Raw genomic sequence first — 47,166 nt, forward strand, 5'->3', positions numbered from 1 at the left:
GATCCTCGCCCGTGCGGTACGCCGGCACCGTCGAGGCCTTCCGTCAGGTCGTGAGCGTCGCGCCGACCGGCACCACGCTGGTCAACGGCGGGTACCTGTACGACGACGAGCTGATCCGCCTGCTGCCCGAGGTCTTCCCGGACGTGCGGGTCGAAGCCGTGGACGTGCTCGACGAGATCGACCGTCTCGCTCCCCCGCCGCTGGACGAGCGAGCCAGGGTCGTCTCGCTCGAGAACCGCGCGCGGGCGGCACTGACGACCGTCGATGTCGTGGCCCGCTCCTTCGAACGCCCCGAAGCCGCCGCGCTGTTCGTCGCCGACCCCGCTGTGCTGCGCGCCCTCGACCGGGGTCGCGCACGCAGCGCCGGAGGAGCCCTGTGGGCGGGGGTGCTCGATCGCGCCGAGTCCGTGGGGGCCCGCGGACGAGACGAGAAGCAGGACTCCCCGTCGTCGCGCCTCTGCCTGAACTGGACCAACCCGACCGTGCAACGGCTCGCGCACGCTCCCGACGGCCGCGCCTTCACCGCCGGCGTGCAGGTGCTGTATGTGCAGGCGCTGCTCGCGGGCCATCACCCGCTCGGCGTGGCGGATCGTGCACTGATGTCATCGGCTCTCGCCGATCTCGTCGACCTCGCCGCCGACGCCTCCCCCCACCCCGCCCCGGAAGGACCCGCATGACCGCCGCCGAAGACATCGCCGCCCTGTTCGACGAGATCGATCGGACGCCCTGGGGACCCCAGGAGAGGGCCCTCGTCGCCGAGGCCGTCGCCCGTGCGCAGGAGAGCGGCGACACCCGTCTCGAGTACGAGGCGCGCCTGCGGCAGACCTCGAGCGCGAACATGATCGGCGACACCGACCTCATGCTGACGTCGTTCGCCTGGTGCCTGGCGCAGCACGAAGCCGATCCCGAGCGCTTCCCCGCACAGCTCGAGCCCGCCGGCGACCTGCTGTGGCAGTACAAGTGGATGGCCGGTGCCCTGCGCGGCTCACCCGCGTTCGCGAGCGAGCAGATCGAGGCGGTGCTCGACGACATGGAACAGCACTACCGCCGTGCCGGCGTCGGACTGAGCGGCGCGCTCATGGCCCGCTTCGAGGACGCATGGGCCGCGGGCCGCACCGACGAGGCCGCCACTCTGCGCGAACGTCTCGAGGCCACCCCGCGCGATGACTACAGCCACTGCGACGCGTGCGTGCGCAGCCAGTTCGCCGGGTTCTTCTCGGCGACCGGGAGCGAGGACGAAGCGATCCGCCTCGTCGAGGAGATGGTCGAGGGCGGCTTCACCTGCGGCGAGGAGCCCGAGCGCGCACTGGCCCTCGTGCTGCTGCCGTTGCTGCGCGCCGGTCGGTTCGAGCAGGCCCGCGCCTTCCATTCGCGCAGCTACCGCTTGGCGCGCGAGAACCCCGACAACCTCACGATCATCGCGGACCACGTCACCTTCTGCACCGTGACGGGCAACGAGGCGCGTGCCCTGAGCCTCATCGAGAAGCATCTCGGCTGGCTGACGCACGACGGCCTCAACGCGGAAGCCCACGAGGAGGCTCTGGCCGCCTTCGGTCTCGCGCTCGACGCCGTGACCCGCGCGGGCCACGGCGACACCCCGGTGCGGGGGTCGGATGCCGCCGGGCTCGGGCCCCTGTTCGGCGCGCGCGGCACGGAGCTGACGGCATCCGAACTCGCGGCCCTCTGCTGGGCTCGGGCCGACGAGATCGCTCAGGCGTTCGACCGGCGCAACGGGACAGACGCGCACGCACGGCGCCTGGAGCGCACCCGCGCCCTGGCCGAGGAGCACTACGACGTTCCGCTGTCGTCCGGGGGGTTCACCGCGCCGGCGGCGGCTCCCCGCGAGTGGACCCCTGCCCAGCGCCTCGCGCGCGCCCGGATGCTGGGGACCATCGGCAGCCCGGCGGCGATCGACGCCATCGCCGACGTGCTCGACGACGCCGCGGCCGCCGATCGCGTGCCGCTGACCTTCCTGCTGCTGCGGGGACTCTCGGCCGAGGAGCGACTCGACGACGCCGCGCAGGTGTTCGCCGCGCGCGTGGCCGCTCTTCGCGACGTCGGCGACGAGGCTCGAGCCGACCTCGAGCAGGAGCTGGGCCTCGCGCTCTTCGGAACGGACGACGCCTTCGCCGCTCGCGCGCTCGAGGAGCACCCCGACGCTCCCCCGGCGGTCCGTGGCCATCTGCTGACGATCCTGGCGTACGGCCACCTCGTCGCGGGCCGCCTCGACGAGGCGCTGCGCACCGGGCGCGAAGCACGCGATCTGTACGCCCGGACGGACGACCTCGATCGCACCCACGCCCTGCGGAGCATCGAGGTGGACGTCCGCCGCGCCCAGGAGGCCCCCGTGGAGGCGATCGAGGTCCTCGACGCGCTCCTGGCAGACGATCGGTTGGATCCCGGTCGGCGCGTTCGCGCGCTGATGGACCGGGCGATGCTCCGCGATGTCGTGGGCGATCCCTCGCGGGGTGCGGACGACGCCGATGAAGCGGCGCGGCTCCTCCTCGCGTGGGACCTGCCCGATCAGCTCGTCGCCGGCGCCGCGTCCCTGAGCGCGCAGATCGCCGAGCGTGCGGGCCAGACCGAGCGCGCCGCCGCCGGCTACCGCGTGGCCGTCCAGCGCCTGGAGGCGTCCGGCGAGCCGACGACCGCGCTGCGCTACGGTCTCGGGCGCACGCTTCTGGCTGCGGGCGCTGCGCACGAGGCCGTGGAGGTCATCGACGAGGTCCTGCAGGACGAGACCGCCGCCGGCGAAGCGCCCGGGTCGCGCGCCATCACGGTGGGCCTGCTCGCACGCGCGTTCGAGCAGGCCGAGGAGTGGGGCAACGCGCTGCGGGCCTGGGAGATCACCGCCGACCTGCACGAAGAAGCGGACGAGCCCGCTCGTCGCGCGTCGGCTCTCGTAGCTCAGGCGCAGCTGCTCGGACGCCTGGGCGAGACGGACGAGTCGGTCGAGACGCTGACGGCCGCCGTCGAGGTCGCCCGTGTCGATCCCGACAATCGCGGCATGCTCGCCGACGCCCTGCACTCGCTGGCGCAGGTCAAGGCGTTCCGCGGGGACGACGATGCGCTCACCCTCGTCGACGAGGCCCTCGAGATCGGGCGTGCCGACGACGCCCCGTGGCTCGTCGCGGACCTCCTCGACACGCGCGCGCGGTTGCTCGCGAACGCCGGGCGGGTCGACGAGGCGGTCTCGTGCGCCCTGCAGGCCGCCGATGGGTTCCTCGCCGTCGAGGGCTCCCCGCAGGCCGCGGGGTCGGAGCTCGTCGCCGCGCGGATCCTGCTGGGTTCAGAGCGCCCCGAGGAGGCCGTCGCGGTCTTGCGTTCCGCCCTCGAGCACGCCGTCGAGCAGGAACCGCTGCGCCAGGCCGTGGCGATCGATCTGGGCGACGCCCTGGAAGCCCTCGGTCGGCACGGTGAGGCCGCGGAGGTCCGGCGCACCCTCTCGGCCTGACGCACCGCGGATACACGACGACGGCGGCATCCGGAGAGGATGCCGCCGTCGTCGTGTGGTCTGCTCAGGCCGTGCGGATCAGCTTCTTGTTGACGAACTCGTCCGCCGCGAGAAGCCCCATCTCACGCGAGGTACCGCTGCGCTTGACCCCGCCGAACGGCAGCTCGGGCGAGTCGGCGAGGACGACGTTGACGTAGACCATGCCGGCTTCGATCCGGTCGGCGATGCGCTGGGCCTGCTCGGCGTCCGTCGTGAAGACGTAGGAGCCCAGACCGTAGCCGGTGTCGTTGGCGAGCTCGACGGCCTCATCCTCGCTCGAGACGCGGTAGACGGTGCCGACGGGACCGAAGAACTCCTCGCCGTACGCGTCCATCTCGCTCGTCACACCGGTCAGCACCGTGCCCGGGTAGAACGCTCCGTCGCGGGTTCCGCCGACCTCGACGGTGGCACCCTGGGCGACCGCGCGCTGCACCTGCTCGTCGAGGCGCTCGGCCGCGGTCAGCGACGACAGGGGACCGAGGACCGTGTCGTCGGCGAAGGGGTCGCCGACCTTGGCCTCACCGAGCGCCGCCGTGAACTTCTCGAGGAAGGCGTCGTACAGCTCGTCGATCACGATGAAGCGCTTGGCGCCGTTGCAGGACTGGCCGTTGTTGTCGAGGCGAGCATCGACGGCCGCCTGCACAGCGCCGTCGAGGTCATCCGTGGAGAGGAGGATGAACGGGTCGGACCCGCCGAGTTCGAGCGCGACCTTCTTGAGGTTGCGACCGGCGATCTCGGCCACGGCGGCACCGGCACGCTCGGAGCCCGTGACCGACACGCCCTGCACGCGACGGTCGGCGATGATGGTCGCCGCCTGCTCGTTGGTGGCGCGGATGTTCACGTACGCGCCCTCGGGCAGACCCGCGTCGCGGTAGATCGCCTGCAGCGCCTCCGCCGACTCGGGGCACTGGGGGGCGTGCTTGAGCAGGATCGTGTTGCCGACCGCGAGGTTCGGGGCGGCGAAACGGGCGACCTGGTAGTACGGGAAGTTCCACGGCATGATGCCCAGCAGCACGCCCAGCGGCGAGCGGCGGATGACGGCCGTGCCCTCGCCCAGGATGTCGAGCGGGCTGTCGCCGGTGATCTTGTCGATGTTGTCGGCGTAGTACTCGGTGATGTCGGCGGCGAAGTCGACCTCGCCGAGCGCCGCTTCGAGCGGCTTGCCCATCTCGCGCACGATGATCGCGGCGAGCTCGTCACGGCGCTCGCGGTGCAGCTGGCCGATACGGCGCAGGCCCTCGGCACGCTCGGCCGGGGCGGTGCGCGACCACACGCGGTAGCCGTCGTGGGCGGAGGCGATGGCCTCGTCGACTCCGGAGTCGCTCAGCGTGTCGTACTCGGCGAGGGTCTCACCGGTGGCCGGGTTGACGACGGCGTAGTCGCTCATGGTGCTCCTTTTCGTTTCGTTGTCAGGACGTGATGCGGCGGCGGGCGCTGGCGGGTGCTTCGCGTCCCAGCGTCTCACCCCGGAAGAAGCCCGGGCTCGCCACGCGCTGGGCGATCATGAGCACGAGTCCGACCGCGATGATCACGACGGTGATCACGAACACCAGACCCACGCCGCCGATCTCGGAGCCCGACCCGTAGTCGGGGCTCGCGCTGTCGATGAGGGTGGTCACGAACAGCACTGCGAGGATCAACCCGCCCACGAGGGGCGCGAGCAGCGTCAGGAAGACGTTGCGCACGGAGTCGAACCACTGCTTGCGGAAGTACCAGACGCACGCGAAAGCGGTGAGGCCGTAGTAGAAGCAGATCATCGCCCCGAGGGCCGTGATGGTGTCGGTGAGCACGTTCTCGCTCAGCACGCGCATGACGGCGTAGAAGACCGAGGCGACGACCGCCGAGACGATGGTGGCGTAGCCCGGGGTGAAGAAGCGCGGGCTGACCTTGGCGAACTTCTTCGGCAGAGCGTCGTAGTGCGCCATCGCCAGGAGCGTCCGAGCGGGACCCACGAAGGTCGCCTGCAGCGACGATGCCGAGCTGGTGAGCACGGCGAGCGAGACGAGGAAGGCGAGCGGCCCGAGGACCGGCCCCGACAGGTGGAAGAAGACGTTCTCCTGGATGTCCTCGTTGCCGAGCCCCAGCTCCCCCGTGCCGTTGCCCGCGAACATGAGCAGTGCGATGGCGATCAGCAGGTACAGCGCGACGATGAGGAACACCGTGACGGTGGCCGCGCGACCCGGCGTCTTGTCGGGGTCTTTCGTCTCTTCGTTCATCGTGAGGATGACGTCCCACCCCCAGAAGATGAAGATCGACAACGAGAGACCGGCGGCGAAGGCGCTGAAGGACGAGACCTCGAAGGGGTTGAACCACGACGCCTGCACGGGACTGGCGTCGAACGCGTTGCCGTTCATCATCTCGATGACCGCCGCGCCCGCGAAGACCAGCAGCACGAGGATCTGAAAGCTCACCAGGCCGTACTGCAGACGCTGGGTGGTCTGCAGGTCGCGGTACGACACGATCGTGGCCAGCAGCATGAAGAGCAGACAGACGGCCACGTTGATCGGGACCACGCGCGTGAGCTCGGCGATCTCGGCGTTACCGGTGACCTGGGCGATGAGCAGGAACAGGAAGTCCACCGCGATGCCGGCGAGGTTCGACAGCACGATGACGGTGGCGGCGATGAGGCCCCAGCCCGCCATCCACCCCACCCACGGCCCGAAGGCGCGGGCTGCCCAGGTGAAGGAGGTGCCGGCATCCGGCATCCTCGAATTCAACTCGCGATAGCCCAGGGCGACGAGCAGCATCGGGATGAAGCCGACGAGGATGATCGCCGGCACCTGGAAGCCGACGGCCGACACGGTGGGGCCGAGGGCTCCGGTCAACGTGTAGGCGGGGGCGATGGTCGAGATGCCGATGACCACGGCGCCGATCATGCCGATCGAGCCGACTCGGAGTCCCTTGTTGGAGATGCCGGTGGTGACGGCGCTGTCGGGCGCCGGGCTCGCTCCGTTGCGAGAACTGGTCATGAGGAGGCCTCCGAGGTGCGCGGCACGACGATCATGGGGACGGGCAGAGCGCGCAGGATGCGCCCCGCGGTGGAGCCGAGGAACAGCCGGCGGGGCTGCGCGAGACGGCTCGAGCCGACGAGGGCCACCTCGCCCGGCTGCCAGTCGATGCTCGAAACGGCGTCCTCGATGTCGGAACCGGCGCCGACGACGGCCTCGGCCTCGATCTCGGGGGCGAGCGTGGTGCGGACGGCCTCGAGCACGCTCTCGGCGTGCGCCTGACCGGTCAGGTGGGTCAGCGACGCATCGACGCGGCCGGGCAGGTCGACGCCGGCGAGCGAGAGGAGCCGCAGGGGCGCCGCGGCCCGACGGGAGACGGATGCCGCCGTGTCGAGCAGGACGTCGGCTCCCGGGCGTGTGCCGATGGCGGCGGTGACGCGCGGCAGGCCGACTCCCGGGTCGACGTCGCGCGCCCCCTCGGGAGCGAGCGCGACGGGGACGGGCGCTGAGTGCACGAGCTCTTCGGCGGTGGTCCCGAGACGGTGACGGCCGCGGGGCCCTCCCCCGCCGGTGCCGACGACGATCACTTCGGCGTCGAACTCCTCGGCGGCCGCGACGAGTCCGTCCGACACCGCCTGGGCGAAGCGGACGTGCCCCCGGATACCGGGGTAGGGCGCCACGGCCTCGCGCAGCCAGCCGCGCGCGGTGTCCTGCACGAGGCGCTCGTAGCCGGCATCCTTGGGGATCGACACGTTGTTCTCGGCCGAGGGCAGCACGACGACCGCGTGCACGGGGGCGTCGAGGGCCGCGCCCAACCGCGCACCGAGCGCGAGGGCGTCGGCACCGGCGTCGGTCGCGGTGTAGCCGACCACCACGCGACGGGCGGTCACCCGCGCGTCCGCTCGAGGATCTCGTCGGCCGCGCGGTGCCCCTGGCGGATCGCTCCGTCGACGTGCTGGAAACCGGCTCCGGCCATGTCGCTGCATGCCAGGTGAAGGGGGCCGACGGGCTCGCGCAGGTCGGCGCCGTAGCGGTGCAGGCCGCCCAGGTCGAAGCTCGCGGCGTAGGCGCCGCGGGTCCACTCCTCGGTGCCCCAGTCGCTCTCGTAGTACACGACGGGGTTCTTCGCCTCGGGACCGTAGTAGTGCGACAGGGACTCGAGGATGCGCTCCTTGCGCTCCTCGGCGTCGAGGCGGAACAGGTCGTCGGCGTTGTGGTCCGAGACGAAGCCCACGAGGGTTCCGCGCTCGTCGCCGTGGTTGGTGTTGTCGTAGGCCTCGTGCGCGAGCTCGTACGGGCTGAACGCGGTACCCGACAGGCCCTTCTCTCGCCAGAACGGCGTCTCGTAGACGGCGTGGACCTTGATGACGAAGCCCATCGAGATGTGCTGGTGCATCTGGTGCTGCAGGCGCGGCAGCGGGGGCTCGAACGAGATGCGCGAGTACAGCACGGGCGCCAGCGCGAGGATGGCGAAGCGGGCGCGGACGGTGACGCCGTCGGCGATCACGGTCACCCCCGCGGAGGAGTTCTTCGCGGCTTCGACGCGAGCGGTCAGCGCACGCAGGTCGTCGACGCGCCGACCCGTCGCCGAGTCGGCGGCACGCTCCGGGGTCGCGGCGGCGCCCCAGATGACGCGGCGCACCGGCTGGTTCAGCAGCACGTCGTCGCCCAGTCGCTCGGCGAGCAGCTCGGGCACCTGCTGGAGGCCACCGGTCACGCGCTTGTCGAGGATGAAGTCGGCGTCGACGAGGTTCGAGTACGAGCCCGCGGATGCCGCCATGTGCAGCGACTGCAGCAGCGAGAACGTGTGCGTGGGCTTGGTGAGCATCGCGGACCCCGTGGCGAAGGCGAGGTTGCGGACGGCCTCGTCGTCGTCGGTCTGCTCGCGCAGCCACGCGTCCCACGAGATGGTGTCCCACTCGGCGGCCTTCGGGTGCTCCCAGGGGCGGTCGGGGTCGATCTCGGCGACCATGGCGTCGAGACGCGCGGTGACCTCGTCGATGACCTTCTCGGTCTCGGGGGCCACCGGGAACATCTCGCCCGTGAACCGCTTCGCCTCGCCGTCGGGACCGACGTAGACGCTGTCGCCCTCGCGGTAGCGGCTGAAGGTCGACAGGCCCAGGTCGGCGACCGTGTCGATGAGCGCCTGCTGGTCGGGCGAGACCCACTGGCCGCCGAGCTCCAGCATCGCGCCGTCGATCGTGTCGGTCCAGAGGCGCCCGCCGACGCGGTCGCGCGCCTCGAGCACGACGACCGACAGTCCGGCCTTGCGGAGGTCGTTGGCCGCGGTCAGGCCGGCGGCACCGGCACCGATCACGACCACGTCTCGGGTGATCTCGTCCATGGAAGCGTCCTTACGTGTCGTGCGGAGTCGTGGGGGTGGGCCCGACGGCGGCGGAGTTCGGGTCGACGCCGCCGTCGGGACGATCGTCAGTTGCGGGCGAGGGCGGCCGCGACGACGTCGAGGCCCTCGGAGAGCAGCTCGTCGCCGATCGTGAGCGGCGGGAGGAAGCGGATGACGTTGCCGTACGTGCCGCAGGTGAGCACGATCACGCCCTCGGCGATCGCGGCCTTCGCCACGGCCGCGGTGAGGGCGGCGTCAGGTGCACCCGTGGCGGGGTCGACGAACTCGGCGGCGATCATCGCGCCGTGTCCGCGCACGTCGCCGACGCGCGGGTCGTTCTGCTGCAGCTCGTGCAGGCGTCCCTTCAGGAGTTCGCCAATCTGCTGAGCGCGCTCCACCAGTCCCTCGTTCTCGAAGGCGTCGATGGATGCCAGCGCCGCGGCGCACGCGATCGGGTTACCGCCGTACGTGCCTCCGAGTCCGCCCGTGTGGGTGGCATCCATGATCTCGGCGCGACCGGTGACGCCCGCGAGCGGCAGGCCCGCGGCGATACCCTTCGCGGTGGTCACGAGGTCGGGCACGATGCCGAACAGCTCGCTCGCGAACATCGCGCCGGTGCGGGCGAAGCCGGACTGCACCTCGTCGGCGATGAAGACGACGCCGTTGGCGCGGCACCAGTCGACGATGGCGTTGAGGAAGCCGTCGGCGGGGACGATGAAGCCGCCCTCGCCCTGGATGGGCTCGATGATGACGGCGGCGAGGTTGTCGGCGCCGACCTGCTTCTCGATCAGCGAGATGGCCTTGGCCGCGGCCTCGGGGCCGGAGAGCCCGTCGCGGAAGGGGTACGACAGGGGCGCGCGGTAGACCTCGGCGGCGAAGGGCCCGAAGCCGCTCTTGTACGGCATGTTCTTCGCCGTGAGCGCCATCGTCAGGTTGGTGCGGCCGTGATAGGCGTGGTCGAAGGCGACGACCGCCTGACGACCGGTGTACTTGCGGGCGATCTTGACCGCGTTCTCGACGGCTTCGGCGCCCGAGTTGAACAGCGCGCTCTTCTTCTCGTGGTCGCCCGGCGTGAGGCGGTTGAGGGCCTCGGCCACCGCGACGTACGAGTCGTACGGCGAGATCATGAAGCACGTGTGGGTGAAGGCGGCCACCTGCTCCTGCACGGCCTTCACGACGGCGGGGTGGGCGTTGCCGACGCTCGTCACGGCGATGCCCGAGCCGAGGTCGATGAGCGAGTTGCCGTCGGCGTCGACGACCACTCCCCCACCCGCGGCGACGGCCTGGATGGGCACGGTGTGCCCGACTCCGGATGCCACGGCCGCGGCCTTGCGCTCGAGCAGCTCCTGCGAGCGCGGGCCGGGGATGGCGGTGACAAGGCGGCGCTCCTGGGCGAGGGACGGACCGCCGACGAGGGGAAGGGTGTCGAGGCTCATGGCCGTGATGCTACGGACGCCGCGACGAGGCTCGCACTCTCCCCCCTGTACAGTCGCAGGCACCGTCATATACGAGTCGTACAGGAGTTGCCATGGTCGACACCGCCGTCGCGCCGCCGAGCCTGCGGGCCCTTCTCGCGCGCCGCGACCTGCAGCTGCGACTCGTGGGAGCCGAGGACGACCTGCCGCCCGGGAGCATCGACCGGCCGGTGCGTTGGGTGCACTCGAGCGACCTGGCCGACCCCACGCCGTTCCTCAGCGAGGGTCTCGTGCTGCTGACCACGGGGACGCAGTTCGCCGACGCGGCCGACTACGTCGCGTACGTGGACCGTCTGCTCGCGCGCGGTGTGCGCGCCCTGGGGTTCGGGACCGAGGTGGTGCGCGACGGCATCCCGGCGGGACTCGCCGCGGCCTGCCACGACGCCGGGATGCCGCTGTTCGAGGTCCCGTACCGCACGCCCTTCATCGCCGTGGCCCGGGCGGGCGCCGAGGCGATCGCCGCCGACGCCTACGCCCGGCGCAGTTGGTCGCTCGCCGCCCAACGCTCTGTCTCTCTCGCCGCCCTCCGCCCCGACGGGCTGACCGCCACCCTCGCGGAGCTGGCGCGGCAGCTCGACTGCTGGGTCGGGCTGTTCGATGCCGCCGGGGCCCTGCGCACCGCGCACCCGGCCGATTCCCTCGCTGCCCCGGCGCTCGACGCGGTGACGGCCGAGGTGACCACCATGCTCCGCCGCGGCACGCGAGCGGCCTCCACCCTGCGGGTGGTGGACTCCGCGGTGAGCCTGCAGACCCTCGGCCGCGGCGGGCACCTGCGCGGTGCCCTCGCGATCGCGGCCGACGACCTCGACCACGAGGCGCGCAGCGTCGTCACGGCCGTCGTGGCGATGGCCGCCCTCGCCCTCGAGCAGCAGGATGGGCTCGGCCGCGCGATCGGCACGTTCCGCGCGGGGCTCGTGCAGTCGCTCTGCGCCGACGATCCGACGCTGGCGCGGCGCGCGGCGCGCGACCTGTTCGGCCCGCTCCCCTCGGCCCCGGTGCTCGTCGCCCTCACCCCGGCCGCGTCCGCGCGCTCCGCCGCGCTCGGCGAGTGGCTCGAGGTGCGCGCGCAGGAGGGACGCGGGGAGGTGTTCTTCGGCCGCGGCGACGACGGACTCGTCATCGTCGTGCCCACCGCGGGACGCGCCCTGCTGGACGAGATCGCCGACCGCTTCGAGATCGTCGTGGGGTGCTCGGCCCCGACCGGCTACGACGCGTTCTCGGGCGCCCTCGCGCAGGCGCGCACGGCGCGCGATCGACTCTCCACCCCCGGAGTCTCCGACTTCGGCGACACGGCCCGGGCGGGGCTTCTCGCCGCCCTCGGTTCCGAGGCCGCGCGCAGCGTCGCGGCGGGCACCCTGACCCCTGTGCGCGAGTACGACGAGGCACAGGGTTCGGCGCTGCTTGCGACCCTCGACGCCTGGCTCACCCTCGACTGCTCGCACGAAGCGACGGCCCAGGCCCTCGGCATCCATCGCCACACCGTCCGCGCGCGTGTCGCCCAGGCCGAGCGCGTGCTCGGCCGCGATCTGTCGTCGTTCGCCGCGCGGGCCGAGGTCTGGACCGCGCTGCGCCTCGCCGAGTAGGGGCGGGCCATAGGGCGGAGTCCGTGCCGACGCGCCCGGTGCCGGCATCCCGAATCGGCGTGTCGCCACCGGACTCCGCATGGCGGCACCCGGAGCACATCGGCGCAACGGGATGCCGAGACCCGGGCCCCGGAACGTCAGCCGACGTCGCCGAGGTTGTCGGAGAGGATCTCGAGCACGCGCTCGCGAGCGAGATCGGCATCGCCCGCCCGGGCACGGGCGACGGCATCGACGAACGCCTCGGCGAAGACCGCGTGGGCGATGCGGGAGGTGTGCTCGAGCTCGTCGCGGAAGGTCCCGCCCGAGGCGAGCACGAGCGACAGATCGGCGCGCTCGGTCAGGGGCGAGGCGACGAAGGAGGTCAGGGCGATCACGCGCGCCCCTGCCGCCCGCGCGGCCGACGCGGCGCGCAGGCTCGACTCGTTGGCTCCCGAGCCGCTGATGACGATGCAGACGTCGTCGGTCGACAGGTGACGAGCCGCGATCTGCTGGCCGATCGGGTCGCCCAGGGTCTCGGCGGGTCGTCCCACGGCGGTCAGGCGCATCGCGAGATCGCTCGCGACGGGAGCCGACAGGCCGCTCGCCACGACGAGCAGCCGCCGGGCGCCCACCACCGCGTCCACCGCGGCGTCGACCCCGTCGGCGTCCAGCAGGCTCGTGGCGGCGCGCAGGTCGTCCGCGATGCGGTCGATCGCCGAGCGGATGCCGCCGAGGGCACCGTCCTCAGCCACCGGGGGCACCGCGCGGCGTCCCCGTTCGGCGGCGAGCGCGACGCGCAGTTGCGGGTACCCGCGGTAGCCGAAGGTCTGACAGGCTCGCACGACCGTGGACCGACCCACCCCGACGCGATCGGCGATCTGCTGCGCGGTGAGTTCGATCACGGCATCCGGATCATCGACGATGAGGTCGGCGACGCGCCGCTCGCTCGGCTGGAGGGAGTTGCGGACCGCGGCGATGCGGGCGGTCACGGGGACCTCAGCGGACACGCGGACCCTCCATGATGCGTCGGCGGATGCGGCCCGAGACCGCGTCGATCGCGACGGTGACGACGACCACGACGATCAGGAGCATCCCGACCGTCGACCACTCACGGTACTGGGTGTAGGAGGTGAGCATGTCGCCGATTCCGCCGACCCCGATCAAGCCGAGGACGGCCGACGCACGCACGTTGATCTCGAAGCGGTACAACCAGAACGACAGGAACGTCGGCGACGCCTGGGGCCAGACCCCCCAGCGCAGCACCTGCGCGGTCGATCCTCCGGCGGCGCGGGCGGCTTCGATGGGACCCGGGGCGACGTTCTCGACGGCCTCGTAGCCCCACTTGCCCAGCGTTCCGACGCCGCCGATCGCGAGGGCGAGGGCCCCGGTGAGCGGGGTGAGTCCGGTGACCGACAGGATGATGATCGCGAACACGAGCTCGGGGACCGCACGCACGAGCGAGAAGACGAAGCGCAGCACCGCGCGCACGGGCGCCGGACCGAACCCGCGCGCCGAGATCAGCGAGAGCGGGGTGGCGATCAGGATGCCGAGGACCGTGCCGATCCACGCCATCTCGACGCTGCGCCAGGTCTGCCAGAGCGCCTCGGGGAGCTTCGCCGAGTTGGGCGAGGCGAACATCAGCCCGAGGTAGCGCGTGATCTCGGCGGGCAGCTCGCCGAGGCGTGACCACGCGATGTCGGCGGACCAGAACGCGGCGATCACGACGACGCTGACGACCACCCACGACAGGGTGCGCAGGGGGCGCCGGCGGCGGGGCGGTACGTCGGTGACCGCGACCGGGGAGGGGGCGAGGGCAGTCATATGAGCCTCCGGCGGATCGCGTCGCTGACGGTGTCGAGCACGACGACAATCACGAGGACCTCGACGATGACGAGCGACAGCTGGTCGTAGCGGTAGAAGGTGCGGACGGCGTCGATGAGCAGACCGATACCGCCCGCGCCGACCAGACCCAGCACGGTGGAGGCGCGGACGTTCAGCTCGAAGACGTAGAGGGTCTGCGACACGAACGCGGGCCAGGTGTCTGGGAGGGCGATCGCGCGGTTGATCTGCGTCTGGGTCGCCCCCGCGGCGCGACCGGCCTCGAGGGGCCCGAGGTCGGTGGCGTCGATCGACTCCGAGACGAGCTTGACGATGATGCCGACGTTGAACAGCACCAGCGCCAGGATGCCGGGAAGAGCCCCCACTCCGACCATCGCGACGAGCACCGCGGCGTACACCAGCTCGGGCACGGCCCGGATGACGTTCAGGATGCCGCGGACCACCGCCCGCGTCGGGGCGAAGGGGTTGGTCGGCCGAGCCGCCCAGAAGCTCACCGGCAGCGAGATCGCGGCACCCACCGCGGTGCCGATGACCGCCATCTGCAGCGTCTCGAGGATCGGACCGACCGTGCGCGGGAAGAACGACCAGTCGGGGGTGAGCAGTTCGCCGATGCGGAGAGCACCCTGCTGCCAGTTGCGAGCGATCGCGGCGACGTCGAGGCCCACCCCGACCCCCGGCAGGCACATGAAGACGGTCACCGCGACGACGACGCCCGCGGCGGTCCACGGCATCCATCTGCCCTTCGGGCGGCTCGGGACGACGAGCGCCGTCATCGCTCGAGCCTGTCGGCCGCGGTCACCGAGCGTCCGTAGATCTGGGCGAAGTCGGCGTCGGTGGCGGATGCCGCGGGGCCGTCGTACACCACCTCTCCGGCGCGCATGCCGATCATGCGCGTGCCGTACTCGCGGGCGAGATCCAGCAGGTGCAGGTTGACCAGCACCGTGATGCCGAGGTCCTCGTTGATGCGGCGGAGATCGTCCATGACCCCACGGGCGGTGGGCGGGTCGAGGCTCGCGACCGGCTCGTCCGCGAGGACGATCCGTGGCTGCTGCGTCAGCGCTCGGGCGATGGCCACGCGCTGCTGCTGTCCGCCGGAGAGCGCCGACGCGCGGTCCCACACCTTGGGCAGCAGGCCCACGCGGTCGAGGGCTTCGAACGCCAGACGTCGGTCGGCCTCGCGGTACGCGCCGAAGAGCGTACGCCAGAGCGGAGTGTGCGCGAGGCGGCCGACGAGCACGTTGTTGAGCACCGTGGTGCGTCCGGCGAGGTTGAAGCTCTGGAACACCATGCCGATGTGCCCGCGGAGCTCGCGCAGCCGGCGGCTCGAGGCGCCGTCGACACGACGGCCGCCGACCTCGACGACACCCGAGGTCGCGGGCACGAGGCCGTTGATCGTGCGGATGAGGGTCGATTTGCCCGAACCCGAGAGCCCCACGACGGCGATGAGCTCCCCGGGCGCGATGTCGAGAGAGACGTTCTTGAGCCCCACCGTGCCGTTGGGATAGCGCACCGAGACGCCGTCCAGGCGGATGCCCCAGGGCGCCGAGGCCAGCGCCTCGACGCCCGGGGTGAGCGATCCGGTCGTCACTGGAGTCCGAGCTGCTGGGCGGCGCGAGCGACCACGTCGAGCGACGAGGGGTCGGCCGGGGCGAGCTTGGTGATCGAGTAGACGGCCTTGAGGGCGGCGGAGCCCTCGTCGGTCGCGGAGTAGTCGGCGAGGGCCGTCGAGATCTTCTGCTGCAGCTCGGGCGAGAGGTCCTTCGACACGGCCACGCCGTCGTTGGGGATCTCGTTGGTCAGCCCGAAGACGACGACCTTCTGGCCCACGTCGGACTTGTCCTTCTTCACGAGCGTGCGGGCATCCCAGAAGCTGAACCCGACCTCGGCGTCGCCGTTGTAGACCGCGAGCACCGAAGCGTCGTTGGCCGTGACGGGCACCTTCTGGAAGCCGCTGTCGATGTCGACGCCGGCCTCTTTCAGCGCGAGCATCGGGTAGATGTAACCGGCGGGCGAGCCGGGGCCGAGGACGGCGACCTTGGCGCCGGCGATCTTCGAGATGCTGTCGAGACCCGCGGGGCCCTGCAGGGCGTCGGCGCCGTTGCAGAACGACATGCCGTCGCGCTCCACCACGGGGGTCTCGCAGTACTTGTCGGGGTCGTTCGTCATGAATTGCCCCGGGTAGGTGATGTTGCCGTTGCGCTCGGTCTGCAGCACGACCGAGGCGCCGTAACGGTCGTTCGCCTGCCACAGCTGCAGCGAGGGCAGGAATCCGATCTGCGCCTGGCCCGCGCCCATCGCCTCGACGGCGGCCTGGTAGTCCTTCGACACGACGCCGGTGACCGGGATGCCGAGCTTCTCGGTGAGCATGTCGGTGAGCGGCTTCGCGGTGTCGACGAGGTTGGCCTGGTCCTGCGACGGCACGAGCGCGAGCACGAGGGAGCTCGGGTCGGCGGCGGGACCGGAGGCGGCGCCCGCGGTGCCGGAGCATCCGGCCAGGGCGATCGAGGCGAGGGCGGCGGTGGCGAAGGCCGCGGCGAGACGGGAGCGACGAGTGTTCATGATTCCTCTGCGGGTCGGGTGGGATTCAGGCGTGGGACGAAAGGGGTGCGGCGGGGGGAGCGTCGACGTGGGCCGCGTCGACCCAGGCGGCGAGTGCGGGGAGCAGCTCGTCGAGGGTGTCGGCGCGAAAAGTGGGAGCGGCGGCCGGGTCGGCGTACCCGCCGACCAGGGCGGTGTCGAGACCGCGGGCGTGGGCGGGCGCGAGGTCGTTGCGCCACACGTCGCCGACGGTGAGCACCGGGACGCCGACGCCGAGACCGTCGAGCAGGGCCTCGAGTCCGGCGGGCTTGGCGGCGTCGGTGACGACGCGGTCGAACAGTCCCTCGAGCCCCATCGCGGCCAACGCTTCGTCGAGGCGGGTGGCGGGGGCGTTCGTGACGAGGAGGCGATCGGCATCCACCCGTGCGAGGAAGTCGGCGAGGCCCACGGCCGTCGAGACCGGAGCCTCGGGTCCGGCGAGCTGGGCACGGCTGCGCGTGTACGCGGCGGCGAGAGCGGCGTCATCGACGCCGGCGTCGAGCGCCAGGCGGCGGACGGCGTCGTAGCCGTCGATGACGTCGCTCACGGGAGCGGCGAGGTGGGCGGCGACGGCCGAGACGAAGGCGTCGGCGGATGCCGTGTGGACGGCGACCGCGCGGGCATAGGCCAGCAGGGGGCCGTCGCCGATCGCGACGGTACCGTCGAAGTCGAAGATGAGGACGGGGCGGGGCACGGGGGAACTCCTGTCGTGGACGTTGCGTCCATGGTGCACGTTGAATGTGGACGCAATGTCCACGTCGTGTAAACGCTGGATGAACGGTGCCTGTGTGCCGTCGCGACCGGCCTACCGTGGAGCGGTGCACCCCCTCGACGCCCTCGACGCCGCTGCGCTCCTCGCGGCCACCGACCCCGCGGCCGCGATCTCGTCGCTGCCCTGGCTCACGGCATCCCTCGCCGCGGACCGTGCAGCCGGACGCCTCGCCGCGTGGGGCCGCTCGAGCGTCATCGACGAGAACGTCGGGGCGGCGGTGCTCCCCCGCCCCCTGTTCGACGAGCTGCACCGCCACGCAGGCCTCGAGGCGACGTGGCCGGTCGGAAACGCCGGGGTCCTGCACGTCTACGGCTATCTGCTCTCGACCACCCCCACCCCCTACGGCCTGAAGCGCGAGCGGTGGCTGACGGACGACCTGGCTCTCGCCTGCGGACGGGAGGCCGGGGCGTTCCTGCCCTGGGCCGTCGCACAGACGCTCCTGTCGCGCGCGACCGCAGCCGCGTCCGCCCTGCTGGCCCGCCCGGATGCCATTGCCGAAGAGCCGGAGGGCCGCACGGCGCGCATCGCGCTCGGTGCCCCGCTCCCCGACGGCACCGCGGCTCTGGCCTACGCCGTCGACGGGCTCATCGTCACGATGTTCCCGGTGGCCGATCCCGCCGCGGTGCGGGCGGGTCTGGGCGCCCCGCGCCTGCGGTGGAACGCGGCCTGAGCCGAACGCCCGCGAACCGCCCCGCGAAAACCCGGGCCGACACGCCGGGCCACGGCATCCCGAACCGGCGTGTCACCCCCGAACTCCGCACGACGGCACACCCCACCGCGTCGACGGGGGAGGGAACTTCAGCAGCCGCAGCTCTCGCGCACTAGGACCCTCGGCTCGAAGACGACATCGAACGTCCCGCCTTCCGGCGGCGGGCCGGCCGTTCCGGCCAGGATGCGCGCGGCCGCGCGCCCCATCGCCTCCATCGGCTGGCGGACCGTCGTCAGCGGCGGACGAGTCAGGCGCGAGCCGAGAGTCCCGTCGAACCCGGTGACGATGACGTCGTCCGGCACGCGCACCCCCTCGGCCGCCAGGACGTCGAGGAGGGTGAACGCGTTCTGATCGGTCGCGCAGACGAAGGCCCGCGGCATCCGCCCCTCGGCCAGGAGCGCGCGCACCTGCGGCACGAGCTCGTTCTCGCCGCGTACGGTCGCGTCGAGGGAATCGAGACGAGGAGGGATGCCGCGGGCCTCGAGCTCGGCGACCATCGCGTCGCGACGCTCCACGGCATCCGTCGCTTCGAGTCGCCCCACGAAGGCGAGGTCGGTCGCGGCGTGCTCCTCGACGAGGTGGGCGACGAGGTCGCGCATCCCGCGCGCGTTGTCGACCCGCACGCGGTGGTGGGGATCGTCGGCCGGGGCGGCGCTGAAGAGCACGATCGGGATGCTCGGCATGTGTCGCGCCAGGGTCGGCGCGGTCTGCGGCGACGGGAAGATCGCCAGCCCGTCGACGCGGCCCACGGTATCGGCGACCGAGACATCGGCATCCGATCCGCTGCTGAGCATGACCGGTCGCCCCAGCGCCCAGCACTCCAGCTCGAAACCGCGCTGGACCTCGTCGACGTACAGCGGGAAGGCGCGAGGGTCCGACAGCACGTCGTCGTCGGTGTGGTCCCACGGGATCACTCCCCCGCTGTCGAGCGCCGGCGACTGCATCCCGCTGAGCGGTTGCGCCAGCGGGTCGGCCCGTTCGAGCAGCAGGTCGAAGGCGTGCAGGCCGAGGATGCCGGTGCGCCCGCGCGCGAGCCCGCGGGCCGCGCCGCTCGGGGCGTATCCCAGCCTCCGAGCGGCGTCGAGCACCCGCTGGCGCGTCGCGTCGCTCAGCTTGTCGGGGCGGCGGAAGGCGAACGAGACCGACGCGATCGAGACGTTCGCCTCGTGCGCGACGTCGTACACGGTCGGTCGACGTGTCGCCTGCTCGTCCGCCATCGGATCGGCCCTACCCCTCCTGCAGCGCGACGAGCTCCTCGAGCTCCAGCCCGTGGTGCACGGGGAAGACGGGATCGCCGCTGTCCGACGGTACATCCTCGCGCGAGGAACGCACGGCATCCATCGACCGGGGGATCTCGATCGGCAGCCGACCGCGCGGAGCGACCCGACCGGTCAGCGCATCGAGCACCGCCGCCGACGAACTGCCGTAATCGGCGACGATGGCCGCAGCGTGACCCACGAACGGGGTGAGGATCGCGGGGCGGTCGAGGTTCACCACGATCACGAGGGGGCAGGATGCCGCGATCTGGTTGAGGCGGTACACCAGCCCCGGCGCGAACTCGAGGGAGCCCTGGTGGAACCAGGCCTCGAGGAAGAGGTCGTCGCGCGGATCGAACGGCGCCCCGATACGCACCAGGGCGAGATCCGCCTCGGCGGGGTCGGCGACCACCCGGCCCAGCTCGGCGACGTCGTCGGCGCGGAATCCCTCGACGTAGACGTTCCCGACGGGACGGAGGGGCAGGACCGCCCCCTCGTTCACCAGGACCGTGAGCGACCGCGCCTGCGCCCGCTCGCCGAGAGCGCGGAACTCGGGGTTGCCCACCAGTCGCTCGGCCGCGTCGACGTCGACGTAGGGGTCGTCGAAGAGCCCGAGCTGGAACTTCACCCGCAGCAGGCGCCGCACCGATGCGTCGATGCGCTCCTCGGACACTCGACCCGCACGGACGAGGTCGACGAGCATCTCGACGCATTCCTCTCCGCCGAACTGGTCGTTGCCGGCATCCAGGATCTTCTCCATGCGCTCGATCGCGGTGAGGTGCTCGACGCCCCACGCGCGGGCGGGCAGCACCTGATCGCCGACGTGGTTGTCGTTGACGAGCTCCCAGTCGGTGACGACGACGCCGTCGTAGCCGAGCTGCTCGCGGAGCAGGCCCGTCACGATCTGCCGGTTGTAGCCGAAGCCGACCTCTTCGATCGGCTCCCCGTCGACCTCGAGTCCCACCGGCATGCCGTAGTACGGCATCATCGCGGCGGTGCCGCGACGGATCGCCTCGCGGAACGGCTCGAGGTGGTAGTCGAACATGCCGCCGGGGTACACCTGCTCGCGCCCGTAGGGGAAGTGCGCGTCCTCACCCCCCTGCTGGGGCCCACCGCCCGGGAAGTGCTTCGTCGTGCAGGCGACGCTGTCGGGGCCGAGCTCGTCGCCCTGGAAGCCCTGAAGGTACGCCGCCGTGAACGCGGTGACCCGCTCGGCATCCTGTCCGAGGGTCTGCGCCTGACGCCCCCACCGCGGTTCGGTGGCGAGGTCGATCTGCGGGTGCAGGGCCGCGCGGATACCGACGGCGACGTACTCGCGCCGTGCCACCTCGGCGAACTCGCGCACGGTGTCGACGTCGTCGAGCGCGGCGAGGCCCAGCCCCTCGGGCCACTGCGAGAAGGGACCTGCCGAGAAGGCGACGCCCGTGTTCTCGACGAACGCGTGACGCGGGTCGGTGCTGATCGTGACCGGGATGCCGTGCGGCGTCGTCTCGGCCAGCGCCTGGAGGTTGTTGTTCCAGGTCGCCGCCTGGCGCGCGGTACGGATCGCGTGCACGTTGAAGTGGTTCATGTGCTTGCGCACCACGACCTCGGTCGTCGGGGACTTCGAGATCTTGCCCGGAGTCTCGAGCAGCTCGCCGTCGTCGCCGACCTCGATGACGGTCTGGAACATCAGACCGACCTTCTCTTCGAGGCTGAGGCGCTGGACGAGGTCGTCGGTGCGCTCGTCGACGCTGAGCGTCGGGTTCTCGTACGGGTCCATCACGCCGTTGCCGTTGAGGTCGCGGAAGCGCGTGCCGTCCGGCGCGGTGGAGAAACGGGGGGAAGTCATGCGGGTCCTTTCGGGGCCGCCGGTCCGGGGACGGGCGGGAGCTCAGGGGGTCGAGGGCGGGGTGGGCTTCGACGGCCCACCCCGACACCTCACTTCAGTCCGGTCGAGGCGATGCCCTGGATGAAGTAGCGCTGCAAGAAGACGAACAGCAGGATGATCGGCGCGATCACCAGCACGGATCCGGCGAGCAGCAGGCCGTAGTTCGTGGCGCTCTGCCCCGTCGAGTACAGCGAGAGCGCGACCGGGAGCGTGTACTTCGCCTCGGTCTGCGCCGCCACGAGCGGCCAGAGGAAGTTGTTCCACGAGGCGAGGAAGGTCAGGATGCCGAGGGTTGCCAGCGGCGGCCCGCACAGCGGCATGACGATCCGGGCGAAGATACGCAGTTCGCCCGCGCCGTCGATGCGGGCGGCCTCGAGGAGCGGATCCGGGATGCCGAGCATGAACTGCCGCATGAGGAACACGCCCAGCGGTGTCGTGACGAAGGGCAGGATCAGCGCCGCGTAGCTGTCGACGAGGCCGAGGGACGACACCATCACGAACAACGGAACGAAGGTGACGACGCCGGGGACCATGAGCGTGACCATGACCACGAGGAACAATGCCTTCTTGCCCGGGAAATCCATCTTCGCCAGGGCGTAGCCGACCATCGAGCAGAACACGAGGTTGCCGGCGACGGTGAACAGCGCCACGACGATGCTGTTGCCGAAGAACTGGCCGAAGTTCAGCTGTCCGAACCAGGCGCCGAAGTTCTCCCAGGTGAACTGCTGCGGCCACCAGGTCGGCGGGCGCTGCAGGATCTCGCGTTGCGTCTTCACCGAGCCCAGCAGCATCCACGCGAAGGGCAGGACCCAGACGATCAGGCCCACGACCAGCACGGCGGTGGTCAGCGCGCGGCCGGGGGTGAGGCGGTTCTCGGAACGGCGGCGACGGCGCGGCGGCTCGGTCGCTTCGACGACGGCGGCCGGAACCGCGGGGGTGGTGAGAGTCATGGCATCCGCCCTCAATCCTTCGAGCGCAGCACGCGGAACTGCACCAGGCTGAGCAGCGCGATCGCGAGGAACAGGAGATAGCTCGCGGCCGACGCCGTGCCGTACTGCCCGAAACCGAACTGCTTGAACGTGTAATAGGCCACCGAGAGGGTGGAGTTGAGCGGGCCGCCCTGGGTCATGACGAACGCCTCCTCGAAGAACTGCAGGAAGCCGACCGAGATGAGCACCGCGCCCAGCAGCAGCGTCGGGCGCAGCAGCGGGAGGGTGATCGAGGTCAGTCGCCGCCACGACGAGGCACCGTCCATGAGGGCGGCCTCTTTGACGTCGGTCGGGATGGCCTGGAGCCCGGCGAGGAAGATGACCATCAGCGTCCCCACGTTGCGCCACACCGCCATCGCGATCAGCGAGGGCAGAGCGGTCCGGGTGTCGTTGAGCCAGTCCGGACCCTGGATGCCGATGATCGCGAGCGCCGCATTGAGCAGACCCTCCGGCTGCAGGATGTAGCGCCACACCACCGCCACCGCGACGATGCTCGTCACGACCGGAGCGTAGAAACCGACGCGCAGGATCGAGACGAAGCGGCCCGTGCTGGCGTTGAGCGCGAGGGCGAGAGCGAGCGCCAACGCCATGGTGACCGGGATGCCGACGACGACGAACGTCGCCGTCACGCCCAGCGACGTGAGGAAGACCGGATCGCCGAGGACGCCGGCGTACTGCTCGAGCCCGACGAAGTTCACCGAGAACGGCGAGCGGATGTCGCGGGCCGTGAAGTCGGTGAACGACATCGCGAAAGAGCCCACGATCGGCACGACCATGAAGACCGCGAAGACCACGACGAACGGCAGGGCGAAACCCCACGCGACCCATCCCTGGCGCCGACGGCGGCTCGACGCCCCGCCGGCGCGGGCGCGACCGGGGGCCGGAGCCCGCCCGGTCACGCCCACGACTGCCTGCGCCATGGCCTCAGCCCAGACCCAGCTGGTCTGCGGTGGACTGCAGCTCCTTCAGACCGTCGGCCGGCGACTGCTGACCCAGACGGAGCTTCTCGAGCATCGCGTCACCGGCCGCGGCGACCTGCACCCACGTGGTGACCGCGGGCACCGACTTGGCGGTCTCGAGCTGCGTGCCGAACGCCGCGAGCGTCTTCGACGAGGCCAGCGCGTCGGTCTTCCAGGCGTCCTGGACAGCGGGGAGGTCACCGGTCGCCTCGTACCAGGCGGCCTGCGTCTCGGGTTCGGTCAACCACTGCACGAGCTTCCAAGCGCTCGCGGCGTTCTTCGAGTTGTCGAACACGGCGAGGTTGGAGCCGCCGCTGAACGAGGTCGAGTTCTCTTTGGCCGGCAGCACGGCGGTCGAGATCTTGTCGCTGAAGCCCTCGCCGCCGAGCTCCTCGAGCAGTCCGATGAACGCAGGCCCGTCGATGAACATCGGGGTGTTGCCCGAGACGAAGTCCGCCTCCTGCGCACCGGCCGAGCGGTCGGCGGCGGGGTTGGCCAGGCCGTCGGTGTAGAAGCTCTGGTAGTACTCGAAGGCCTCGGTGGTCTGGGGGGTGTCGAGGGTCCAGGTGGACCCGTCCTCCAGCTCGGCACCGTTGGACCACGGCATCCAGAGGTTGCCCTGGAACGAATCGTTGCCGGAGGGGAAGCGGATGCCGTAGTCCGCGCCACCCTTGGACTGCATGTCGGCAGCCATCTTCTTCAGGTCGTCCCAGGTGGTGGGGGCCGTGGTCCAGCCGGCCTGAGCGGCGATGTCGGTGCGGTAGTACAGCACGCGCGTGTCGACGTACCAGGGCACGCCCGCGGCGCGGTCGTCGACCTTGGTCGAGTCGAGGGCCCCGGGGAAGATGCCGTCGGTGGAGAGGTCGGTCGGCACCGTCTGCAGCGCGTCGCCGAAGTCGGCCATCCAGGTCGAGCCGACCATCGCGAGGTCGGGGGTGTTGCCGCCGGCGATAGCGGTCTGGAACTTGCTGTACGCGGCATCCCACGGCACCGGCGTCACATCGACGGTCACGCCGGGGTTGGCATCCTCGAACTTCTTCACGAAGGCGGGCAGGGCCTCGCCCTCGGCGCCCATCGCCCACATCGTGAGCGTGCCCTCGGCCTTGGCGTCGCCGATCGTCGAGGCTTCGGCGGGACCGGAGCCGGAGTCGGAGGGGCGCCCGCAACCGGTGAGGGCGATCGCGGCCACGGCGACCACGGCCACCGCGCTCCATCGGGACTTCTTCATCGTGTTCCTCCTCGAACGGGGCACCCGCCGTCGGGTGCCGCTTGCACGTCGCGGTTGAGTTTAAGCGCATAACCTCTGTGTTGCAACCCACCCGCCGCCCCGTGCGAGCCCGACATGACCCGGTTTGCCCGAGATGACATCCGATTGCCGTGCAGAGCGCGTCATCTCGCACTGAGAGGGTCATCTCGGCGACAGGTCGACACCGCGAGGCGGATGCCGGGGGCTCACGCCGGAGGCCGCAGGTACCCCCTCACGAACTCGGCGAACAGCGCGGGCATGTCGACCGACTCGTCGAGAAGCCACTGCTGCTGCAGACCGTCCATCACGGCGCTGAGCAGGCGCGCGGCCCCCTCGGGATCGATGTCGGCGCGAACCTCGCCCGCGGCCTGCCCCGCACGCAACAGCTCCGCTGCCGTCTCGGCGCTTCGCCGGTAGCGATCGGCGAAAGCGTCGTGCGAGGGATGAGCGGGATCGCCCGCCTCCGCGACGACGAGCGTGTACAGCGAGGTCAGGCCACGCGTCGTGGCGTTGTGCGCGACGACCTTCTGCATCTGCTCGATGAGGGTGTGCTCGCGCGGATCGCCCGCCGCCTCTCGCACGCTCTCGTCGCGCTGGCGAAGCACCTCGGCGAACAGCTCCTCCTTCGAGGCGAAGTGATGCAGGAGCCCCGCGGGCGTCAGCCCCACCCGCGACGCGACCTCGCGCAGCGATCCGGCCGTCACCCCCGACCGGCCGAAGACCACGACCGCCTCGTCGACGATGCGCTGGCGCGTCTGCTGCCCCTTCGCGTAGCTCCCGCGGCGCGCGCGAGGAGCGAGTGCGTCGGTCATCGGCATCCTCTCCCCCATCCGGACACACCGGTGCCCGGAACCTCCGCGAGGCACCGGGCACCGAGCGACCGAGCCGTCAGGGACGCGAGGCGCCCCACGACGAGCCGAAGACCTGTTGCTCGATGGCGGGCCGGAGGTTCTGCTCCATCCTGTCATCGACCATGTAGTCCTTCAGCGAGTCACCGGTCAGCGCATTTCCGATCGCGGCCATGATCATCGACTGATCCAGCGACAGGTACCGTTCGGCGACCGTTCCGCTCTTCACCGCGACAGCGTCGTAGAAGCCGCCGGGCCCATAGGCACCGAGCTTCTTCTCCAGGCCCCGGAGGTTCTTCAGCACACCCTGACGGTCGTACGGCAGCGCGAGGAACGCCGCGTGCGGGGTGACGACCCCGTCGCCGAACGTCGGGTCGGGGTTCGTACCCTCCGCGCAGCCCGGGCGGTCGATGTCGACGTCGGTCTTCTCGGCATCCGAGGTGTATCCGTCGGAACGGATGCCGGCGATGTCGACGCCGTATTCGGCGTAGCCGCCGAACGGGTTGCTGGCGGGCGAGAATCCCCAGTAGCCGTACCCGGCGTCCTTCAGACCGTGGCGCTTCTGCACCTCGACGGTGATCGGGTGGTTCACGCCCCACGAGCGCGGCCCCCACTCGGCCTCGGGGATGAGGAGGTCGGGCATGAGAGCCTCGAACATGCTGCCACCCCAGCTCGGCACGAAGGACATGCCGTCGGAGGAGTACACGCCCTCGTAGACGTCGACGCCGTCGTAGCTGCGCGTCTCACCGGTGGGCAGCTGCTCCTGCCACGCCCAGTCGCAACCCGCGGGCATTGTGCGGTGGGTGCCGTAGAGACCGGATGCCGGGATCGCCCCCTCGGAGATACCGAGGTACGTCGCGATGCGGCTCTCGCTGACCGTCGTGTCGTAGTGGTGGCAGGTGTAGAACGCCGTCTCTCCGCTGCCGTTGTACATCGGGGCCTCGACCGCGCAGCCCTCACCGGGAGGGGCCTCCCAGAAGCCGCCGCGGTTCGTGCCGGCCGGAAGACGCGCGGCGCCCGCGGTATCGAAGAAGGCGGAGAAGTCCATCGACCGGTACAGCGCATCCGCGCGGTCGGCGAGCGCGGGCTCGGCCTCGCGGACGATCCGCAGACCGGCGGCGAGCCACCCGTTGTCGACGGTGCTGAGGAACGGGTGGATGACCTCACCCGACGTCGGGAAGATCTCGAGCTTGGCGCCGGTGTCGGGCGCGTACCAGTTGTAGTACATGCCGCTGCCGTCGTTGCGCTCCATCGTCTCGAGCGTGGAGACCGTGGCGGTCAGGCGCTCGCGCGCCTCGTCGGCGTCGATGATGCCCAGGTCGCGCGCGGTCACCGTCGACCAGAGGTAGCCGCCGATATTGGTCGGCGAGGTGTACCCGGATGCCGTGGACTCCTCCAGCGCGCCGCCGATGTTGTCGTCGGGCAGGCCGGTGTTCTCGTGGGCCATCGCCGCGAGCGAGGTCCAGGTGTCGGCGGCGTAGCGTTCGAGGTCACGCGCGCCCGGGCCGGCGTGGGTGGGCGGACCGGCGTGACCGGGCCCTTCGGAGTAAGCGGGCGGGCCGGGCTTCTCGGGCGGTGCGGCGACGGCCGGGGCGCCGGCGGCGAAGCCGCCCAGGACGAGTCCGACGACCGCGGTGGATGCCGCGAGGGTGTGCTTCATGACTGCTCTCCTCATCGAAAGCGCTCCGGGGGTATGGAGCTCGTTGGTCAGAAACCTTACATGCGTTAGGTTTTCTCGCAACCCCCGGTCTCACGGCGTCGCGAGATCATACGATCCGCGCGAAGTCACGTGCTCGCGTAGCACCGGACCGTGACCTCGTGCCGACCGTGTGGTCTCGGCATCCCTCCCCCTGGGCCACCGCCCGCGTCAGCGCAACGCGCGGCAGGCGAGGTGCAGGGCGAGGCGGGCGTCGGTGTCGGCGAGGTCGACGCCGAGCAGCTCCTGCGCGCGAGCGATGCGCATCGCCACGGTGTTGCGGTGCAGACCCAGGGCGGTCGCCGTGGCCGACACGCCCGACTCGTGGTCGAGGTAGGCCGTCAACGTCTCGAGAAGTTCCGGGCCCTGCGAGGCGAGAGGTGCCAGGAGCGACTCGGCGGCGGGCACGAAGGTGTCGGACCCGGCCCACGACAGCAAGACCTGCTCGATGCCCAGGGCGTCGACGCGCACGAACCATCCGGTCGCGGCGCGCCCGGCGGCGATGCGCGCTCCGTCGACCGCGCCGTCGATGCTGCGCAGCAGCCCGCTCGCGCCGCTGTCGAGCGAGCCGACGCCGGTCGCGACGTCGAACGAGCGCCGCGCCTGATCGTGCAGGGCACGCACGGCGGCGACGTGCTCGTCGAGGCGGGCGGGTGCCGGCGGCTCGGCGAAGCTCAACCAGCCGGTCACGCCGCGGCCGCTGGTCACGGCTTGCGAGTCGACGGGCAGGGCGGCCAGGCTCCGGCGCACGAAACGCAGCAGTTCGAGGGTCTCGAGCCGACGGCGCCCGGCGATGCGGAAAGCGAGGTGGTACCCGCCCGTGCGCCAGCCCCGCTCGCTCATGCGCTGCTCGACGTCGGGGTCGCGAGCGTCTCGAGCCTCGAGGAACTCCCGGAGCAGACCGGATGCCACGGCGGCATCGCTCACGTCAGCCACCTCGTCGATGAGGATGCGCGCGGCCACCGCGGGCATCGCCACCTCCGCCGCCACGGCGAGGGCCGACAGCTGCGCGGCGCTGAGCCCCGACCCGAAGACGGCCAGACGCAGCCCCGCGCGACTCGGACTGTCCACGCGCACCGACGCGGCCGCTCCTTCGGCCACCGAGACCACGTCCTGCCAGAGACCGAAGTCGATCGCCGCCCGCACCGGTTCGGGCAGGTCGCCGCCGGCTTGCAGCAGCACGCCCTCGGCGTCGATGAGCGCGACGCCGTGTCCGACGCTGGCCGAGAGGTGGCGCAGCAGGTCGGCCAGGTGTGCGGCGGAGTACTCGATCGACTGCGCAACGCGCCGGACGTACCCGAGCGTCAAGGCGTCGCGGCCCTGCACGAGCTCCCACCCGGCGCGGGCCAGGGCCATCGGGTCGTCGACGGCGAGCAGGGTGAGCCCGAGGCGTGCAGCCAGGCCCCGACTGCCGGCCCCCAGCACGTCCGCCCCCGAGAGGGCGAGACCGCGGAAGCCGCGGTCGCGCACCCGGCGCACGAGGGCGTCCTGCTGCCAGGGTGCCGACGGCGGCGGCTCGATGAGCGCGGCGAGATCGCCGTCTCCCCGTTCGGGCAGCAGGGCTTCGCGCGCGGCGACCACCACGCCGGTGAAGGCCTCGACGCCCGGGGCGTCGACCAGCACGCGCACCCGGCCGTTCGCGGGGTGCGCGAGCAGCGCGCGCAGATCCAGGGGCGTCATGATGCCCCGCTCCCCGCGGGGCGCGCGCACGTCACGCCTCCACCTCCAGGTCGCGCAGGCCGTAGGCGGCGGGCACCACGTGCGCGAGGCGCTCCGGTGAGCCCTTCCACCACTCCGGCGCGGCAAGCGCGACGACGCGCACGTGCCGGGCGAGGGTGACCTCATCGACCTGCAGCACGTCGCCCGACACGCTGTCGATCGCCACGAGGATGTCGGGGGATGCCGCGAGGGTCAGTCCGTCCCGGGTCACCGCGAGGAACTCCGACCGGGCGACCAGGCGCAGCAGCGCACCGTCGTCGCGGGTCAGCTCGACCGATCGGACGAAGGGGTCGTCGGGTACCGCGTCCACCGCACTCACCCGTCCCGCCCCGAGGATCCGCGCACCGGAAAGGCCCTCCCCGAAGATGTCGGCATCGCCTAAAGCGGCCGCCCGGGCGAAGGTCCCCGGGATGCCGTGGGCCGCCAGGTCGCCGACGGTGAAGCCCGCGACGAGAACAGCGCCCGCTCCCCCGGCTCGGATGAGACTGGCACGCACGAGGCTCTCGACGTCGGCGGACCGCGCCGATTCGACGACCATGACGCCCCCTCCGGTGTCGGCGACCAGCACGACACCGGGCACGGCGTCGACGACGAGGGAGAGCTGGTCAATCCCGGGCAGCGCGCGACCCATGAGATCGGCGTCGACGAGCGTGTGCTCGCGGGCGAGGAGGAACGGCGTGAGGCCGTTCAGGCCGGCCCCCTCCATCGCGCACACGGCCACCGCCGCCACCCCGGTCCAGCGCTCTGCCGCCGCCAGAAGCGGCGCGAAGGCGTCTTCGGCGGGCACGCGTTCTCCCAGCAGGTAGGTCGACCCGGCGAAACCGACGGCGACGCACGGGGTCAGGGGGTCGAGGTCGTCGACGTCGTGCAGTTCGACCGGGCCGTCGAGCACCTCGGCGGCCATGAGCTCGAGCAGGGTGGTGGCCCCGCCTCCGCCCGAGCCGAGCAGCGAGAACCCCCGGGCCAGCGCCCGCAGGCGTTCGGGCCCGAGGGTTCTCATGCTCACAGGGTAATGAGCCGCCGCACCTCGGCGCCCCGCAGCTGCTCCACCGGTTCGAACGCGTCGGCGAGACCGAACGCCGAGGGACCGAACGCGGCGAGCGCGCCGGGGCTGCGCATGATGTCGGGCGTCGAGATGCCGAGCACGCGCACGCGCTGTCCGTAGCGCAGCCCCTCGGTGGTGATGGGCTCGGCCGACTCGATGTCGGTGATGCAGATGAGGTCGGGCACGATCGCCACCAACTCGCCGTCGCGGCGGGCGACGAGGTTCTCGTTCTGGAACGCGACCTCGAGCGTCGCGTCGTCATCGGGGTCGAGCGCGCTCATGGTGGCGCGCCCCTTCGCGAAGCCGTCGGTGGTGCGTCGCTCAACGTCGGTGACCTTGCCGACGAACAGCTCCCGCACGTGCGGGTACAGCGTGGTCGAGAGCACCTCGGCGATGGCCTCGAACGGCGAGCGGTGCTGCTCGCGGGCCTCGCGGATGCCACGCCCCAGCGCCAGCGCCATCGACAGCGTCCGCGGAATGGCGGTGCGGCGCACGTCGGCTCCGGTCATCGCGTACTCGGCGATGTGCGACACCCCGCCGAGGCGGATCGTGACGCCGCGGGCGAGCCACTCCATCTGCCGGTCGTCGTCGCCGGTGTCGATGATCGCGGTCTCACCGCGCTCTCCCGCGAGGGCCAGGGGCGAGCCGTGCACGCCGTAGACGGCGAAGGTCTCCATCGACAGCTCGGGGAAGGCGCGGCCCATGCCGTCGGCATCCACCACGGGCAGCCCCGTCTCAGCGGCGACGAGCAGCGGGATCATCGAGTTGATGCCGCCGCACTCGATCGGCATGGTCGCATCCGCGGTGCGACCGAGGTGCTTCTCGAGGGTCCGCAACGCCAGGGTGGGCTCGGTGCCGGCCGGGATCTTCTCGATCATCACGGTCGGGGCGCCCATCTGCGCGGTCGGGATGACGAACAGGTCGTCGGCGAGCTCGTCGGGGTCGAGCACCGTGATGCTCCCCGCACCCAGCACGCGCTCCACGAGCTTCTGCCCGATGTAGGGGTCTCCGCCGCCCCCGGTCCCCAGCAGCGTGGCGCCGCGGGCCAGGTCGGGCAGGTCGGCGGCGGTCAGGGTCCAGCTCATGCGGCGGTCTCCAGGTTCTCGATGGTTCCGTCGAAGCGGTGGGAGGGCAGGTCGTATCCGAAGTAGCCGGGTCCGACCATGGCGAGGGCTTCGGCGCTGTGCCAGCGCTCGTCGCTGGGCGCGGCGATCACGCGCACGCGCTGGCCGTAACGCAGGCCCTCGGTGGTGATGGGCTCGGCGCTCTCGGCATCGAGCACGATGATGAGGTCGGGGGTCGTGACCAGGATGCCGGTGGTCGTACGCGCGATGAGGTGCTCGTTCTGGAACGACAGCGTCAGGGTGTCGCCCGGGCCCTCGATGCGGGCGTTACCGCGCGCGAACCCGGCGGTGGTCCCGCGCTCGACGTCGACGACCTTGCCCTCGAACACCTCGCGCCCGCCGAGGGCCTCGACGACCGCGGCGACCGGGTCGGTCTTCGCCTCGCGCGCCGCGACGATGCCGCGTCCGATCGACAGGCACGCCGAGAGCGATGCGGGCACGAGCGCCTCGCGTGCGCTCGCCCCCGACATGGCGAAACCGGCGAGCATCACCGAGCAGCCCATCTCGACGCACGCGACGCGGGCGATGCGCTCGGTCCAGGTGTTGTCGATCGTGGACAGCACGGCGGTGTTGCCCTTCTCGTCGGCGAAGGCGAGGGGCGATGCGGTGATGCCGTAGAGCGTGGGGAGCACCATCTGCAGCTCGGGAAACGCGCGGCCCATGCCGTCGGCATCCAGCAGCGGCAGGCCCAGGGCGGCCGCGGCGGCGATCGGGATGGTCGAGTTGACCCCGCCGGCTTCGGCGCACGCGATGTGGGTGACGGGGCGTCCGAGCGAGGCGCCGAGCGCGTGAACGGGGGCGACGACCTCGTCGAGGCTGGGGAGCTTCTCGACCATGACGGTCGGGGCGCCCATCATCGCCACCGTGAGCACGAGCGCGTCGTCGGGTAGCTCGTCGAGGCCGACGACCGTGACCGGCCCGTGCACCGCCAGCGCCTGTCGGGCCAGCAGCGCCCCGATGTACGGGTCTCCCCCGCCCCCGGTGCCGAGCACGGCAGCACCGCGGGCGAGGTCGCCGACGAGCGACGGGGTGAGCTGCCAGCTCACGCCCGCACGCCCATGTCGAGGTCGCCGACCGCTTTGACGCGCACCCGGGTGGCGTTGCCCGGCAGGTACGGGATCGGCACCTCGTCGAAGTCGACGATCGACACCGACGACGGTCGTGCACCGGCGGCGATGGCCTTGTCGACGGCCTCGGCGCGGATCGCGGCGATGCCCTCGTCGCGGCGGCCCGCCTCGATCGCGTAGACCTTGTCGATCTCGCCGCCCACCTGGGCGATCGAGGCGCCGATGGCGTTGGCGACGGCGTAGTTGCGCGGGCGGTGCACGGCGCCGAACATCGGCAGCTCCTCGGGGAGCAGGATGCTGCCGCCGCCGACCGCGACGACCGGGATCGGCTCGGGCGAGGTGCGCATGCGGTCGACGGCCTCGGCCACGCGGTCTGCGATGCGTGCGAGCACGCGCTGGACGAAGGCGGGGTCGAGGTGCGCGACGCGCGAGGGGTCGCCGACGTTCGCGCGACCGGCGGCCACCGCGATGTCGGTCGCGGTGAGGGTGGAGCCGCCGAAGACCAGCGCCTCCTCGGTCAGGCGGTAACCGACCGACGCGGGCCCCACCTCCGCGGTCTCCACGTCGACGATCGACCCGCCGCCGATGCCGATCGACAGCACATCCGGCATCCGGAAATTGGTGCGGATGCCGGCGACCTTCACCTCGTTCGCCGTCTCGCGCGGGAACCCGGCGTTGAGCAGACCGATGTCGGCCGTCGTGCCGCCGATGTCGACCACCGCGCACGTCTGCAGGCCGCTGGTGAGGGCGGCCCCGCGCATCGAGTTCGTCGGGCCCGAGGCGAAGGTCGCGACCGGGTAGAGGCGCACGTAGTCCTCGTCCATCAGCGTGCCGTCGTTCTGGCTGAGGAAGATCGGCGCCTCGATGCCCTCGGCGCGCACCGCGGCGGTGAGCCCGTCGACGATCTCGGACGCGAGTTCGCGGAGCGCGGCGTTGATGATCGTCGCGTTCTCGCGCTCGAGCAGACCGATCCGGCCGATCTCGTGCGAGAGCGAGATGGCCACGTCGGGCCCCAGCGCGTCGCCGAGGATCTCGGCCGCGCGCACCTCGAGGTCGTGGTTGACCGGTGAGAACACCGACGAGATCGCCACGGAGCGCACGCCGTTCGCCTTCATGTCGTCGGCGATGCCGCGCAGCTCGTCCTCGTCGAGCGGCGAGATCGGCCGCCCGTCGAACTCGTACCCGCCGTGGGCGAGGTAGCTGCGCGCCTGGATCGCGTCGGTGAGGACGCTCGGCCAGTCCACGAGCGGCGGCAGGGCCTTCGTCGCGGGAAGCCCCAGTCGCACCGCGGCGGTTGGTGCGAGGCGCTGGGCCTGCACGAGGGCGTTGATGAAGTGGGTCGTACCGATCATGACCGCGTCGATGTCGGACCCGGCGAAGTCGCGTTCGGCGCGGAGGGCCGCGATCGCGTCGACGATGCCGGTGGTGACATCCGGGCTGGTGGACTTCTTCACGCCGGCGAGGGTGTCCTTGCCGTCCATGAGCACTGCGTCGGTGTTGGTGCCGCCGACGTCGATGCCGATGTGCATGGGTGGAGCTCTTTTCGTTCGGGGGGGGGGGGGGGTGGGTCAGGATGCCACGGGGGCGGCGTCGCGCACGGGAGCCTGCGCGGTGGTCGCCTCGCCGACACCGCGCACCCAGCCGAGCTTTCCGGCGACGGTGTACAGCACGATCGAGAGCACGAGCGAGGAGATCGCCGGGATCCCCCAGGTCACGAAGTAGCCGACGAGGGCCGAGACGAGCCAGACCACCAGGGTCACGGGTACCAGGCGCGGAGCCGTCGCCGGCAGGCGTCCCTCGGCGCGCGAGGCGTCGAGCTCGCCGCGCCAGCGGCGCACGATGAAGTACTCGGCGACCATGATGCCGGCGATGGGCGGGAAGACGACGCCGAGGATGATGAGGAAGCCGGTGAACTGCGACAGGATGCCGGCGGCGGCGAGGATCGATCCGACGACGCCGAGCACGATGGTGGTGCTGACGCGGTGCAGGTTCTTGCCGAACGCGGTGGAGATGAAGTTCACCAGGCCGAGGGTCGACGAGTACAGGTTCCAGTCGTTGATCTTCAGCGTGCCGGTGATGACGATGATGAGTCCCACGAGGCCGACCGACGACGTGACGATCGCGACGATGTTGCCCGACTGGGCCGCGTGGGCCAGGAGCACGCCCGAGAGGCCGATGACGAACTCGCCCAGCGAGACGCCCACGACCGTCTGCTTGACCACGTCGGCCTTGGAGCGGTTGAAGCGGGTCATGTCGGCGGTGATGATGGCGCCGACGATGAGGCCGCCGGCGACGATCGCCGTGCCCTGCCACACCGACATGGTTGGTCCTGGCGCGGGCGAGGTGATCAGGTCGCCGAGCGAGTGGTTGCTGAGCTCGGTGATGATCGACCAACCGACGAGCACGAGGAACAGCGGCACGGTGATGTTGGCGAGCCACTGCATCCCGACGAAGCCGACGGCGACGATGGCCGTGACGGCGAGGCCGAAGAGCAGGCTCCACGCCCACATCGGCATCAGGCCCGGCAGCAGCGAGTCGAGCGACTCGGCGGAGATGGCCGACTGGATGCCGAACCAGCCGATGAGGCTGATGCCGATCGCGAGGCCCACGAGCGAGGCGCCGATCTCGCCGAAGCCGGTCCAGCGGGCGAGCAGCGCGGTGTTGAGTCCCTCCTTCTGCCCGATGATGCCGACGATGCACATGATGACCTCGAGGATGATCGAGCCGAGCAGCAGCGCGAGGAAGGCCTCGCTGAAGGTCATCGCGTAGCCGAGGGTGGCGCCGAGGAGGAACTGCGACAGGGCCGAGACCTGGCCGAAGCGCTGGACGGCGATGCCGAACCAGTGCTTCTGGGCGTCGGGTGTCACGCGGCTGAGGGCGAAGTCGTCGGCGTGTGCCATACGTGCCATGGGAGTGTCCTTTTGCGGAAGAGGGACGGTGCGGGTGCTGCACACGCTATTGGCGACGGCCACTCCTGCCCATGTGCATGTCGCCCGGATTACCCCAGGCAATATGCATAACGCACATCTCGTCAGTCGGCCGGCGCGTGCGCCTGCAGGAACTCGTACATCTCGGTGGTGTCGACGCCGGGGAACGCCCCCGTCGGCAGCGTCGCGAGAAGCGTCCGCGGCGTGCGCACATTCGGCCACGCCTGTCCCCGCCAGGCGTTCTCGAGATCGGCGGGGGCCCGGCGGCAGCAGGTCTCGACGGCGTGCCGCGAGACCCCGCGGTTCGGGGTGTCGCGCCCGCGGAACCACTTCGTGTCGTCGAAGCGCACGCCCACGCTCACCGAGTGCGCTCCCTCGCTCGACTGCTCGACGCGCGCGGTGCACCAGTACGTGCCGTTGCCGGTGTCGGTGTACTGGTAGTACGGGTTGAACAGGTCGTCCTCCTCGAAGACGACGCGACTCGTCCAGCGCCGACAGCACATCTGCCCCTCGATCGAGCCGAGTCGGTCGGTCGGGAAGTTCACGTCGTCGTTCTCGTACGCCTTCGTGATCGTCCCCGACTCGTGCACTTTCAAGAAGTGCACCGGGATACCGAGGTGCACCGTCGCGAGATTGGTGAAGCGGTGCGCCGCGGTCTCGTACGACACCGAGTACGCGTCGCGGAGGTCTTCGATGCTGAGGGTGCGCCGCTGCTTCGCCTCCCGCAGCGCCGCGACGACGTGCGCCTCGGGCATGAGCAGCGCACCGGTGAGGTAGTTCGTCTCGACGCGCTGCCGCAGGAATTCGTCGTAGCTCGTCGGCTCGCCGTGCCCGAGGATCCGGCTCGACAGCGCCTGGAGCACCGCCGCACGGGGGTCGCCCTTCGCGACCTTCGTCGACAGGTACAGCCGCCCGTTCTTCACGTCGGCGATGCTGCGCGTCGACGAGGGGAGGTCGGGAACGTAGTGCAGCGAGAAGCCGAGGTGCGCGGCGATGTCGCTCGCCCCGCGCTGGGTCAGCGGTCCACCCGGGTGCTCGATCGCGTCGAGAATCCCGGATGCCACCCGCTCGAGCTCCCGAAAGTGATTGTCCTGCGTGCGCATCAGGCGTCGCAGCGCCACATTGGCTCGTCGTGCCTCCTCGGGCGTCGCGGAGCGCTCCTCGCGGAGGCGTTCGATCTCGGCCTGCAGCGCGAGCAGGGCGGCGAGCGCCTCGTCGGGTACGGAGCGCCCCACACGGAACGGCTCGATGCCCAGAGCCTGGAACGTCTGCCCGCGCATCGCGCGTTCCACGGAGATCTCGAGCGCCGCCCGGGCGTCCAGGGGTTCGGCATCCAGGATCTGGTCGAGCCGGCACTCCAGCGCCCGCGCGATCCCCTGCAAGAGCGTGAGCTTCGGTTCGCGACGGCCGTTCTCGATCATCGACATCTGGCTCGGCGCGCGACCGACCGCCGCAGCGAGCTCGTCGAGCGTGAGGCCGCGCGCGGTGCGCAGCTGTCGGATGCGTCGTCCGATGGTGAGGGTGTCCACCTCTCCATCGTCGAAGGGGAGGGATGCCGAGGAAGTCGAGACGCCGGTGTCCATACGTGAGGTTCTCACGGAAACAGAAGATCGCGCGATCTTCACACGAAGAATCCGGTTCAACCGCGACTTTCTTCGCCGACAGTGGTCTCCACGGGGCACCGCCGCCCCGGCATCCGAGAGGAGAACGTTCATGACGATCCAGGCCACCCCCGCCCCGCAGCCCCTGCGCCCCGGCGATCAGACCGAGACCGCCGACGAGATCCGCGCCGCGTGGGAGAACGACCCCCGATGGGACGGCATCGAGCGCACGTACTCGGCCGATGACGTCGTCCGCCTCCGCGGCAGCGTCCGTGAGGAGTCGACCCTCGCCCGCCGCGGGGCCGAGAACCTCTGGAACCTCATCCACACCGAGGACTACGTCCGCGCACTCGGCGCCTACACCGGCGGTCAGGCGGTGCAGCAGGTGCGCGCGGGCCTCAAGGCCATCTACCTCAGCGGCTGGCAGGTCGCCGCCGACGGCAACCTCGCGGGCCAGACCTACCCCGACCAGAGCCTGTACCCCGCCAACTCGGTCCCCGCGGTGGTCCGGCGCATCAACAACGCCCTGCTGCGCCAGGATCAGATCGAGGGCGCCGAGGGCGAGCTCACCCAGGACTGGCTGGCCCCGATCGTCGCCGATGCCGAGGCCGGCTTCGGCGGACCGCTCAACGCCTACGAACTCGCGCAGTCGCTCATCCAGGCCGGGGCCGCCGGCATCCACTGGGAGGACCAGCTCGCGAGCGAGAAGAAGTGCGGCCACCTCGGCGGCAAGGTACTCGTACCGATCCAGCAGCACATCCGCACGCTCAACGCCGCACGCCTGGCGGCCGACGTCGCGGGGGTGTCGACCGTGATCATCGCCCGCACCGACGCTCTGGCCGCCGACCTGCTCACGAGCGACGTCGACCCGCGCGACGCGGAGTTCCTCACCGGTGAGCGCACGCCCGAGGGCTTCTACCGCGTCCGCCCGGGGCTGGACGCGGTCATCGCCCGCGGTCTCGCCTTCGCCCCGTACGCCGACCTGCTGTGGGTCGAGACCGGCGAGCCCGACATCGAGCTCGCGCGCCGCTTCGCCGAGGCGATCCACGCCCGCTACCCGGGCAAGAAGCTCGCGTACAACTGCTCGCCGAGCTTCAACTGGAAGCGGCACCTCGACGACGAGCAGATCGCCACGTTCCAGGCCGACCTGGCCGCTCTCGGCTACGCCTTCCAGTTCATCACGCTGGCCGGGTTCCACGCCGTGAACCACTCGATGTTCGACCTCGCCCGCGGCTACGCCGAGCGCGCCATGAGCGCGTACGTCGAGCTGCAGGAGGCCGAGTTCGCCGCCGAAGCCCACGGGTACACCGCCACGCGCCACCAGCGCGAAGCGGGCACCGGTTACTTCGACGTCGTCTCGACCGCGCTCAACCCCGACAGCGCGACGCTCGCCCTCGCGGGCTCGACGGAGACCGCCCAGTTCCACTGACCCTCGCCGCGCGCGCCTTCGTGCGGACCATGTCCCCCTTTGGGCAGACCTTGTCCCACTTTTGGTCGCCCGGGCACACCTCAGGCAGCCACTTTCGGGACATGGTGCTCAACGGCTTACCCCGCCGCGCCGCACCCGTCGTCCCAGCCCCGCCCCGCGCCTCGTCCCCCTTTGCGCAGACCTTGTCCCACTTCTGGTCGCCTGGGCACACCTCAGGCAGCCACTTCTGGGACATTGTGCTCAAAGGAGCGACGGGCAGCGACACAGACAGAAAGACACGACCATGACCCTCATCACCTCTCCCCCGCCCACCTCGACCCCCACACCCACCGACGGATCCCGGATGCCGGACACCTCGGCATCCGACCCGCACCTTCGTCTCGAGCGCTCCCTCGAGGGACGCGACGGCGAGATCCTCACCCCCGCGGCGATCGCCTTCCTCACCGAGCTGCACGACCGCTTCGCCCGGCGCCGGCACGACCGCCTCGCCGCGCGTGAGCGCCGCCGCTTCGAGATCGGCACGGGCGATGACCCGCACTTCCGCGCCGACACGGCGCACATCCGCGACGATTCCTCGTGGCGGGTGGCGGGAGCCGGACCCGGGCTGGAGGACCGCCGGGTCGAGATCACCGGCCCCACCGACCCGAAGATGACCATCAACGCGCTCAACTCCGGCGCCCGGGTGTGGCTCGCCGACCAGGAGGATGCCACCAGCCCCACCTGGCGCAACGTCATCGGCGGTCAGCTCTCGCTGTTCGACGCGATCCGCGGACAGCTGTCGTTCACGAGCCCCGAGGGAAAGCGCTACGAGGTGACCGCCGAACGGACGCCGACGATCGTGATGCGCCCCCGCGGCTGGCACCTCCCCGAGAAGCACGTGACGTTCGTCGATCGCACGGGGCGGGAGCTGCCGGCATCCGGATCCCTCGTCGACTACGGACTGTACGTGTTCCACAACGCGCACGCCCTCGTCGCGGCCGGCCGGGGCCCCTACTTCTACCTGCCGAAGATCGAGTCGGCCGAGGAGGCGCGGCTGTGGGACGACGTCTTCTCTTTCACCGAGGAGCGCCTGGGCCTCGCGCACGGCACGATCCGCGCGACCGTGCTGATCGAGACGCTGCCCGCGGCCTTCGAGATGGAGGAGATCCTCTTCGCCCTGCGCGACCACTGCGCGGGTCTGAACGCCGGCCGCTGGGACTACATCTTCTCGATCATCAAGACCTACCGCGGGCGCGGGGCACGGTTCGTCCTGCCCGACCGCAGCGAGGTCACGATGACGGTGCCGTTCATGCGGGCCTACACCGAGCTGCTCGTGCGCACCTGCCACAAGCGGGGCGCGTACGCGATCGGCGGCATGAGCGCCTTCATACCCAACCGGCGCCGACCCGAGGTCACCGAGGCCGCGTTCGAGAAGGTCGCCGCCGACAAGCGCCGCGAGGCCGGCGACGGCTTCGACGGCACGTGGGTCGCGCACCCCGACCTCATCCCGGTGGCCCGCGCGGAGTTCGACGCGGTGCTCGGCGATCGCGAGAACCAGCTCGACCGCTCGCGCGAGGATGTGTGCATCGAATCGCGGCAGTTGCTCGACCTGCGCATCGGCCTGCCGGTGACCACGGCGGGCGTGCGCGGCAATGTCTCGGTGGCGATCCGCTACATCGAGGCCTGGCTGCGGGGACTGGGAGCCGTCGCGATCGATGACCTCATGGAAGATGCCGCGACCGCCGAGATCTCACGCTCTCAGATCTGGCAGTGGATCCACCAGGATCGCGAGACCGCCGAGGGCACCGCGATCACCCGCTCGTTCGTCGAGGGCCTGCTCGACGAGGTGCTGGCCGACGTGCCGCGCTCCGCCGACGACCGCTTCGACGACGCCGCCGAGGTGTTCCGCGAGGTGGCGCTGCGACCGGAGTTCCCGGCGTTCCTCACCCTGCCGGCGTACGCGAAGTACCTCGACTGACACCGGTCGCCCCTCCCCGTTCAGCGACGGGGAGGGGCTTCCGCGCGCCGGTCAGTCCGCGGCCGTCCACAGCTCGACGCCCATCTCCGCGATGGCCGCCGCCGCGCTCTCGGGCAATTCGGCGTCGCTGACGATGACGTCGAGCGCGTCGAGGGGCACGACCCGGAAACGCTCCGCGGTGCCGTACTTCGTGCTGTCGGCGACCAGGGCGCCCGAGGTCGCGGCATCCAGGACCGCTCTTTTCAGGACGACCTTGTCGAGCTCGGGAGTGGTCAGCCCGTGCGAGGTGTCCCAGGTCCCGGTGCTGAGGATCGCGAGGTCGAGGGTCATGGCCGAGATGGTCGCGGCGGCGAGGGCTCCGCTCGACGACCCGCTCGCGGCATCCACCACTCCACCGGTGTGGATGACCTCGATCGCGGGGTGCGCGAAAAGCGCCGAGACGGTGAAGAAGTCGTTGGTCACCACGGTCAGTCCGCGGCGCGACGTCAGATGCGGGACGAGCGCCTGACAGGTGGTCCCCGCGTCGATGAACACGGTCATGTCGTCGGTGATGAGAGCGGCCGCACGACGGGCGACGGCTTCTTTGCGGGGGAGCTCCAAGGCCGCACGGGAATCGCGTTCGCGCGGGGGCTCCACCCCCGTGTGCTCGCGCAGGCGCACGCCGCCCTGCACGGCGTCGACGAGGCCCTCGTCTTCGAGCGTGGCGATGTCACGACGCACGGTCATGTGCGACACCCCCAGCGACGAGGCCAGGTGGCGGATGCTGAGCGCGCCCGCCCCGCGCAGCAGACGCATCAGCTCTCGCTGGCGCTGTTCCGGGATGAGGGGTGGCGGTGTCGACATCACCATGAGCCTATGCCTCACTCTACATGAGTCGTTGCGTTCTCTTGTGTGAATCTACGTGATACCGTGTGCATCAATGTTAAAGAAACATGAAGTGCTCTCCGCCGTGGTCGATTCCGGCGTGGTCCTGATCGTCCGTCTCGACTCCCCGGAGGAGGCGCTCGCCGTCTCGCGCGCCGCCGTCGCCGGCGGCATCCGCGCGCTCGAGATCACCCTGTCGGTTCCCCGGGCGCTCGAGGTCGTGCGCACCCTGGCCGACGAGTTCGGCGACCGGGTGGCGGTGGGTGTCGGAACGGTTCTCGACGCCGAGATGGCCGTCGCCTCGGTACAAGCCGGGGCTCGCATGCTCGTGAGCCCCAACCTGAACCCCGACATGATCCGCGCGGCCAACCGCTATCAGGCGCTCACGATCAGCGGGGCGTTCACCCCGACCGAGATCGTGCAGACCATGGAAGCCGGCGCCGACATCGTCAAGCTGTTCCCCACCGAGGCCGTCGGCCCCGACTACCTGCGCACGGTCATGGCGCCGCTCGCGCACGCCCCGATCCTGCCCGCCGGGGGCGCGACGCGCGAGAACGTCGGCGACTGGTTCGCCGCCGGGGCGCTCGCCGTCGGCGTCGGGAGCGCCATCACCAAGGCCGCCCGCGCGAGCGGCGACATCGGCGACGTGACCCGTGCGGCCGCCGACTTCCTGGCCGCGGTCGAGAGCGCTCGCACGACCCCCTGACCCCCTCACGGCGGACCGCGACGTCCGCCCCTCACCCGAACACGAAGGAGTGGACCATGAGCGAGACGACGGCCGACGCGCCCGTACTCACGCGCGACGAGAAGAAGACGATCCGGATCCGGTGGTTCCTGGTCGGCTTCCTCATCCTCGGCGGGGTGGTGAACTATCTCGACCGCTCGACACTCAGCGTCGCCAACACCACCATCGCGGGTGAGTTCGGGCTCGACCCGTTCGCCATGGGTCTGCTGCTGTCGGCCTTCTCGTGGCCCTACGCGATCGCCAACCTGCCGGCCGGATACCTCGTCGACAAGTTCGGTCCGAAGAAGATGTTCGCTTTCGCCGCGGGGGCCTGGTCGCTCGTGTCGATCGTCACCGCCGCCGCGAACTCCTTCGGAGTGCTGTACGCGTGTCGCGTCGCACTCGGCATCACGGAGTCGCCGTTCTTCACCTCCGCGCTGAAGGTCAACGAGCGGTGGTTCAACAAGTCTGAGCGAGCTCTCCCCGTCTCGCTCGTGAACACCGGCTCGCAGATCGCCAACGCGATCGCGCCCCCGCTCCTCACGTTCCTCCTGCTGACGATGAGCTGGCGAGGGATGTTCATCATCGTCGGCGCCTTCGGCATCGTCGTGGCCCTCGTGTGGTTGCGCATCTACCGAGACCCGACGCTGAGGGAGCAGGCTCTCATCAAGGGCGCCGAGGTCGAGGCGCGCGTCGTCGCGTCGAACGAGAAGGTCGGCTGGGGGCGCCTGCTCGTGCAGTCCAACACGTGGTTCATGGTGCTCGGTGCCTTCGGCATCTTCTACACGGTGTGGGTCTACCTCACCTGGCTCCCCAGCTACCTGCAGACCGCTCGCGGGTTCAGCCTCTCCCAGAGCGGATGGCTCGCCTCGCTGCCGTTCCTCTGCGGCATCGTCGGCGTGATCTTCGGCGGATGGCTCTCCAACCGCCTCGTTCGCCGGGGTGTCAAGACGGTTCGCGCCCGCAAGATCCCGATCGTCGGGGGCGCCGTGTTGGCCGCCGCCGCGGTGCTGCCCGTGGCGTACGTCGACAGCACGCCGCTCGCGGTCATCCTGCTGTCGGTCGGTTACTTCGCCTCGCAGGTGCCGATCGGGTGCCTCTGGACCCTCGCCTCCGACGTCGCGCCCTCGAACCAGGTCGCCTCGCTCGGTGCGATCCAGAACTTCGGCGGATTCATCGGCGCCGCCGTCGCTCCGGTCGTCACCGGCGCGATCCTCGCCTCCACCGGCGGCAACTACACGACGGTCTTCCTCATCGGCGGCGTGCTGCTGCTGGTGGGCGCACTGTCGTACGGCCTGTTCGTCAAGGACCGCTCCGTCGCGGCATCCTGATTCCCGTCGGGGAGGACGGCCGAGCCGTCCTCCCCGCGTCTGGAGGAAACCATGACCGCACGACTCTTCTTCGTCATCGGCCCCGCCGGGAGCGGGAAATCCACCGTCAGCACGCGCATCGCGCACCGCATCGGTGCCGCCTACCTCGACAAGGACTCCGTCGCCACGGCGTTCACGGAGGCGCTGCTCGAAGCAGCCGGCAGCGACAAGAACGACCGCGACAACAACGCCTACTACCAGGACGTGGTGATGGGCCTGGAGTACGCGACCCTGCTGAAGCTGGCGGGCGACAACCTACGTCTCGGCACGGACGTGGTGCTCGATGCGCCCTTCGTCCGATACTTCCCCGAGGCGGACTACCTCGAGCGCGCCGCCGCCGCCCACGACTGGCCGGACGAGCTCACCATCACCGTCGTGCACGTCACCGTCGACGGCGACCTCGTCCGCGAGCGCGTCGGCTCACGCGGCTACGGCCGCGACGCGTGGAAACTCGCCCACTGGGACGAGTTCTGGGCCACCGCGCAGGCCGCCGACTGCCGCTGGCGCGGTGCCCACCACGTGCTCTTCGACAACAGCGCCTCGGGCGCCGACCCCGCGGCGCTCGAGGCCGCCCTGGCCGCCTTCGTCTGAGCCGCAGCTCGCGACGCCGGCGATCAGGGACGCGCCGGGTCGATCGGCGTGAACCGCCGCAGACTCGCGCGCGAGCTGAGCCGCGAGGCCGCGAGCGATCCCGCGACCGCGAGGAAGATCGGCAGCAACAGGGTGAACCCGGTGTCGGTGAACTCGATGATCAGCGCGATGGCGGTGAAGGGCGCTCGCATATTGGATGCCAAGAACGCGGCCGCCGCGATGATCGCGAGCGCCGTGCCGTCCGCGCCCGGCCAGATCACCGCCCACCCGGCCGCCGCGGCCGCACCCAGCGCCGCACCGATCGCGACCGAGGGCTGGAGGGTACCGCCGATCGCGCCGGAGCCGAGGGAGACGACAGTCGCCACGTACTTGAGCAGGGCGAGCAGCAGCAGCAGAAGCGCGGGCTGCGAGAGGTCGAACCCCGCGGTGGCCAGCGCACGACCGTTGCCGAGGACGAGGGGGAAGAACGCGCCCAGCAGGCCGACCGCCGCAAAGGTGAGGGGCAGGACGACGAGGAGCTTCCAGCCTTTGGGCCGGAACCGCCCGAGCGCCTTGGTCATGGTCGCGAAGCTCGTCGCTCCCCAGCCCATGAGCGGGCCGATGAGGAGAGCCGCGACGACGAGAGAGGCGTTCACCTCGAGCGCGGGCACCTGATACAGCGACCCCTCTCCCACGAGGGGCCGCGCGACGAAGGTCGCGATCGCGCTGACCGAAAGGGCGACGACGGCCGCACCGACGCTGAACTGCGCCAGCAGGATCTCGATCGCGAACAGCGCGCCGGCGAGGGGGACGTTGTAGACCGCGGCGAGACCGGCCCCGGCTGCCGAGGCGATGAGGATGCGACGCCACCTCGGATCGAGGCCGAACCAGCCCACGATCTTCGACCCCGCCATCGCCGACAACTCCCGCGGCGCGACCTCCTTGCCGATCGAGGCGCCGAGGGCCACCGAGGTCACCTGGATGACGGTGTCGGCGAGGGTCTCCCACCACGGCATCCGGGCTCCGTCCACTCCCTGCTCCACGGTGGCAAGGGTGCGTCCGAAACGCCGCAGCACGTACCAGCCGAGAGCGGCGACCACACCCGCCCCGCCGACCGTCACGACCGGCAACCACCAGGGCGAGGGCAGCGCGAGCCCGTCGAGGAACGGTCCCTCCTCGTGGCCCCAGACGAGATGCTCGATCGTGTGGACGATCCACACCAGCAGGAGCACCGCGACACCGGTCGCCAGCCCGACGATCAGGGTGGCGAGACCGAGCTTGGTCAAGGCGAGGACGGCGCGTCGATGCGGGCGCGTCGGCGCCAGGGGCTCTGCTGTCACCCCGCAACGCTAACGGACCCGCGTTACCGACCCGTGACGTCCCCGCGGGCCCTGTTGGCCGACCGTGAGCGGGAGGGCTGTGACGGCGCGTCCGGGCGAGACCCGGCATCCGGTGCCCGTCCCGCCCGGGCGCGGGTGCGGAGCTCCGTCATGACTCTCGTCGCACGCGGGCGCGAACAGTAGGCTCGGAACCGTGACTTCCCGCGCCCCGCTCTCCCGCAAGCTGTCCGCCATCGCCGAGTCCGCGACCCTCAAGGTCGATGCCAAGGCCAAGGCCCTCCAGGCCGCCGGTCGACCGGTCATCTCCTACGCGGCCGGAGAGCCCGATTTCGCCACCCCGTCCTACATCGTGGATGCCGCGGCGAAGGCGCTGCAAGACCCGAAGAACTACCGCTACACGCCCGCCGCCGGTCTCCCGGTGCTGCGCGAGGCCATCGCCGCCAAGACGCTGCGCGACTCGGGCCTTGAGGTCGCGCCTTCGCAGGTCATCGTCACCAACGGCGGCAAGCAGTCGGTGTACCAGGCGTTCCAGACCGTGGTGAACCCGGGCGACGAGGTGCTGCTCCCGGCTCCGTACTGGACGACCTATCCCGAAGCCATCGCCCTCGCCGAGGGCACACCCGTCGAGGTCTTCGCCGGCGCCGACCAGGACTACAAGGTCACCGTCGCCCAGCTCGAGGCCGCCCGCACCGACAAGACCACGGTGCTCGTCTTCGTGTCGCCGTCGAACCCCACCGGCTCGGTCTACACCCCCGAAGAGACCGCCGAGATCGGCCGCTGGGCCCTCGAGCACGGCATCTGGGTGATCACCGACGAGATCTACCAGAATCTCACGTACGAGGGCACCCGCGCCGTCTCGATCGTCGAGGCCGTGCCCGAGCTCGCCGAGCAGACGATCCTCGTCAACGGCGTCGCGAAGACGTACGCCATGACGGGGTGGCGCGTGGGCTGGATGGTGGGACCGGCGGATGCCATGAAGCTCGCCGGCAACCTGCAGTCGCACCTGTCGAGCAACGTCAACAACGTCGCGCAGATCGCCGCCGCGGCCGCCCTCGACGGCCCGCAGGACGAGGCCGAGCAGTTCCGTCTCGCCTTCGACCGCCGCCGTCGGCTCATCGTGTCGGAGCTGGCGAAGATCGACGGCGTCGAGGTGCCCAACCCGCTCGGCGCGTTTTACGCCTATCCCGATGTACGGGGCCTCTTGAACCGCTCATGGGGCGGCGTCACCCCGACCACCTCGCTCGAGCTGGCCGACCTGATCCTCGAGCAGGCCGAGGTGGCCGTGGTTCCCGGCGAGGCGTTCGGCCCGAGCGGTTACCTGCGTCTGTCGTACGCCCTGGGCGACGACCAGCTCCTCGAGGGCATTCAGCGCCTCCAGCGCCTGTTCGCCTGAGGTTCTCTCCTCCCACACGAGTCGCGTGAGGGGTCACTTTCTGTCGCCCAGGGTCCTGCTCGGCGACAAAATGTGGCCCCTCACCCGAGGGGGCTGTGGAGAACGTGTCCGTCGGCTGGCACGAGTGACCAGAATGACGGATGCCGATCCCCCGCTCCCCCGCGTCACTCGCACCATCAGCCGCCTTCACCGTCGTCGAAGCGCGCCGCGCCGGCCTGACCCCCAGCACCTTGCGCTCGGTGGCCTGGAGCACGCCCTACAGAGGCGTCAGGGCGGCACCGGGCCACGATGACCGTGCGAGGATACGCGCGCTCGTTCGCGCGTGCCCCGAGACCGCGTTCTGCTGCGGTGCGACCGCTGCGCTCTTCCACGGGCTCCCCCTCCCGTTCCACATCGCTGTCCGCGCGCGGGAAACGCCCAGCATCGGCGTCCCCCACGGTCACGCACGGATTCGCCGCGCGGGGGTCGTCGGCAGGCGGCTGATGGTCGAGCCGAACGACATCGTCGAGGTCGACGGCATCCGATGCACCTCGCCTTTGCGAACGTGGGCGGAGCTGGCGGAATCACTCACCGTCCCGCAGCTGACAGCCATCTCCGATGCGCTCATCGCCCGACGAGGGCCGTCGGCCACTCGCGAACAGCTCGAGGCGATGCACCGCCGGTTCCTCGGGGGACGAGGCTCTCCGGTGCGCAGGCTCGCGATCGATCTCGCCCATTCCGGCTCGGAATCACCCAAGGAATGCGAGCTCCGTGTGCTCCTCGTGATGGCGGGCCTGCCGGAGCCCGAATGCAACGTCGAGATCTCCGACGGATCGCGTTTCGTGGCGCGGGTCGACCTTCTGTACCGCCGCGAGAGAACGATCATCGAGTACGACGGCGATCATCATCGCGATCCACGGCAGTGGAGCAGGGATCAGCGCCGTCGCGCCGAGCTCGAAGCCCTCGGATACCGGTACACGACCGTCACTGCCCGCGATTTCGACGATCCCTCGGCCCTCGTCGCCCGTATCCGCCGCCTTCTGGCGCAGGCCGAACACGCGTGAGCGCCCCCCGCCCTCCGCGTGAGGGGCCAAAAAAGGTCGCCGAGCGCCCGGCTAGGCGACGAAAAGTGGCCCCTCACGCTGGTTCCCGCGGGCTGAGGAACGTCGTCGAGCACACAGTCGGGCGACAAGAAACGCCTCCCTCAGCTCGTTCCCCGTGTGAGAGGTCAAAAAGTGTCGCCTAGCGCCCGGCTGGGCGACAGAAAGTGGCCCCTCACGCCCGTTCCCGCGTGAGGGGCCGAGAAATGTCGCCGAGCTCTTGGCTGGGCGACGAGAAATGGCCGCTCGTGCCGGGGGGGGGGGGGGGGGGGGCCCAAAACCTCGAGAAATTTAAAAACCAGGGCCCCGGGGGCAGGACCGGGCCCAAAGCCGGGGCACACCGGCCAAAAACATAACGGGCGTGCCCCCCGAAA

At 71.0% G+C, this 47,166-nt stretch carries 38 protein-coding genes (1 of these 38 cut by a window edge); 11 read left to right on the forward strand and 27 right to left on the reverse strand.

The annotated features are described in order from the left end of the window. Both J2X55_RS13350 and J2X55_RS13355 read left to right on the forward strand, forming a co-directional pair. On the forward strand, positions 1 to 677 hold the 3' end of the coding sequence (locus J2X55_RS13350; protein WP_309823980.1) for an HSP90 family protein. The gene continues 1,150 nt to the left of window position 1, outside the view; 677 of the gene's 1,827 nt are visible here — the last part of the coding sequence; its start codon lies beyond the left edge, outside the window; the stop codon is at positions 675 to 677. Further along, on the forward strand, positions 674 to 3,454 hold the full coding sequence (locus J2X55_RS13355; protein WP_309823982.1) for a hypothetical protein: 2,781 nt from the start codon (positions 674 to 676) through the stop codon (positions 3,452 to 3,454). The genes J2X55_RS13350 and J2X55_RS13355 overlap by 4 nt, the downstream gene beginning before the upstream one ends. A gap of 64 nt (positions 3,455 to 3,518) precedes the next feature. Here the strand turns inward: J2X55_RS13355 and J2X55_RS13360 are convergent, their stop codons facing one another. The 5 genes from J2X55_RS13360 to gabT form a co-directional block, all read right to left on the reverse strand. Next, positions 3,519 to 4,880, reverse strand: coding sequence for an NAD-dependent succinate-semialdehyde dehydrogenase (locus J2X55_RS13360; RefSeq protein ID WP_309823983.1), 1,362 nt, complete (start codon positions 4,878 to 4,880; stop codon positions 3,519 to 3,521). Positions 4,881 to 4,902: 22 nt separating this feature from the next. Further along, positions 4,903 to 6,462, reverse strand: coding sequence for an APC family permease (locus tag J2X55_RS13365; protein WP_309823984.1), 1,560 nt, complete (start codon positions 6,460 to 6,462; stop codon positions 4,903 to 4,905). After that, positions 6,459 to 7,331 carry a universal stress protein gene (locus J2X55_RS13370; RefSeq protein WP_309823985.1) on the reverse strand — a complete coding sequence of 291 codons (873 nt, stop codon included), beginning with the start codon at positions 7,329 to 7,331 and terminating at the stop codon, positions 6,459 to 6,461. Before J2X55_RS13370 ends, J2X55_RS13365 begins: the two co-directional genes overlap by 4 nt. Next, positions 7,328 to 8,785: an NAD(P)/FAD-dependent oxidoreductase gene (locus tag J2X55_RS13375; RefSeq protein WP_309823986.1), complete on the reverse strand. Its 1,458-nt coding sequence runs from the start codon at positions 8,783 to 8,785 to the stop codon at positions 7,328 to 7,330. Before J2X55_RS13375 ends, J2X55_RS13370 begins: the two co-directional genes overlap by 4 nt. 86 nt (positions 8,786 to 8,871) lie before the next feature. Further along, positions 8,872 to 10,221: a 4-aminobutyrate--2-oxoglutarate transaminase gene (gabT, locus tag J2X55_RS13380; RefSeq protein ID WP_309823987.1), complete on the reverse strand. Its 1,350-nt coding sequence runs from the start codon at positions 10,219 to 10,221 to the stop codon at positions 8,872 to 8,874. A gap of 92 nt (positions 10,222 to 10,313) precedes the next feature. Here gabT and J2X55_RS13385 point away from each other — a divergent pair, with 92 nt between their 5' ends. Next, complete coding sequence (locus J2X55_RS13385; protein WP_309823988.1) at positions 10,314 to 11,843, forward strand: PucR family transcriptional regulator; 1,530 nt, start codon at positions 10,314 to 10,316, stop codon at positions 11,841 to 11,843. A gap of 137 nt (positions 11,844 to 11,980) precedes the next feature. Here J2X55_RS13385 and J2X55_RS13390 read toward each other — a convergent pair whose 3' ends face one another. The 6 genes from J2X55_RS13390 to J2X55_RS13415 are packed head-to-tail and all read right to left on the reverse strand — an operon-like array spanning position 11,981 to position 16,932. Then, positions 11,981 to 12,829 (reverse strand): MurR/RpiR family transcriptional regulator, encoded by an 849-nt coding sequence (locus tag J2X55_RS13390; protein ID WP_115919475.1) that lies wholly within the window; start codon positions 12,827 to 12,829, stop codon positions 11,981 to 11,983. After that, positions 12,819 to 13,643 carry a phosphonate ABC transporter, permease protein PhnE gene (gene phnE / locus J2X55_RS13395; protein WP_309823989.1) on the reverse strand — a complete coding sequence of 275 codons (825 nt, stop codon included), beginning with the start codon at positions 13,641 to 13,643 and terminating at the stop codon, positions 12,819 to 12,821. The genes J2X55_RS13390 and phnE (J2X55_RS13395) overlap by 11 nt, the downstream gene beginning before the upstream one ends. Next, on the reverse strand, positions 13,640 to 14,434 hold the full coding sequence (gene phnE / locus J2X55_RS13400) for a phosphonate ABC transporter, permease protein PhnE (protein WP_309823991.1): 795 nt from the start codon (positions 14,432 to 14,434) through the stop codon (positions 13,640 to 13,642). Before phnE (J2X55_RS13400) ends, phnE (J2X55_RS13395) begins: the two co-directional genes overlap by 4 nt. Beyond that, positions 14,431 to 15,249, reverse strand: coding sequence for a phosphonate ABC transporter ATP-binding protein (phnC, locus tag J2X55_RS13405; RefSeq protein ID WP_309823993.1), 819 nt, complete (start codon positions 15,247 to 15,249; stop codon positions 14,431 to 14,433). The genes phnE (J2X55_RS13400) and phnC overlap by 4 nt, the downstream gene beginning before the upstream one ends. Further along, entirely contained in the window at positions 15,246 to 16,220 is a 975-nt protein-coding gene (locus J2X55_RS13410) for a phosphate/phosphite/phosphonate ABC transporter substrate-binding protein (protein WP_210112177.1), read from the reverse strand. Before J2X55_RS13410 ends, phnC begins: the two co-directional genes overlap by 4 nt. A gap of 25 nt (positions 16,221 to 16,245) precedes the next feature. Next, positions 16,246 to 16,932, reverse strand: a complete 687-nt coding sequence (locus J2X55_RS13415; RefSeq protein WP_309823998.1) for a hydrolase — start codon at positions 16,930 to 16,932, stop codon at positions 16,246 to 16,248. A 124-nt stretch (positions 16,933 to 17,056) separates the two neighbouring features. Between J2X55_RS13415 and J2X55_RS13420 the strand changes: the two genes are divergently transcribed. Next, the gene (locus J2X55_RS13420; protein WP_309824000.1) at positions 17,057 to 17,680 is read left to right on the forward strand and encodes an amino acid deaminase; all 624 of its coding nucleotides are present in this window, start codon (positions 17,057 to 17,059) and stop codon (positions 17,678 to 17,680) included. A 128-nt stretch (positions 17,681 to 17,808) separates the two neighbouring features. On the opposite strand, the gene J2X55_RS13425 is transcribed toward J2X55_RS13420, so the two are convergent. The 14 genes from J2X55_RS13425 to J2X55_RS13490 form a co-directional block, all read right to left on the reverse strand. Next, positions 17,809 to 18,936: a LacI family DNA-binding transcriptional regulator gene (locus J2X55_RS13425; RefSeq protein ID WP_309824001.1), complete on the reverse strand. Its 1,128-nt coding sequence runs from the start codon at positions 18,934 to 18,936 to the stop codon at positions 17,809 to 17,811. Between the two features lie 10 nt (positions 18,937 to 18,946). Further along, positions 18,947 to 20,806 carry a glycoside hydrolase family 3 protein gene (locus J2X55_RS13430; protein WP_115919491.1) on the reverse strand — a complete coding sequence of 620 codons (1,860 nt, stop codon included), beginning with the start codon at positions 20,804 to 20,806 and terminating at the stop codon, positions 18,947 to 18,949. Between the two features lie 89 nt (positions 20,807 to 20,895). Next, positions 20,896 to 21,795 carry a carbohydrate ABC transporter permease gene (locus J2X55_RS13435; protein ID WP_115919492.1) on the reverse strand — a complete coding sequence of 300 codons (900 nt, stop codon included), beginning with the start codon at positions 21,793 to 21,795 and terminating at the stop codon, positions 20,896 to 20,898. A gap of 11 nt (positions 21,796 to 21,806) precedes the next feature. Next, entirely contained in the window at positions 21,807 to 22,754 is a 948-nt protein-coding gene (locus J2X55_RS13440) for a carbohydrate ABC transporter permease (protein ID WP_115919494.1), read from the reverse strand. A gap of 4 nt (positions 22,755 to 22,758) precedes the next feature. Next, complete coding sequence (locus J2X55_RS13445) at positions 22,759 to 24,021, reverse strand: extracellular solute-binding protein (protein ID WP_115919496.1); 1,263 nt, start codon at positions 24,019 to 24,021, stop codon at positions 22,759 to 22,761. Positions 24,022 to 24,245: 224 nt separating this feature from the next. Next, on the reverse strand, positions 24,246 to 24,851 hold the full coding sequence (locus J2X55_RS13450) for a TetR family transcriptional regulator (RefSeq protein ID WP_115919498.1): 606 nt from the start codon (positions 24,849 to 24,851) through the stop codon (positions 24,246 to 24,248). A gap of 76 nt (positions 24,852 to 24,927) precedes the next feature. Continuing rightward, positions 24,928 to 26,547 (reverse strand): glucoamylase family protein, encoded by a 1,620-nt coding sequence (locus J2X55_RS13455; RefSeq protein ID WP_309824007.1) that lies wholly within the window; start codon positions 26,545 to 26,547, stop codon positions 24,928 to 24,930. A gap of 207 nt (positions 26,548 to 26,754) precedes the next feature. After that, a complete protein-coding gene (locus J2X55_RS13460) occupies positions 26,755 to 28,263 on the reverse strand; it encodes a helix-turn-helix domain-containing protein (protein ID WP_309824009.1) in 1,509 nt (502 codons plus the stop codon). 31 nt (positions 28,264 to 28,294) lie between these two features. Next, positions 28,295 to 29,302: a DUF917 family protein gene (locus J2X55_RS13465; protein ID WP_309824010.1), complete on the reverse strand. Its 1,008-nt coding sequence runs from the start codon at positions 29,300 to 29,302 to the stop codon at positions 28,295 to 28,297. 2 nt (positions 29,303 to 29,304) lie between these two features. Next, positions 29,305 to 30,432, reverse strand: a complete 1,128-nt coding sequence (locus J2X55_RS13470; protein ID WP_115919504.1) for a DUF917 domain-containing protein — start codon at positions 30,430 to 30,432, stop codon at positions 29,305 to 29,307. After that, entirely contained in the window at positions 30,429 to 31,517 is a 1,089-nt protein-coding gene (locus J2X55_RS13475; RefSeq protein WP_115919506.1) for a DUF917 domain-containing protein, read from the reverse strand. The genes J2X55_RS13470 and J2X55_RS13475 overlap by 4 nt, the downstream gene beginning before the upstream one ends. Then, a complete protein-coding gene (locus J2X55_RS13480; protein ID WP_115919508.1) occupies positions 31,514 to 33,067 on the reverse strand; it encodes a hydantoinase/oxoprolinase N-terminal domain-containing protein in 1,554 nt (517 codons plus the stop codon). The genes J2X55_RS13475 and J2X55_RS13480 overlap by 4 nt, the downstream gene beginning before the upstream one ends. A gap of 39 nt (positions 33,068 to 33,106) precedes the next feature. Beyond that, positions 33,107 to 34,447, reverse strand: coding sequence for a cytosine permease (locus tag J2X55_RS13485; protein ID WP_115919510.1), 1,341 nt, complete (start codon positions 34,445 to 34,447; stop codon positions 33,107 to 33,109). 122 nt (positions 34,448 to 34,569) lie between these two features. After that, complete coding sequence (locus J2X55_RS13490; protein WP_309824033.1) at positions 34,570 to 36,048, reverse strand: helix-turn-helix domain-containing protein; 1,479 nt, start codon at positions 36,046 to 36,048, stop codon at positions 34,570 to 34,572. Positions 36,049 to 36,178: 130 nt separating this feature from the next. Between J2X55_RS13490 and aceA the strand changes: the two genes are divergently transcribed. Both aceA and aceB read left to right on the forward strand, forming a co-directional pair. Continuing rightward, positions 36,179 to 37,495 carry an isocitrate lyase gene (aceA, locus tag J2X55_RS13495; RefSeq protein ID WP_115919512.1) on the forward strand — a complete coding sequence of 439 codons (1,317 nt, stop codon included), beginning with the start codon at positions 36,179 to 36,181 and terminating at the stop codon, positions 37,493 to 37,495. A gap of 343 nt (positions 37,496 to 37,838) precedes the next feature. Next, a complete protein-coding gene (gene aceB / locus J2X55_RS13500) occupies positions 37,839 to 39,452 on the forward strand; it encodes a malate synthase A (protein WP_396653266.1) in 1,614 nt (537 codons plus the stop codon). 51 nt (positions 39,453 to 39,503) lie between these two features. On the opposite strand, the gene J2X55_RS13505 is transcribed toward aceB, so the two are convergent. Beyond that, positions 39,504 to 40,295 (reverse strand): DeoR/GlpR family DNA-binding transcription regulator, encoded by a 792-nt coding sequence (locus J2X55_RS13505; protein WP_309824018.1) that lies wholly within the window; start codon positions 40,293 to 40,295, stop codon positions 39,504 to 39,506. A 76-nt stretch (positions 40,296 to 40,371) separates the two neighbouring features. On the opposite strand from J2X55_RS13505, the gene J2X55_RS13510 reads away from it, so the two are divergent. The 3 genes from J2X55_RS13510 to J2X55_RS13520 are packed head-to-tail and all read left to right on the forward strand — an operon-like array spanning position 40,372 to position 43,001. Further along, positions 40,372 to 41,022, forward strand: coding sequence for a hypothetical protein (locus J2X55_RS13510; protein ID WP_309824020.1), 651 nt, complete (start codon positions 40,372 to 40,374; stop codon positions 41,020 to 41,022). A gap of 56 nt (positions 41,023 to 41,078) precedes the next feature. After that, positions 41,079 to 42,371 (forward strand): MFS transporter, encoded by a 1,293-nt coding sequence (locus tag J2X55_RS13515; RefSeq protein WP_115919520.1) that lies wholly within the window; start codon positions 41,079 to 41,081, stop codon positions 42,369 to 42,371. 51 nt (positions 42,372 to 42,422) lie between these two features. Beyond that, positions 42,423 to 43,001: an AAA family ATPase gene (locus J2X55_RS13520; RefSeq protein ID WP_115919521.1), complete on the forward strand. Its 579-nt coding sequence runs from the start codon at positions 42,423 to 42,425 to the stop codon at positions 42,999 to 43,001. Positions 43,002 to 43,024: 23 nt separating this feature from the next. Here the strand turns inward: J2X55_RS13520 and J2X55_RS13525 are convergent, their stop codons facing one another. Further along, the gene (locus J2X55_RS13525; protein ID WP_309824023.1) at positions 43,025 to 44,320 is read right to left on the reverse strand and encodes a chloride channel protein; all 1,296 of its coding nucleotides are present in this window, start codon (positions 44,318 to 44,320) and stop codon (positions 43,025 to 43,027) included. Positions 44,321 to 44,513: 193 nt separating this feature from the next. On the opposite strand from J2X55_RS13525, the gene J2X55_RS13530 reads away from it, so the two are divergent. Then, positions 44,514 to 45,713 (forward strand): pyridoxal phosphate-dependent aminotransferase, encoded by a 1,200-nt coding sequence (locus J2X55_RS13530; protein WP_309824024.1) that lies wholly within the window; start codon positions 44,514 to 44,516, stop codon positions 45,711 to 45,713. A gap of 482 nt (positions 45,714 to 46,195) precedes the next feature. Continuing rightward, a complete protein-coding gene (locus J2X55_RS13535; RefSeq protein WP_309824025.1) occupies positions 46,196 to 46,756 on the forward strand; it encodes a DUF559 domain-containing protein in 561 nt (186 codons plus the stop codon). The last annotated feature ends 410 nt before the right edge of the window (positions 46,757 to 47,166 follow it).

It is taken from the genome of Microbacterium sp. 1154 (assembly GCF_031455375.1).
Taxonomy (GTDB): Bacteria; Actinomycetota; Actinomycetes; order Actinomycetales; family Microbacteriaceae; genus Microbacterium.

Bases quoted from the DNA above. Each gene is read 5' to 3' on its own strand.
- J2X55_RS13355 (WP_309823982.1), top strand. From the start codon at position 674: ATGACCGCCGCCGAAGACATCGCCGCCCTGTTCGACGAGATCGATCGG.
- J2X55_RS13360 (WP_309823983.1), bottom strand. From the start codon at position 4,880: ATGAGCGACTACGCCGTCGTCAACCCGGCCACCGGTGAGACCCTCGCC.
- J2X55_RS13365 (WP_309823984.1), bottom strand. From the start codon at position 6,462: ATGACCAGTTCTCGCAACGGAGCGAGCCCGGCGCCCGACAGCGCCGTC.
- J2X55_RS13375 (WP_309823986.1), bottom strand. From the start codon at position 8,785: ATGGACGAGATCACCCGAGACGTGGTCGTGATCGGTGCCGGTGCCGCC.
- gabT (WP_309823987.1), bottom strand. From the start codon at position 10,221: ATGAGCCTCGACACCCTTCCCCTCGTCGGCGGTCCGTCCCTCGCCCAG.
- J2X55_RS13385 (WP_309823988.1), top strand. From the start codon at position 10,314: ATGGTCGACACCGCCGTCGCGCCGCCGAGCCTGCGGGCCCTTCTCGCG.
- phnE (WP_309823989.1), bottom strand. From the start codon at position 13,643: ATGACTGCCCTCGCCCCCTCCCCGGTCGCGGTCACCGACGTACCGCCC.
- phnE (WP_309823991.1), bottom strand. From the start codon at position 14,434: ATGACGGCGCTCGTCGTCCCGAGCCGCCCGAAGGGCAGATGGATGCCG.
- J2X55_RS13410 (WP_210112177.1), bottom strand. From the start codon at position 16,220: ATGAACACTCGTCGCTCCCGTCTCGCCGCGGCCTTCGCCACCGCCGCC.
- J2X55_RS13425 (WP_309824001.1), bottom strand. From the start codon at position 18,936: ATGGCGGACGAGCAGGCGACACGTCGACCGACCGTGTACGACGTCGCG.
- J2X55_RS13430 (WP_115919491.1), bottom strand. From the start codon at position 20,806: ATGACTTCCCCCCGTTTCTCCACCGCGCCGGACGGCACGCGCTTCCGC.
- J2X55_RS13435 (WP_115919492.1), bottom strand. From the start codon at position 21,795: ATGACTCTCACCACCCCCGCGGTTCCGGCCGCCGTCGTCGAAGCGACC.
- J2X55_RS13440 (WP_115919494.1), bottom strand. From the start codon at position 22,754: ATGGCGCAGGCAGTCGTGGGCGTGACCGGGCGGGCTCCGGCCCCCGGT.
- J2X55_RS13445 (WP_115919496.1), bottom strand. From the start codon at position 24,021: ATGAAGAAGTCCCGATGGAGCGCGGTGGCCGTGGTCGCCGTGGCCGCG.
- J2X55_RS13450 (WP_115919498.1), bottom strand. From the start codon at position 24,851: ATGACCGACGCACTCGCTCCTCGCGCGCGCCGCGGGAGCTACGCGAAG.
- J2X55_RS13455 (WP_309824007.1), bottom strand. From the start codon at position 26,547: ATGAAGCACACCCTCGCGGCATCCACCGCGGTCGTCGGACTCGTCCTG.
- J2X55_RS13460 (WP_309824009.1), bottom strand. From the start codon at position 28,263: ATGACGCCCCTGGATCTGCGCGCGCTGCTCGCGCACCCCGCGAACGGC.
- J2X55_RS13465 (WP_309824010.1), bottom strand. From the start codon at position 29,302: ATGAGAACCCTCGGGCCCGAACGCCTGCGGGCGCTGGCCCGGGGGTTC.
- J2X55_RS13470 (WP_115919504.1), bottom strand. From the start codon at position 30,432: ATGAGCTGGACCCTGACCGCCGCCGACCTGCCCGACCTGGCCCGCGGC.
- J2X55_RS13480 (WP_115919508.1), bottom strand. From the start codon at position 33,067: ATGCACATCGGCATCGACGTCGGCGGCACCAACACCGACGCAGTGCTC.
- J2X55_RS13485 (WP_115919510.1), bottom strand. From the start codon at position 34,447: ATGGCACGTATGGCACACGCCGACGACTTCGCCCTCAGCCGCGTGACA.
- J2X55_RS13490 (WP_309824033.1), bottom strand. From the start codon at position 36,048: ATGGACACCGGCGTCTCGACTTCCTCGGCATCCCTCCCCTTCGACGAT.
- aceA (WP_115919512.1), top strand. From the start codon at position 36,179: ATGACGATCCAGGCCACCCCCGCCCCGCAGCCCCTGCGCCCCGGCGAT.
- aceB (WP_396653266.1), top strand. From the start codon at position 37,839: ATGCCGGACACCTCGGCATCCGACCCGCACCTTCGTCTCGAGCGCTCC.
- J2X55_RS13505 (WP_309824018.1), bottom strand. From the start codon at position 40,295: ATGTCGACACCGCCACCCCTCATCCCGGAACAGCGCCAGCGAGAGCTG.
- J2X55_RS13510 (WP_309824020.1), top strand. From the start codon at position 40,372: ATGTTAAAGAAACATGAAGTGCTCTCCGCCGTGGTCGATTCCGGCGTG.
- J2X55_RS13515 (WP_115919520.1), top strand. From the start codon at position 41,079: ATGAGCGAGACGACGGCCGACGCGCCCGTACTCACGCGCGACGAGAAG.
- J2X55_RS13520 (WP_115919521.1), top strand. From the start codon at position 42,423: ATGACCGCACGACTCTTCTTCGTCATCGGCCCCGCCGGGAGCGGGAAA.
- J2X55_RS13535 (WP_309824025.1), top strand. From the start codon at position 46,196: ATGGTCGAGCCGAACGACATCGTCGAGGTCGACGGCATCCGATGCACC.